Origin of the sequence: Sorangium sp. So ce367, from assembly GCF_051520455.1 — a bacterium.
GTDB lineage: Bacteria > Myxococcota_A > Polyangia > Polyangiales > Polyangiaceae > Sorangium > Sorangium cellulosum_B.
Window position 1 is genome coordinate 4339557 of sequence record NZ_CP150334.1, and the last position, 57671, is coordinate 4397227.

Below are 57671 nucleotides of genomic sequence, written 5' to 3' on the forward strand. Positions count from 1 at the left end.
GCTCCGGCACGTACGACGGCAGCACCTGCCCGGCCCCTTCCAGCAGGAGGATGCGGGCCTTGCTCGGATCGATGCGCCGGAACTCGCGCACGAGCGTGTGCCTCGCGAGCTCCGAGAGGGCGCCGGCGAGCTCGACGCCCGTCGGGCCCGCGCCCACCACCACGAACGTCATCCAGGCGCTCCGCCGCGCCGGATCCGGCTCGCGCTCGGCCGCCTCGAAGGCGAGGAGGACGCGCCGGCGAATCTCGAGCGCGTCCTCGACGGTCTTGAGCCCGGGCGCGACGGCCGCCCACGCGTCGTTCCCGAAGTACGAATGCGACGCCCCCGCCGCGATGATCAGCTTGTCGTAGCCGAGCTCGCCGTCCTCGAAGATCACCCGCTTCTGGACGGGATCGATCGCCTTCACCTCGGCGAGGATCACGCTCGTGTTCTTCTGCTTGCGCAGCACGTGGCGGATGGGCGTGGCGATGTCGCTCGCGCTCAGGCCCGCCGTCGCGACCTGATACAGGAGGGGCTGGAACGTGTGATGGTTGTGCCGGTCGATCACGGTCACCCGTACCGGCTCGCGCCGGAGCGCCCGCGCCGCGTAGAGGCCGCCGAAGCCGGCACCGATGATGACGACGTGCTCCATGCCGTGGCCCTGGTTCCCGTACGCCACCGCAGCAAGAGCCGGAGCCGCAGATCTCCCGCTTTGACCCTGGACGTGCAGGGGGGCGCCCTCGCTCGTTCGCGGGATGGAGGCCGCGAGACGGCCGCTCGTGATCCCCGTCGTCCCTCTCTCGTCCCCCTCTCGTCGGCGTCGCCGTCCGTTCGTCGGGCAGCGCCGGCGTCAGGCGCCCCAGGCGGTGCGCGGCAGGGACCGGCCGATCGCCACCGGCCCGGCTAAGCCGTCTTGCCCTGGGCGATCCACTTGTTCATGAAGACCGCGCTGACCTCCCACCCTTGCCGCAGCTCTTTCTCGGCGCTGCTCTCGAGCATGCCGCCGACACCGAACACCTTCGCTTCGATCGTGATCTCGGCGATCCGACGCACCTTGTTGTCGCCGATGGCCTCGGCGCGCACCACGCCCTCGTTGCGCATCTTGTCGGCCAGCGTGCTTGGCGTCAGCTTGAAGGTCCACACGTTCGTCGCCTTGTTCAGCTTGCCCTCTTCGGTGTAGCGGAACCCGGAGCCGAGCAGCTTCTCGACGGGGCCGGGCAAATTCATCTTCGGCTTCCCGGCCGACCTCCGGATGATCTCCGTCGCCGTCTCGACCTGCTCCGTGATCGTGAACTCGGGGAAACCGAGCTCCTTCCTGTAGAGCTCCTCGTTGAAAGTCTTGTCCAGGAACAGCTTCCAGAACGTCTCGAGGTTGCAGTTGATCTCGTGCGTGAGGGTGAACTTGCCCATGGGATCGTTCCTTTGCGGTGCGCGGGGTCGATGACGTCCAGCCCCGCGTTTACCGCAGCCCGTACGTGGCGTCCATGTCTCGACCAGGACCGCTGAACACGGGATCTGCGCTGGCGACGCGTCCGTCTGCGTTGCGCGCGCCACCGGCGCTGTGCACGGTTGCGTACGCGCGTTCCGGGCGATGCGGGCGCTGGCGGCGCGCTTCCAGCGCTTCTGCGTCCGTGCGATCATGACGCTGTGACGTGCATCCTCGTCATCGACGACGACGCCGCGATCCGAGCCATGTTTGCGCGTTCGCTCCGTACGCTGGGCGACGTCGAGGAGGCGAACGGCGGGGCGCCGGCGCTGCGCCGGCTCTCCGCGCGCAAGTTCGATCTCGTGGTGCTCGATCTGCACATGCCGCTGATCGACGGCTTCAGCGTGCTCGAGTCGCTCTCGGCCAAGGGAGCGCTGAACCGCGACACGCCCGTCTTCGTCGTGACGGCCGACGAGTCGCAGCAGGCGCGCATCCGCGCGCTGCGACGGCACGCGATCTTCCTGCTCTCGAAGCCGGTGAACCTCGCCATGCTGGTGTCGCTCGCGGAGTCGTCGCTGAAGAAAGCTGCGGCCCGCGCCACCCCGCCCCCGCCGCCCGACGAGGCGCAGCCGGAGAAGCCGAAGGAGGACTGAGCGCGACGCGCCGGCCGCGCGGGCTGCGGGGGAGGCGGCCGCGCCCGGTCCGAAGGCGCTACCGCGGCGCCAGGTCGAGGGGGGGCGCGGCGGGGCGCGGCCGAGGCGGCGCCGGGCCGGGGACGGGCCCGCGCGGCAGCGTGGAGACGGGCGGAGTCGCCGGCAGTCCGGGCTGGCTCGCGGGCCGAGGCGGAGGCCACCCGGTGACGGACGGCGTGGGCAGGGGCCCTGGGACGCGCGGCGCCGGGGTGACCGAGGAGCCCGGGTACGGCGCCCCCGGCGCGGGGGCGGCGCTGGGGACGTACGCCGGCTGCCCGCTCGGGAGAGGGGGGGCTGCATCGGCGGGCACCGCGGCATCCGCGGCCGCGTCGGCCGGCGCGGCCGATGCGGCCGCGTCGGCGATCAGCTCGGCTGCGGCTGCATCGGTCGGGGCTGCGGCGTCCGCGACGGCGTCGCTCGCGACCGTCGACGCCGTCGCTGCCGCGTCCGGCGTCGCCGCGGCATCGGCGCCGGCATCGGGCGCTTGCACCGTCGGCGCGGACGCGCTGGGGCTGGCGGAAGGCACCACCACACCGCCGAGCGGCATGCGGCCGGAACGCGCGAGCAGCAGGAGCGCAACGGCCGCGACCACGCCCAGGACGATCAGCGCGAGCAACGCCACGCGGACGAAGGACCCCTTCGCGGGCGGGGACGCGCGCCGCTCGGGCGCGGACGCGACAGCGCTCCCGGGGCCGCTCGCGTGCGCCGCCGGACCGACGTAAGCCGCCGGCCCCGGGGGCACCGGCGGCCCCACCTGCAGCGGCGGCGGGAGCAGCGGCAGCGGCGAAAGCCCCGCCGGGAAATCGAGCGGCGAGCCCGCGCCGTCCGGGTTCGACTTGCGGGTCGCATCCGGGGTCGATTTGCGCGTCGCGTCCGGGTTCGACTTGCGCATCGGGTCGGCGTTCGCGCGGCGCGGGCTCGTCGGCGCCGGCATGCGCGAGCTGGCCGGCCCCGACATGCGCGAGCTTGCCGGTCCCGACATGCGCGAGCTCGCGGGCCCTGACATGCGCGAGCTCGCGGGCCCCGACATGCGCGAGCTCGCGGGGCCTGCCGGGGACGAGGGCGGCGCCGCGTCGGCCGCGCCCCCGCCCTCCGTCGACTCCGGGCCGTCCTGCAGGATCGGCAGCATGGAGATGCGCCGCAGCATCACCTCGGTCGCGTCCTCGGGGCGCGAGGCCTGCGGCTTCTGAGGGTGGGCGCGCTCGGCGAGGATCCGGTCGAGCTCGTCGAGCGCCTGATCGATCCGCTCCTTGCGCGCCTCGGCGACCCCGGGGAGCAGATCGCGGACGAGCTGGCCCACCTGTTTGTCGGTGTAGCTCTCGCGGACCGCGGCGCTCACCTGCTCGAGATCGCGGCGCAGCTCCGCGGCCGTCTGGTACCGCTCGTTCGGGTTCTTGGCGAGCGCGCGCATGATGATGCGGTCGAGCTCCGGGTGGACCTCGGGCATGATCTCGCGCGGCGGCTGCGGGTTGCGGTTGGCGATCTGCTGCATCGCCTCCAGCGGGCCCTTGCCGCGGAACGGCGTGTGGCCCGTCACCAGCAGGTAGAGCAGCACGCCCATCGAGAAGAGATCGCTGCGGCGGTCGAGCGCCCCGCCCATGACCTGCTCGGGCGAGAAATACCCCGTCTTGCCCTTGATCGCGCCGACGCGGCTGGTCTGCGCGCGCGCCCGCGTCTTCGCGACGCCGAAGTCGACGACCTTGACCATACCGTCGAACGTCACCATCACGTTCTCCGGCGTGACGTCGCGGTGGATCAGGTTGAGGAGCTCGCCCGTGTCGTCGCGGACCTCGTGCGCCGCGTGCAGCCCGGCGCACGCGTCGATCATCACGTGGAGCACCCAGCCGAGCGGCAGGAGCGCGCGCTTCGCCTTCTGGTTCGAGAAGATCTTCGCGATCGGGGCGCCGTCGATCCACTCCATCGCGAGGTACGGCCGATCGCGGACCTCGCCGTACGCGAGGATGTGCACGACGTTCGGGTGGAGGATCCGCGACGCGGTGCACGCCTCGTCGAGGAACATCGCCCGCGCGTCGTCATCCCCGCGCATCGCGTCCGACAGCAGCTTGACGGCGACGATCTGGACGGAGCCGTTGGGCCGCCTGAGCCGCGCAGCCCACACGGCGGCCATGCCGCCCACGGCTGCAGGGAACAGCAGCTCATAGGGGCCGATCGTATCGCCCGGCTGGAAGTTCCCCGGGTCGTCGTCGTTCCAATCACTCCACGGATCTTTGGCCACGCGCTCCCCCACCATGTCGGAAGACGTGCAGCGCGACAAGACCTGGCGCTCGGCCACGTCTTCCCGCTCCCCTGCGCGGCGCCGCCGGTGTCAGGCCCGGCGACGCTCGCCTACCATGCGCTCGAGCCGCCCGAGCGCCCGGACGAGGACATCCTCGCTCGGGCCGAAAGAAAAGCGGACGTGGTGGCGGAACCGCGACGGCCGCCCCGCCCGGCGCTTGCCGGGGTTGACGTCGAAGAACTCGCCCGGCACGACGATGATCCGCTCCCCGAGGGCCGCCCGGAAGAAGCCGTAGCCGTCGGAGAGCCCCGGGGGCAGATCCGCGACCGAGCCCCAGACGTAGAACGTGCCCTCGGGCTCCGCGTCGACCGTGACGCCGATCCTGCGCAGCCCCTCGAGCATGATCTCACGCTTGTGCGAGAACGTCCGGTGGATGGCCGTCGTCTCGGCGCGGGTGTGCTCGATGGTGAGCAGCTCTGCCGCGGCGCGCTGCATCGGCTTGGAGCCGCCGCCGTCGAGGAAGCTGCCGGCGCTCGCCACCGCCTCGATGACCTCGCGCGGCCCCAGCGTCCAGGTGACGCGCCAGCCGGGGTAGCGCCAGTTCTTGGTCAGGCCGTCGAAGATCACGACCGGATCGCGGTCGACCTCCTCGACGTAGCGCGCGGCGCTCTCCATCGGGGCGACGTCGCCCATCCCGTAGATGTAGTGTGAGTAGAACTCGTCGAGCAGGAGCGCGCAATCGAGCTCCTTCGCGGTGCGGACCCAGGCGGCGAGCTCCTCGCCCCGCACGTGCTTCCCGGTCGGGTTGCAGGGGTTCGAGGCGAGGATCGCGCTCAGGCCGCGGCCCAGGATCTCGCGGCGCAGGTCGCCGACGGAGAACGAGTAGCCGCGTTCGCCCTCCAGCAGGATCGGGATCGGCGAGAACAGCCGGAAGACGTCGAGCAGCTCCTCGTAGGCGGTGTAATCGGGGAGGAAGTGGCCGAGGTTGATCTGCCCGAGCGCCGCCGCGGCGCGGGTGAGGGCGATGCGACCCCCGCCCGACACCGCCACGTTCTCGGCCGTGTAGCGCGACGGCATGCCCCGCCGGTACGCGCGGTTGTAGAGCGACGCGATCGCCTCGCGCAGCTCCCAGAGGCCGGCCACGGGCGCGTATTCCTGGTCGTCTCCGGAGATCGGCACCGCCGCGCAGCGCGCGGGCGAGCCCGGAAGCGGGCCCGTCTCCGGCTGGCCCTGCCCGAGGTTGCACCAGCCGTCCGTCCCCTCGTCGGCGCCCGCCTTGAACCCCAGGCGCGCGGCCTCGGTCGTCACGTAGATGACGCCCGTCCGCGGGACCTTCCGGAAAGCGTGGACCGCCCGGTCGTCGCCGCGCGGCGGGGCCGGCGTGTTCCCCCGGTCGGCCGCCGCCCCAGGATCGCTGGGCCGGGCCTCGTCTCCCTGGACGTCGCTTCGCTCGTCGGGGTGCTCTCGCGCTGCTTCTGTCATCGTTCGTTTCCAGGCACTTCCAGGCATGGGAGGCGCTGCCGTGGCGACCCAGCAGGAGGCGAGCGCCTCAGGCCTGCTGGGCCGTCGGCTTTCCGCCGTCCTCGCTCGCCGGCTCGGGCTGCCGCGCCCATGGCATCGTCTTACCCGAGAAGATCCAGAGCAGGTAATAGCAGAAGGCGAGTGAGACAGCGGTGAGCACCGTGTACTTGTCGTCGTTGTAGTTGAACGTGATCCAGATGAACTGGCTGAGCGCCGCCAGGCCGAACAGGGGTACCTCGATCTGGCGCTTCACCCGGGTGAGCGGCGCGCTCAAGATCATGAATGAATAGTAATAACAGGTGAGCTGCGAGAGCAGGATGACGAAGATCTGGGCGAGGCACTGGGCGACCCACAGCGAGCGGACCCGCCGGCACACGTAGACGAAGCCCGCCAGGGTCGCGGCGATGATCCCGTAGGCGATCCAGCGGTATTTCGCGTAGCGCTCGTTGCGCATCCGCTTCCAGACCTCGAACGGATCGACGAGCTTCGTGTCCTTCGTGTACTTCATGCGGCCGGACTCGACGCCCGTGCCGGGCTCGTGGCCGACGAGCACGCGGAGGCCCATGTGGTTCGTCAGCGGCGTCTGGTCGTGCACCTTGAGCGTGTGCTCGTAGAACTGCCGGTACGAGTCGGTGCCCGAGACCTTCATGCTCACCGGAATGAGCACGGCGGCCGCGAGGACGCCGCCGATCAGCACCTGCACGTGCGACCTCGCCATGCGCTTGTGGCGGACGAGGTGAATCCCGGCGACGGTGAGCCAGCCGATCACGGGCAGGCCCGGGAAGATGCGCAGGAGGCCCGCGTAGACCATGCTCGCGCCCGCGAGCTTGAAGTAGCGCTTCCGGATGAGGCAGGCCGAGAGGACCAGGTAGAAGAGCCAGTCCTGCCGGAGGAACGCGCCGCCCGTCCAGTAGAACGGCGCCGACGACTGGCAGCCCCAGAAGATCGCCGCGACGGCGAAGACCCGCCACCCGAAGGCCCAGTAGAGGGCGGCGAACATCCCGAGCAGATAGAAAATATCGAAGCCGGCGAGGAACTGGAGGTAGCGGGTGCTGGCCGGCTGGAGGTCCGCCCAGAACTTACCCATGATCGTCCAGACCGGCGGCGGGTTGTAGCCGTGGTCCTTCTGCATGTCCTCCCAGTAGCCCTTGTCCGAGGCTGTCCGGAAGAACTGCACGTCGGCCTTGAACGCGTCCCAGCGCTCCGGTGAGAAGTGCGCTTTGCAGATCTCGGGCGTGCTGAGCACCTCGCTCGCCGGCATGAGGAGGTTGTCGCCGCCGAGGTTCCGGATCTTCTTGTCCGGGTGGCGCACCTCCTTCGCCATGTCCAGCTTGACCTGCCGCCCGGTGTCCTCGTTCGTGTACGTGACGAGGCCCAGCTCGTCCTGCGCGATCAGCGCGCATTTGTAGAGGCCGTCGTACCCCATCTCCGGGAAGTACTTGGCCCCCATGTAATAATGGAACTGATCCCAGCGGTGGTAATACTTGGGATAGCCGAAGCGGAAGCCGTTGAAGTACGCGATGATGGCGGCGACACCGAGCGCCACGCCGGCGAACCGCTTCCAGCGCTCCGCGATCGGCCGGCGCATCCCCTCGCGGTGCGTCTCGTAGAAGACGCAGAGCGCGGCGCCCATCGCGATCGCCACCTTCGCCATGTCCACGGCGCGGGCGTGCTCGTCGATGTACCGGTCCAGACCATAGAAGAAGAGCGCGACGCCGCCGGCGACCGTGCTGTACCGCGCGAGCATGCGGAGCCGCGACGGGGCGAACCAGTTGAGCGCGAACGCGACGCCGAAGTAGGCGCAGAGCGCGATGACGATCTCGATGACTTGTTGTGACGTGAGCTTCATTGCCTGCGGTTCGGATCGGGATCGAGGTGACGCGGGACGCGCCGGCGGGCCTCTTCGCCGGCCTTCCACGGCAGCGCGCCCGGCGTCGGGCGCTGCTGCCGCCGCCCCGACCCGCCGCTGCGGGCTGGAGCCCGTCGGCCGGGGCGACGCCGTAGGTGCAGGACGCACCCCGTCCCGGACGGGCTCCACGGGGGAGGCGGGGCCACCTTAGCCGAAATCCCAGGAGTGTGGCGCTCTCGTTGTGGGCGCCATGGGCATCGGCCAGGTGGCGTGCGTGGGACCGGTGTGACCGGGGCGGAGCCATGTCGGCTCGACGTGCTGCGCAATTGAGCGGGCTTCCTCCGCCGAGCAGAGCTCGTGTATCGTCTCCCTTCGTGTCGAACGACAGTTTCTCTTCCGCTTCTTCGGGGGGCTCGGAGCGAGAGGGGGCCCGGGGCCCCTACGGCTTTCTCGTGCGGGTCGACGGTGCGCCGCCGCTCTGGTGCCGGGAGGTGCGGGGATTCCACCGCGCCGCCGTCGCCGCGGCCGACCCTGACGCGCTGCCTCCCGCGCAGCTCGTGCTCGTCGGCCTCGACGAGCCGGCGCGCGCGTGGCTCGCGTCGTGGGCCGAGGACAGCGAGCGCGTGCGGCGCACGCTGACGATCCGCCGGCTGCTCGACGACCGGGAAGCCACCGCGGTCGTGACGCTGGCGTCCTACGGCTACGGAGTCAACACCGCGCTCGCCGTGGAGTCGGTCGTGGTGCCCGGGGGCGACGGCCCGGCGGCCATCCTGCGCAGCGGGGTCCACACGAAGGAAGAGATCGACGCGATGCTCGCGGTCCTCGCCACGGCGCTGCCGGAGGGCGAGGAGGCGAGCTGGTTCGCGCACGTCTGACGCGCGCGGGGCCCGGTCACCGCGCGCTGATCCGCCGCGCGACGTCCTCGCCGTTGTTCCACCGGACCTGTTCCGGCAGAGCTGCGCGCTTGCGTCCTGCACGTCGTCTCGCTGGAGCGCGCCGCGCCTCGTCCTGCCGAGACGCGCCTTGAACCTCGCCCTGCCTGGCTGCTTCTCCGGTGACGCCTGCCCGGCGGCGTGGGGCGTGCGTTGTCGAACGACGCCTGCCCGGCTGCGCTGCGAGACGCGGTGGGAGCGGTGGGACGATGCGGACCGTGGGTGGACATGGGGTGGACATGGATGGAATGGAAGAGAATCGCTTTCGATGTTTCGGTGCGTGAGCCCCTTGCTCGCCTGAACAGCGGTGATACGCTGGTCCTCGGCCTCGGACGGAGCATCAGCTCCAGGATGGTCCTGCCGTGGAGCACCACGGTGCCGGGGTCGACACCAGATCGGCGGGCTCTCCGCTGATCCGCAATCGAACACCCTTGCCATGCCGGACGATCCCTTTCGATCCGGCGCGGGGTGCCGGCAAGCCGGAGGAGGGATGGACACCATGCACAGTACCAGTGGCTCTTCTATACCGGAGGCTGGGAACGGCTGACCCTCGTGGAGCGTGGACGCAGGGTCATCGGGGCCTTGCAAAACGCTACCGCGCTCGGCCAGGTCCGGCGCTCGATAACCTGTTGACTGCCATCGCGACCTCCGCGAGGCCGGCAGAGAGGGAATCGAGGAAGACTCAGGTCTTCCGGCAACGATTCTCACCGGTGCTCCGGGGCCGAATGCTCGTCGCGATGGGACAGGGGGGGCGCCGCACAGGCGGGATCAAGCGGGGTCCAGAAGGCCTCCGGTAGAGGCCCACGGGACGGGTCGGGTGCGAGCAAAGCACCCGACCCGTTTTTATTTCCATTGCCTGGGAGCGCTTTTTTGTCCTGCGCCGTGCCCGTCTGGTACGCGGGCTCGATGCGGATGCTGCTGCTCGCGCTGCTGCCGGCGTTGCCCCTTCTTCCAGCGTGCGCCGACGCCTTCGGGGATCGAGAGGCGCCGGAGCGGGGGACCGCGCTCGGCGCGTTCCACGTGGTCGGGACGCAGACGGCGAACACGTGCGGGGAGGGGGCGCTCGGCGCGAAGCGCCTGTGGGAGTTCGACGTCGAGCTCGCGCGCGGCGACGGCGCCCTCTACTGGAACAACGGCGCCAGCGTGATCGCAGGCGTCATCGACGACGACGAGGTGGGCTTCTCGATCGACGGGCGCGTGGTGGTGGACATGCGCGCCGGCGACGCGCCGCCGGGGCCGCCGTGCTCCGTCGAGCGCCGCGACCGGGCGCTCGGGCAGCTCGGCGGCAGAGGGGATGACGTCGCGGGGTTCAAGGCGACGATGTCCTTCGAGTTCGTGCCCACGGCGGGATCTCGGTGCGAGGACCTCGTCGCCGGAGAGCTCAGCGTCGCGCCGGTGGTCGCGGCGCTGCCGTGCGGCATGGCCTACGATCTCAAGGCCAAGCGGAGCGCGCTCCCGCCCGAGTGAGCGTCGGCTGGGCGTGGACCTCCGGGCGCGCGCCGCGGTAGGGTGCCACGGTCGTGAAGCACGTCATCCATTCTCTGGGCGGGCGCGGCGGGCGGCGCACCGTCCTGGTCCACGGCGGCGCGGGCAACGTCGCTCCAGAGCGGCGGCCGCTGCATGCGGCGGGGTGCCTCCGCGCGGCGCGCGAGGGAGCGCGCGTGCTCTCCGAGGGAGGGAGCGCGCTCGACGCTGTCGAGCGCGCGGTGCGCGTCCTCGAGGACGATCCGCTCTTCAACGCGGGCACGGGCGCGTGCCTCAACGAGGAGGGCCACGTCGAGCTCGACGCGTCGATCATGGAGGGCCGCGGGCTCAGGGCCGGCGCGGTCTGCGCGCTCTCGGAGTTCGCCGAGCCGATCGCGATCGCGCGCGCGGCGCTGGAGGACGGCCGGCACGTGCTGTACGCCGCGCACGGCGCCGCGCGGTTCGCGCGGATGAAGGGGTTCACGCCCGTGGGCGAGGCGGCGCTCATCACGGAGGCGGCCCGGGAGGCGCTCGCGGCGGCCCAGCAAGGCATCCGCGCGACCTCCTGGGCGGGCAACACGGTCGGCGCGGTGGCGCTCGACGAGGGCGGGCTCACCGCCGCGGCGACGAGCACGGGCGGCACCGTCAACAAGCGGGTCGGGCGGGTGGGGGACTCGCCGCTCATCGGGGCAGGGACGTACGCGGACGACGAGGCCGGGGCCGTGTCGACGACCGGCCACGGCGAGGGGATGATCCGGCTCGCGGTGGCGCACTCGGCCGTGGAGCGGATGCGCGCGGGCATCGGCGCGGTCGACGCGGCGAGCGGGATCATCGCGCACCTGGCGGAGCGCCTCGACATCACCGGGGGCGTCATTGCGCTCGATCGGGCTGGGCGGTTCGGGCTGGCGCGATCGACCGCGACCATGTCGTGGGCGGCGGTCGGCGATTGGGGCGAGGAAAGCGGTGTGTGAATTCGCTTTACAGAGAACCCGGATTATTCCATGGTCGATGTTCATTGCGTGACGCCCCTTCCTCGGGCACGGGCGGGGCAGGGGGGACCGGCGGCTCTGCCGATGGCGGAGGCGGGGGCGGCGACGGCGGGGGCGGCGCGTCGACGCCTGGCGGGAGCGGGGCTGTCGATACGGGGGAGTACCGCAACCTCTTCGTCGAGAACGGGCGCACGCAGGACGAGGTGAACGCCAAGATCGCGGCCGCCTGGGACCATCTCTTCAAGGGTGATCCGGCCGAAGAGGCCGTCTATTTCGAGCAGGAGGAGAACGCCAACGGCCCGCTCGCGCAGATCCGCGACATCGCGAGCGCGGACGTGCGCTCGGAGGGCATGAGCTACGGCATGATGATCGCCGTCCAGACAGACCATCAGGCGGAGTTCAACGCGCTCTGGAACTGGGCGAAGACAACCATGTTCCACGCCGACGAGACGCACCCGGCGTACGGGTATTTCTCGTGGCAGATGAACTTCGACGGCACCCCGCTGGACGAGATGCCGGCGCCGGACGGCGAGGAGTACTTCGCGACGGCGCTTTATTTCGCGTCGGGGCGCTGGGGCAACGGTGAGGGCATCTACAATTACCGGGCGGAGGCGGATCGCTTGCTCGACCTGATGAAGAACCGACCGGACATCACCGGGGAGTCCTTCGGGAACGGGGAGACGCGCACGACGACCGGGTCGACGCTCTTCAACACCGAGAACCACCAGATCCGCTTCACGCCGGACGCGGGGAACTTCGAGACCAACGGGGACCACACCGATCCAGGCGCTGAGCGCCGACCACTCCTCGGGGCTCGTCGCCATGAACGCGGTCGCCAGCCTGGCGGCCAAAGGCCCGCGATCCGCCGATTTCGTCCAGGCGCTCTGGGACCTCGATCCCCCGAGCGGGCAGTACGGCTACTACGACGGCATGCTGTATTTCATGGCGCTGCTGCACGCGAGCGGCGAGTTCAAGGCGTACGCGCCGCAGTGAGGCGCGGCGGCGCGCAGATTCGTGTGATCCGGGCTCCGTCGAGCGACGCGATGAGCCCGTGGCGCACGAATCTGCGCCCCGCTATAGTCCGCCGCCCCCATGATCCCCGCCGGTCCTCTGCCCATCACCCCGCTGTCCTCGCCGCCGGATCGGATCTGGCGGGTCCCTGGCTCGAAGAGCATCACGAACCGCGCGCTCGTGCTGGCTGCGCTCGCCGACGGCGAGAGCACGCTGGATGGGGTGCTCCATAGCGACGACACGCGGCACATGCGGTCCGCGCTGGAAGCGCTGGGGATCGGGATCGAGGACGCCGGGCCGCACACGCTGGTGGTGAAGGGGGGGCGGGGCCGGCTGCGCGCGCCGGGGCGCGAGCTGTTCATCGGGAACAGCGGCACCACGGTGCGGTTCCTCGCGGCGCTCGCGTGCCTCGTGCCGGGCGAGGTGGTGCTGGTCGGCGACGAGCACATGGCGAAGCGGCCGATCGCCGATCTGGTCGACGGCCTCAGGCAGCTCGGGGCGGACGTGGAGTGCGCGACCGGGTGCCCGCCGCTCCGGATCCGGGGCGGCCGGCTGAAGGGCGGCACGATGACGATGCGCGGCGACCGCTCCAGCCAGTACTTCTCGGCGGTGATGATGGCAGGCCCCTTCGCCGACGCGGCCATCGACCTGCGCGTGGCCGGCGAGCTGGTCAGTCGCCCCTACGTCGAGATCACGCGGCGCATGGTCGCGGATTTCGGCGGTCGCATCGACGAGGCCGCGGGCGGGTTCACGGTCCATCCCGCCGCGGGGTACCGCCCGCGGGCGTACCCGATCGAGCCCGACGCGTCGTCCGCGAGCTATCCGTTCGCGCTCGCCGCGGCCGCGGGCGGCGCCATCACCGTGCCCGGACTTTCCGAGGGGGCGTTGCAGGGAGATTACCGGTTCGTCGAGCTCCTGGAGCAGGCAGGCGCGCGCGTGAGCCGGCAGGCCGACGCCACCACCGTGCGCAGCGACGGGCGCCTGCGCGGCATCGACGTCGACATGCACCACATCTCGGACACCGTGATGACGCTGGCCGCGATCGCTCCGCTCCTCGAGGGGCCGACGACGATCCGGAACGTGGCGAACATCCGGATCAAGGAGACGGACCGCCTCGCCGCCACGGTCGCGGAGCTCCGCCGCCTGGGCCAGGAGGTGACCCACGGCGACGACTGGCTCCGTATCGAGCCTCGGCCGCTGACGCCCGCGCTCGTGCGCAGCTACAGCGACCACCGCATGGCGATGAGCTTCGCGATCCTGGGGCTGTGCCGGCCGGGGATCACCATCGAGGATCCGGCCTGCGTCGCGAAGACGTACCCGACGTTCTGGGAGGACGTCGATGCGTGCTCCCGCGCGGCAGGCGCGGCGCCCGCCGTGTGATCCCGGCCCGCGCCGCCGGTCGGGCGCTCAAGAGACGGCGCGCGCGACCCTCTGCGCGAGCTCCATAACACACGCGCGCCGGGCCCCAGGTCAGAGGCGGGGCCGCGCGTTCTCGTCGAGCCAGTCGAGCGCCTCGTCCATCACCCGCTCGGCGTCCGGCAGCGCTCCGTGGTGCGCGCCGGGCATCTCCCGGTAGACCGCCGGTATCTTCGCGGCGAGGAGCCCGCTCGCGCCGTCCTTCATGCGGTACGTGGCATCGAGCTCGCCGCTGATCATCACCGCTCCCCGGATGTCCCGGAGGCGCGCGGCCGAAGGCGTGGTGGGGGCGCCGAGCAGCACCAGCCGCGAGTACCGCTCCGGCCACCGCTCCGCGAGCCGCTCCGCGATATAGGCACCCTGCGAGTAACCGATGACCACGAGGTCCTCCGCCTCGCCGCCGCACGCCGCCAGCGCGCTCCGGATGCGGCCGTCCTGCTCCTCGGCGTCGGGCGAGTACTTGCTGAACACCCCGCCGGCGCCGCAGGGCACGTTGCCCTGGAGCCCGAGCACCCCGCCGTGCTCCCGCGCCGCCCTCGCGAAAGCCTGCACGTAGCCCAGCCCGTGCCCGCACATGCCATGAAGGAACACCATCCGCGGACACGCGCCGAGAGGCCCGGTGACGACGAACGCCGGCCGATCGCCAGGCACGGGCACCTCGGTCGCCACGAGCGGCGGCTCGACGGGCTGCTGTTCGACCATGGCGGACTGTGCAGGGCGCTCCTCCGCGAGCGCACGTTCCTCCTTGCCACACCCCGTCGCCAGCGCCGCGAGGCCGAGTCCGGATATAGCTATGGCGGAAATCTTCATCTTCCTGGCGTTGGGCCACGATCGGCTCACCGCAAGCGGTCCGGTTCACCCGCGGGGGTTTCCGCTCACCCGGCGAGCAGAGCGGTTTGCCCTTTCTGACGGATGAGTTGTCCGTTATGACGGATACTGGCCTGGCTGGCGCGGCTCCCCGGGATCGTCGCGCCGCGCGCCCGCGGCGCCGAGGCGCGCAAGGAACAGCCTGGCATCGCAGCAGGGGAGTACGTCCCGCGCTGCGAGAGACGATCGATCGCAAGGACGGCAAGGAGCAGACCGATGGGTGATCGCGGCTTGGGGTATTTCGGCGAGCGGTACGGCAGCGAGGGACCGGCGCCCCGCTTCGCGCAGTGGAACGAGGTGATCGAGGCGCTGCTCGGGCATCGCTCGGTGCGGCGTTACGCGCCGAAGCCGCTCCCGGAGGGCACGCTCGAGCTGCTCGTGGCCGCGGCGCAGTCGGCGCCGAGCTCCTCGAACCTGCAGCTCTGGAGCGTGCTCTCGGTGGAGGACGCCGAGCGGCGACGGCGCCTCTCGGAGCTCGCCGGCGGCCAGGCGCACATCCGCGCGTGTCGAGTCGGCCCAGGCGCTGCGCGGGCGCGACCGGCTGCGCGCGGCGCTCCTGGCGATGGGTTTCCAGCTGCAGTAGTCGCGGCGCAGGGGTCGAGGCGCGCTCGAGGTGCCGCGGAGGTGCGCCCGGAGCAGCACCGGGGCAGCAGCCCTTGGTGCCTCTCCAGCAACGAGGGGGGCGCCCGCCGGATCGACGCGGGGAAAGGGGCCATGGCATGTCGGCTGCAATCGCAGTGAAGTGAAGTGAAGAGGGGCGGATAAGGCAGCTGGCCTGAACAAGGGAGCCTTCCCATCATGAGCGAGGAACTGGAGCCTGAGGGCGAGGTCGGACGCGTCCTCGACGGGAGCGACACGCTGGCGCTGGAGGCCGACGTCCTGGTGCTGGGCGGCGGGCCCGCCGGGACCTGGGCGGCGCTCGCCGCGGCGGCGAAGGGCGCGCGCGTCGTGCTCGCGGACAAGGGGTATTGCGGCAGCAGCGGCGCCACGGCGCCTTCGGGGGTCGGCGTGTGGTACGTGCCCCCGGTCCCCGAGATGCGCGAGGCGGCCAAGGCCAGCCGAGAGGGGCTGGGCGGCTTCCTCGCGGACCGGGGCTGGATGGACCGCGTGCTCGACAGGACGTGGGCCAGCGTGAACGACCTCGCGACCTGGGGTTATCCGTTTCCTGTCGACGACAGCGGGCAGCCCGTCCGCCGCAGCCTGCAAGGCCCCGAGTACATGCGCCTCATGCGCAAGCGGGTGAAGCTCGCGGGCGTCCGCATCCTCGATCACAGCCCCGCGATCGAGCTCCTCGTCGACGCGAGCGGCGTGGTCGCCGGGGCGTCCGGCATCTGCCGGCAGCTCGGGCACAGGTGGGTGGTGAGGGCCGGGGCCGTGGTGATCGCCACCGGCGGCTGCGCGTTCCTGAGCAAGGCGCTCGGCACCAACGTCCTCACCGGCGATGGAGGGCTGATGGCCGCCGAGGCGGGCGCCGACATGTCAGGGATGGAGTTCTCCAGCGCCTACGCGATCGCCCCGGCCTTCGCGTCGGTCACCAAGACCCTCTTCTACAACTGGGCGACGTTCTATTACGAGGACGGGCGCGTCATCGAGGGGGCCGGCTCGCAGCGCGGCCGGTCCGTGATCGCGGAGACCCTCCTCACGCAGCCGGTCTACGCCCAGCTCGACAAGGCCGACGAGGCGCTCCAGGCGTGGATGCGCACGGCCCAGCCGAACTTCTTCCTTCCCTTCGATCGCGCCGGCATCGACCCCTTCCGGCAGCGGTTCCCCGTCACGCTGCGGCTCGAGGGCACCGTGCGCGGCACGGGCGGGATCCGCATCACCAGCCACGGCTGCGCCACATCGGCGCCGGGGCTCTACGCCGCCGGAGACGCCGCGACGCGAGAGCTCATCTGCGGCGGATTCACGGGCGGCGGCAGCCACAACGCCGCGTGGGCCATCTCCTCGGGCCAGTGGGCCGGCGAGGGAGCAGCCCTGTTCGCGCGCAGCGTCGGCCCGAGCGCCGGCCGGCGGGTCGTCGAAGGGGCCGGCCGCGCCGCGCTCCCGGCGGCGGGCGGGACGAGGCCGCTCGACGCGGAGGGGGTGATCCGGTCGGTGCAAGACGAGGTGTTCCCGTACGACAAGAACCTCTTCCGCACCGCGCGGGGGCTCGCGGCCTCGCTCGACAGGCTCGATGGGCTGTGGCGGGAGGTGCGGCAGGCCTCGCCCGGGGCGGCGGTGCGCGGGGCCGTGCGGGCGCGGGAGAGCGCCGCGATGGTGGCCACCGCGCGCTGGATGTTCAACGCGGCGCGCGCGCGCACCGAGACGCGCGGCATGCACAAACACACGGACCATCCCGGGCTCGACCCGGCGCAGCAGCGGCGCCTGATCACCGGCGGTCTGGACCACGTGTGGGTGCGCCCCGAGTCCCCCGCGCCGGCGTCGATCGGCGGGGCCGCGGCGGAGGCGCAGGCGCCATGATCGAGCTCGTCAGCGATGCCCGGTGCATCGGGTGCGATCTCTGCGTCGATGTCTGCCCCACCGACGTGTTCGACCGCGTGCCGGGCGGCGCGCCGGTCATCGCCCGGCAGGGGGACTGCCAGACGTGCTTCATGTGTGAGGCCTACTGCCCGGTGGACGCGCTCTACGTGGCCCCGGAGGCGGAGCGGCCGGTCGCCGTGGACGAGGGACGGCTCGAGGCGTCCGGGCTGCTCGGGAGCTACCGGGCCGCGGTGGGGTGGGGCACCCGGCGCAAGCCGGGCGCCGCCGCCGACGAGACGTTCCGCGTCCTCACGGTCGCTCGCCAGACCTAGAGGCGCCGCGAGCGCCTCCGCGTGCCTTCACGGCAGCAGCCCCCCATCCCCATCCCCGCCACAACGGGTCTCGCGGTGAGCCGTTCGAGCGCGAGCACCTGCTGCCCTGAAGGGGCTCGGGCCAGTCGAGTCCGCTGTCCTCAGGTGCGTGGCGGTAAATTTTCAACGCCCGAGAAATCGTGCGTCCCGTGCAATTCTCATGACCGACTTCGCCCTGCTCTCACAACCTGGGTGAGAAACGAGGCCACCATTCCGCTCACGGCCGGGAGGCAAGGCGCCGACCGGACGATGAGGGGCCGCGCGAGGTATGCATGAGACGACCTGTTTTCTTGATTTGCTTTTCGCTCGCTTCCGCTCACCTGGCATGCGGATCGAGCGGTGAACCCGGAACCGGCTCGGACGGGGCCGGCGGGGAGGGCGCCGGGACGGGCAGCGGCGCGACAGGCGCGGCGTCCAGCGGCAGCGGCAGCGGCGCGGGCACCAGCGCTGCGTCCGGCAGCGGCGGCGCCGGGACGAGCGCCGCGACTGGCAGCGGCGGCGCCGGGACGAGCGCCGCGACCGGCAGCGGCGGCGCGGGCGCGGGCGAACCGACGGGGTTCGCGCAGATGGAAGACCTCGACCGCGGTGTCGTGGCCGTGCCCACGGAAGGCGGCACGTACGTGGGCTTTCGCCTGTTCGGCTACGACCCCGACGACATCGCGTTCAACGTCTACCGCGACGGCGCCAAGGTCAACGCCGCGCCGCTCGCGGACTCCACGAACCTCGTGGACCGCGGCGGCTCTCCGAGCTCGGTCTACACCGTGCGCCCCGTCATCGGCGGCGTCGAGCAAGGCGAGTCGGAGTCCGCGCCCGTGTGGAAGGATGGAACCCTGTCCATCCCGACGACGCCGCCGCCCGCAGGGGACGGCTACACGTACTCGAGCGGCGATGGCAGCGTGGGAGACGTGGACGGCGACGGGCGTTACGAGATCATCCTCAAGTGGGATCCGTCGAACCTCCAGGACAACTCGAAGGCCGGCCGCACCGGCAAGACCTACCTCGACGCGTACTCGCTCGACGGCAAACGGCTCTGGCGCATCGATCTCGGCGTGAACATCCGGGCCGGAGCGCACTACTCGCCGTTCCTCGTGTACGATCTCGACGGCGACGGGAAGGCGGAGGTGGCCGTCAAGACGGCGCCGGGGACGCGCGATGGGAGGGGCGAGTACCTGAGCAAGGGGCCCGCGGCCGGCGATGACGATTCCAAGGATTACCGCAACAACGACGGCTATATCCTCACCGGCCCGGAGTACCTCACCGTGTTCGCCGGCGACACCGGCGCAGAGCTCGCCACGACCGAGTTCAAGGTCGGGCGTAGCGACCCGTGCAGCTGGGGCAACAACGAGTGTTATGGCAATCGCGTCGACCGCTTCGTCGGCACCATCGCGTTCCTCGACGACACGGGGCGCCCGAGCGTTGTGTTCGGGCGCGGCTATTACGCGCGCACCACGCTCTCGGCCTGGAACTACCGCGACGGCGCGCTCTCGAACCTCTGGACGTTCGACTCCAGCTCGAGCCGCGCCAACGAGGCGTTCGGCGGCAAGGGCTGCCACTCCATCAGCGTCGCGAACGTGGACGACGACCCGCAGCAGGAGATCATCAACGGCGGCGCCACGTTCGACGACGACGGCAAGGGCCTCTGCGCCGTGGACTATTATGCTCACGGCGACGCGCTGCACGTCACGGATCACATCCCGTCGCGCCCTGGCCTCGAGGTGTTCCAGCCGTACGAGGGCGGCGAGTCGCCCGCCTACGCCATGCGCGACGCCCGGACGTGCGAGGTCGTATGGAAGGGGCCAGGCAACGGCGGCGAGGAGGGCCCTGGCCGGGGCGTGGCGGCGGATGTCGACCCGCGCAGCCCCGGCAGCGAGGCGTGGGTCAACAACAGCGAGCTGCTGCGCGGCTCGGACGGCGGTCGCGTCGGGAGCCGGCCTGCGTCGAGCAACTTCCTCATCTGGTGGGACGCGGACCTGAGCCGGGAGCTCCTCGACGGCAACGGCATCCGCCAGGCCGACGGCCAAGGGGGGAACTTCACGGCCGCCGGGTGTACCTCGAACAACGGCACGAAGAGCTCGCCGACGCTCAGCGCCGACATCCTGGGCGACTGGCGTGAAGAGGTGATCTTCCGCTGCGGCGATTCCATACGCATCTTCACCACGAACCAGGTCGCGACGAACCGGATCTACACCCTGATGCACGACCCGCAGTACCGCGTTGCCATCTCGTGGCAAAACGGCGCCTACAACCAGCCGCCTCACCCGAGCTTCCATATCGGGGAGGGGATGGCTGCAGCGCCGAAGCCGGATATCCACGTCCGCTGAGACACCGGCGCTAGCGAGTCGCCTCGCTCGACTCAACATCTGAAGCCGACGGCCTGGCTACCGAGTCACCACGCATCGAAAGGGCCGCCCTCACTGCACAGACTGCCTGTGAGCGTTCACAAGGTTTATAAATACACGAGTACAGTACATTCGTTAACACCGTTGACGAAGTTCGCGTGCCGCTGGTAGAGTGGTGTTACCTGCCCGCGGTGAGGCGGGTTGCGCCTGACGGACTGAGCCTAACGGCCTGAGAGCCTGAGAGAGCGACATGCGATTTATCGACCTGCACCAGGGTTCTGCGACCGACCTCCGTACATCCCGGCGGGGCCTGGCCACGCTCGCCGCGCTGGCCGCGTTGTTGATCAGCGCGTGCGCCGGTGACGATGGCAACTCGTTGAGCGGCGCGTCGGAGGGCGGCGCGGGAGGACCTGACGCGACGGGCGGGACGGGCGGGGCGGGCTCGCAATCGAGCGTGAACTCAGGTTCTGGGGCGGGCACCGGCGCGGGCTCGCAGGCGAGCACGGGCGCGGATTCGGGCTCGGGCTCGGGCTCGGGTGCGGGCACCGGAGGCGCCGGTGTCGGCGGCGGTCCGGACGACCATCCTGCGTACGACCACTGCGTGAGCGGGTACATGCCGCACCCGAGCGACTCGGATCCCAACATGAAGGACGGCCCGGCGGAGTTCTATCCGCCCGGCAACAACAGCCCGGACATCGTTGATACGACGGTGCAGCCCCAGGTGCTGGACTGGATGTATGAGAACCGGTGGCAGGACGCTCACGTCGAGTGGCACGCGATCCGCGCCTGCAACTTCGGGGGCGCCGGGAGCAAGGTGGGCATCTGCAAATTCAAGCAGCTGGTCCCGCAGGATCAGAACTGTCAGTCCGCCGGCGACGGCTATCAGTTCCTTGTGTTCCACCGCCACATGATCCAGGCGCTGCAGCAGCTCTGGCCCAATCATAAAGAGCAGTTCACGGGCTTCACCAAGTTCCCGACCAAGGCGGAAGATGTGCCGCCCCAGTGGCGCTCCGCGTGGAAGAACTGGGACGCGGCCGCCCTCGAAGCCGGGAAAATCGGCGATGAGATCGACAAGCCCGAGAACCTCGCGAGGTTCAAGGACGAAGGCGAGCTCGGCTTCTGGCTTCAGTGCAACGTGGGGCAGAAGCTGGCGGGGGCGACCAACATGCCGTGGGTGGGCCTCCACTTCGTTCTGCACGCCAAGTGGGCGCGGCCGGGCAACACGACGCACGGTGTGAACAACACCAACGCGAACATCGACAACTACATGTTCTGGAAACTCCACGGCTGGATCGACAACGTGTGGGAGAAGTACCGGCGCGCCAAGGGGTTGTTGCCGACGGATCAGAAGCTGAAGGATGATCTCGTCGCGCAGTGCCGCGAGATGGATACCGAGATCAAGATCATCAAGGAGAACCTGGACCCCGAGGATGTCAGGGATCCCAATGCGCCTTTGCCGGACGAGTCCGGATACTTCCATGAGAAGGTGCGGCCCATCTTCGAGAGCGCGACGAACCTGTGCAGCGGCTGCCACGCCGAGTCGGGCCCCAACGCGGGGCTGTCGCTCGGTGGCCGCCTCAGCTCCAAGGAGATCGTCGACGGTCTGGTCAACGTGGCCTCCCGCGGCGGCGGCCAGTTCAAGCTCGTCGTCCCGGGCGACCCCGACCATAGCTGGCTCTACCTCAAGGCCGCCGGCAAGGCGGAAGCCGCGGGTTGCCAGCAGTCCTCCACGGCGCAGTGCATCTCGGGCGTGATGCCGCCCAGCACGGGGGGGCCGACGGTCAGCCCGGCGCAGCTCGAGATCTTGCGCAAATGGATCACGGACGGCGCCCCGGGACCGACCTGATCCTGGCGAACGCTTGAGGTCGGCGGGAATCCGAGCTGCCGGCCTCACGACATTCGGGGCTCGGGGGGCGCCATCCGCGCTTTCAGGCGTCAGAAGTACCCAGGGCGCTCCGCCTCTCTCCTGGCATCCCCCACATCGATCCCGTTGCTCGCCCTGTGGCATAGGCGTTAACCAGGCTTCGCGCCGCGTTCTCCTACATCCTAACGTTACGTTTACGTGGTCGTGGTCGTTTACGGCTTACCGTTGACGACCACGTTCACGTAAACGTTGACGTTCACGTGGGTGACCGAGGGTGGGGTGGAGCAGGCTTCGTGCCCTGAGCGTGACCGAACGAGCTTGGTTGGCGCCTGTGAGGGGCACTCCACGAGGCCGGGCAGCTCGGCACTACCTTGCACGCAACCGGAGACGGACCTGGGCGAGGCCGTACTAGTTCCGCCTGCCAGAAGTCCGGCCAGCGATCTGGGGAGAGATTTCAACGCAAAGCCGCAAAGTCGCAAAGCCGCAAAACAACAGATCTTGCGCAGTTTTGCGCCTTTGCGACTTGGCGCCTTTGCGTTGAACTCTTTCTCCCCTCGCGACGCCGGTCCCTGGCAGGATCTCTGACCCGAGGTACTAGGGTCCAGGCGCCGGGTAGGTTTCCTTCATCTCCTGGATCCAGCGCGAGACCACGTCCACTCCCGTCTCGTCGACCTTGTGCGTCCCGATGCGCGGCATCTGCCCTTCGAAGCCGCGGAGCACCTGGCGGGCGACAAGCAAGCTGCGCGACGGGTCCCCCGGCCGGATGTCATACCAGTTGGCGGGGTCGGGGTTCGTGAGGCCCTCGTACTTCGCGTTCTCCGCGGGGCGCTTGTTGATGCCCGTCCGGGCGGCGTCCGTGGCCATCACGTCGCCGAGCTCGCTCGCCTCGAGCCGCAGGTACAGGCCCGTATCGTGAGCCGCCGCCTCGGGCAGGTCATTGTGACAGCTCACGCCGCAGTTGGCGTGCAGGTAGCCGAGCGCCTGGCGCTCCACCTCGTTGCCAGGAATCGTGAGGGCGAGATTGCTCGCGTCCGCGATCACACCGAGCTCGACCAGCGTCTCGGCCGAGAGCCCCTGGGCGCCAGCGCCGAGCATCAGCGCGTCCCAGCCGAGGACGTAATCGGCGCGTCCGACGTGGCACTCCTGGCACTGATCGCGGTTCGGCACCGTGTGGCCAGTGCCGTAGAGATCCGTCACGCCGAAGTCGTTCTGCATCTGGATCGCCTGCTTCTCGTCCTCGGACCACACATAGCTCGTGTAGACCCAGCCGGCGGCCGTCTTGCGCAGGAGGCGAGTCTCCGCGAGGCGCTGCGCGCCGCCCGCGCCCGTCACGCTGAACTCCTTCCAGAACTGCGTCCCCTCGGGGTAGATGAACGCGTCCGGATTGCTCGTGTCCACCTGCTGCCCTTTCGGAATCGACACGAAGCGCCGCTTCTTGGCCCCGTCGCTCCAGAGCTCCACGGCAGGCTTGTACTCGAGCACACCGCACGCGGGCTCGCGCTGATCGAAGTTCCCGTAGAGCCCCGTACAGCGCAGGTCCACCGGCAGCACGCCGTCGAGCGGCGCAGCGCAGTCCACGTCGGTTGGCATCGCGAACTCCGCGCAGCCCGCGCCGCCGGCGCCACCCGCGCCGCCTGCGCCGCTCGTTTGCGCGCCCGATCCGCCGCTGCCCACCGTGGCGCCCGATCCCCCTTCGCCCTCGGGCTGCGCCTGCCCGCCGCCCGAGCTGCATCCCGCCGCGAGCAGCAGCGCGCCGACGAGTGAACCGTTCCTCACGACATGAAAAAGCATGCGCGCAGTCTGCCACAGGAGAGGAGCGCTTGGGAGCGTGGAGTCGCGCCTTCGCCATGCCGCATCGCGCATCGCCCCGCGTCGCGCGCTTCATCCGGTCACCGGTCGTCTGCCTTTGCAGGGATGTGAACGTCGATCAATCGACGATCGGGCGGACAGGAGCGGTGGAACCGACAGAGCCCGATGAGGGCAGGGCGCCCTCTGGAAAAAGTGAACCTATCGAATGGTCCACTCTTGCTGTACACCGCGCGTCCAGCGCCGGATCGTTCACGGCTTGGACACCCGGCATGGCCTGTCCGCCGCGCTCTTGCGCCGCTCCGGCGCCATGCTCGCGAGGTCGCGGCGGGCCCGGTGCGGCCTCGGCAGCAGGCGCTGCTGACCGCGTGCTCGTGACGCAGCACCTGGCGCGCGAAGTCCGGCCGAAGCGCGTGGAAATGCCTGGCACGGCGCGTGCGATACGCCGCCGCCGACGACGACGACGCGCGTCGGAGCAGCGACCCGGCACGGAAAGCGCGCTCGGCGGTGCGCCGCCCGGGCCCTCGGTGGTGCGCCGCCCGGGTCGTCACCCCGCCCAGCGCGCCAGAGAACAACCTTTTCACGGAGCCGTTGCATGAGTGGTCTCAGTCTCGTCTTCGATACGCCCCAGCTCGCGCAGGACTACGAGGTGCGCAGCGCCGATCGGCAGTTCCGCAATGGAAAGCGGCTGATCGCCGATCTCGGCGTCCACCACGGCGATCACGTGCTCGACGTCGGCAGCGGCACCGGGCTGCTCGCAGAGCACGTGGCGGGCCTCGTCGGGCCGACCGGGAAGGTGATCGGGATCGACCCGCTGCCGCTGCGCGTGGAGATCGCCCAGCAGAAGGCGAAGGCGAACCTCTCCTTCCAGGTCGGCAACGCGTACGCGCTCGACGGGCTCCCCTCCGGCAGCTTCGATGTCGTGTACCTCAACGCCGTCTTCCACTGGCTCCCCGAGAAGACCGAGCCGCTGCGGCAGATCCACCGGCTGCTCAAGCCGGGGGGCCGGATCGGGCTCACCACGGGCGCGAAGGATCACCCGAACCGCCTGCAGGCCATCAAGCGGGAGGTGCTCTCGCGTGAGCCCTACGCGCGTTATCCGGAGTCCCGGGATGGGACGCCCCACTGGGTCACCGCCGTGGAGCTCGCCGGGCTGCTCGGGGGCGCCGGCTTCACCGTGCAGAAGATCGAGGCCCAGGAGAACGTGCACCATCAGCCGGACGGGCGCGCCGCCATCGCCTTCTCGCAGGCGAGCTCGTTCGGCAACTTCCTCGGCCACCTGCCCGAGTCGCTGCGCAGCCAGGCCATCGAGGACATCCAGCGCGAGCTCGAGGCCTTCCGGACGCCCGAGGGCATCCGGCTCGAGGGGAAGCGCCTCTTCGCCATCGCACACAAACCGGCGTCGCACTGAGCCGACAGGTCGATAGCCGACCACCACACCGCGACGCCATCCCAGCACCCTTTTCGCTTTCTCTGCCACGAGGAGAATTCCGCATGAGCGCTACACAGAACCAGAGCAACAACGTTCTCGAGATCGTCCCCGTCGCTGGCCGGATCGGCGCGGAGGTGCGCGGCGTGCGCCTCAGCGGCGATCTCGACGCCGCCACCGTGAGCGAGATCCGGAAAGCCTGGCTGCGATACAAAGTCATCTTCTTCAGGGGCCAGCACCACCTCGACGACGGCTCGCAGGAGGCGCTCACAACGCTGTTCGGCGCCAAGCCCGTCGCGCACCCGACGGTGCCGGTGGTCAATGGCACCGAAACCATCCATGAGCTCGACTCGCGGGAGGGCGGGCGCGCGAACTCCTGGCACACCGACGTCACGTTCGTGGACGCCTACCCGAGGGCCTCGATCCTCCGCGCGCTCGTGATCCCGGCGTACGGTGGCGATACCGTCTGGGCCAACACGGTCGCCGCGTACCAGGATCTGCCGCCCGCGCTGCGCGCGCTCGCGGACACGCTGTGGGCGGTCCACAGCAACGAGTACGACTACCAGGCGCGGAAGCCGAACTCGTCGGCGGACGACGTGCGGCGCTATCAGGAGGTGTTCACGTCGACCGTGTACGAGACCGAGCACCCCGTTGTGCGCGTCCACCCGGAGACCGGGGAGCGGTCGCTCGTGCTGGGCCACTTCGTCAAGCGGCTGCTCGGCGTCTCGTCCCACGACTCGACGCACCTCTTCCAGGTGCTCCAGGAGCACGTCACGCGCCTCGAGAACACCGTGCGCTGGCGCTGGGCCCCGGGCGACGTGGCGGTCTGGGACAACCGCGCCACGCAGCACTACGCGATCAACGACTACGGCGATCAGGTCCGCGTGGTGCGCCGCGTGACGGTGGACGGGGACGCGCCCGTCAGCATCGACGGCCGGCGCAGCGTCACCCGCAAGAAGGCGCCGCGCGCCGCCGCCGCGAGGAGCGAGAGCGCCGGGGTCGCCGTGGCCGCGGCGACCGCGTAGTCGCGCCGAGCCGAGGCGCGTCCGCGGGCGTCAGGGGATCCTTGACGGCCGCGGACGTGTGCGCTTCACCTGCGGCGGAGGAGCACCCCGTGGGTCCAACAAGCAAGCGCGACGACGCTCGAGACGGAGCGCAGAGCACGGCGCACGTCGTGGTGATCATGCTGATCGTGGCCTTCGGCGTGCTCGCGCTGCCGTGGATGGTCCTCCGGAAGCTGGACGCCCGGACGGGCGGCGTGGCGGCGTCCGGCGTCCCGGCCGAGGACCTCGCCCAGGGCGGCAAGATCTATTATCGCTCGTGCGCCAGCTGTCACCAGGCCAGGGGGGAGGGGAAGCCGGGGCGCTATCCGCCCCTCACCGGCTCGTCATGGCTGCTCGAGGACAAGGAGACGCCGATCCGGATCACGCTGCTCGGAGCCGCCGGCCCGATGGAGGTGAACGGCGCGCTCTACAACGACGTGATGCCCAACCTCGGCGTCACGCTGTCGGACGAGGACGTCGCGCTGGTGCTCACCTACGTCCGGTCGAGCTGGGGGAACAGCGCGCCCGCCATCACGCGGGACGAGGTCGCGAAGGTGCGCGCCTCGCTGGGAGACCGGGTGGAGCCGTGGGCCGGCGGCGCGGCGCTGTCGGCGGCGCGGGAGACGCGCGTCCTGCCCTGAGGCGCGCGGGCGCTCGAGGAGCAGGTCAGCCGCGGCGGCGCCTCCAGGCGAGAGGGGCGGTCACTCGCGCACGGGCTCCTGCAGATCCACCCCGAAGTGCTCGCGGTAGCCCCGCCGCGCGGCCTCGCGCAGCTCGTCGTCGCCGCGGCGGACCTGCTCCTCGAACGCCTGCGCGTACGTCTCGGGATCGACCTGCCGCGCGCCGAAGCGCAGCTTCCTCCCGGAGAGCGTCTCGAGGACGAGCGTGGCCACCCGGTGCTCGGCGCCGCCGCGGGCCACGACGCCGAAGGGGAACAGGTGCACGAGCGTGAGCTGCGGCGGCGCGTCGCCGGCCGTCATCTCGGCGATGTACGCGGAGAGCTCGCGGCTCACGCGATCCTGCGCCTCGTCGGAGAAGCCGGCGAGCAGCTCGGTCACCGCGGGCGAGAGGGGCAGGTGAGGGCCGTCGATCTGGTGCTGGAGCTCGTGCCGCTCGGTGCCGGCGAGCACGGCCCGCTCGAGCGTGGAGCCCAGGCGCTCGCGCAGCTTCGCGAGCGCGGCGTCGCAGCGCGCGAGGGCGCCGGCGCGAGCGCCGTCCGCGCCGTCCGCCGCCGCGTGGCACGTCGCGCCCTCCTGATCGAACCGCTCGGCATAGGACCGGACCTCGGAGCCGAGGACGAGCGCGAAGGGATCCTGGTCGCGCGAGAAGCCGAGGTGGACGCGGCGCTCGTCCGTCATCGGCTCCACGAGGAGCGTCGCGAAGCGGTCGTCGCCGACGCGGTAGGCGTGGACCTCCTTGACCCGGTAAGGCGTCGTGTAGAAGCGCCGCGTGGCGCCGTCGGCCGAGACACCGAGGTTGACGGCCGCGTCGAGGTAGTACCCGAGCCCGGCGCGTCGCGCCGCGTCGTTGGCCTCGGCGACGAGCCGGCCGAACGCGCGGCCGGAGAGCTCGAGATCGTCCACCTGAGCGGCCAGCGTCGCGAGCGCCGCGGCGACGTCCTTACCGTCGGGCTGCGCCCTGGCGACCGCCAGCATCTCGCGGCTGCGCGCCCTGGTCAGCACCTGCGCCTCCGCGCCCGTGCCCTGCGCGCGTCCGCCGCGCGCGTGCGCGTCGCGGGCGATGCGCGCGCGCTCCCAGCTCGGCAAGAGCTCGCCGTACACCTTGTCCCATTCGGCCGTGGGCGCGCCGAGGCTCCAGTCGACGCCCTTCGGCGCGGGGCGGCCGAGCACGAGCAGCGCGCCCAGCAGCGCGGCGACCGAGGCCGCGGCCGCGCCTGCCGCCACGATCGGCCGGGCCCCGCCCGCGCTGGCCCCGATGCCTGGCTCCAGCTCGGCTTCGGGCACCATCACGCCGAGCGCGAGCACCTCGATCGCGGACGCGAGCACCGCCACGACCGCGGCGAGCAGGAGCGCGAAGAAGGCGACGGTGCCTGCCTCGACGCCCCAGCCGCCCGAGAGGAACGCGCGGTACACGAAGAGCAGCATGAGGCCCGGCATGGCCCACACGGCCGCGATCGCGAGGCCCGGGTGCTCGCGCCGGGGCACGCGGCGCGCGTACGCGAGGCCCAGCAGGGCGATCGCGAGCGGGCCGAGCACGAAGAGCAGGACCATGCCGTAGCCGAGCTGGAAGCGGGCGTCGGGCAGCGTCGCGACGAGCACGGCGGCGCGCGCGATCGTCTGCGCGGGGATCTCGCCGCGCGATGGCCAGAGGTAGAAGACGAGCGCCGCGGCGAGCGACGCGACGAGCAGCGCGCTGCCGCCCCTGCGCGCCCGCGCGTGGAAGCGCAGCACCACGCCCGCCGCGGTGAACGCGAAGACCGCGAGGAACGGGGCCGGCCGCGTCACGAGGCTGTCCGGCAGCGGCAGCATGTCCCACGCGGAGCTCCGGCGGCCGATCCACACGGCGACGTTCACGGCCACGAACGCGGCGAGCACCGCGATGGCGCGCGACGTCGGCCGCTCGACGAGCAGGCCCGCGCGCCGCTCGGTGCGCGCGCCGAGGAAGAGCAGCCACAGGCCGGCGATCGCGGGCGCGAGCGCGGCGACCTGGGCGGCGGGCGCGAGCTCGGGGAGCACGCTCCACACGAAGATCCCGTGGCCGTAGGCGACCTCGTACGGCACCAGGGCCGACAGCGCGAGCGCGAGGCCGCTCCACAGGCAGCGCGCGCGGAGGCGCTCGGCCGACATGCGGTAGAACATCGCGGTCGCGGCGCTCTCCTCGCCGGGAGGAGCGGCGGCGTCCGGCGGCGGGGCGCTGGCTCCGTGCTGCGGAGGGAGGAGGGGCGCGGTCACGGCTCGACCGCCGCGCTCGCGATGCGCGAGATCGACCGCTTCTGCGGGAACACCGGGTCGCGGTACCGCACCTCGAACAGCACGCGCTTCCCGTCGGCGGAGAACCGCGGCACCCGCTCCGTCGCGGAGCCCACCGTCAGCTTCTTGATCTCGCCCGTGGAGAGCGCCAGCACCGCGATGTCCGTGCCGCCCGCGCCCCGCGTCTCGAACGCGACGCGCGCGGCGTCGGGCGAGAACGCGGGCCACGAAGCCCCGCCCGGGGCCGCGTACACCTTCCGGCGCCACGTCGTCGTGTCGATGACCGCGATCCCCGGCTCGTCGCCGTCGACGACGCACACGATCTTCGTCCCGTCGCTCGATGCCGCCGGGTTGCGCAGATCCTCCCCGGGCTTCGCGCGGAACGGGCGCTCGATCGACAGCGGCTGCTTGCCCACGTCGACCACAGCGAGGTGCGGCGCGTCGCCCTCCGACGCGTCGGGCACGTAGACGAACGCGAGCCTCGTCTGGTCGAGCCACGCGAACCCGCCGAGCGACTCGTTCTCGGTGTGGAGGCCGAACACCTCCTTGCCGCCGTCGGTGTCGAGCACCATCAGATCGGCCTGCGCGTCCGCCTCCGGGCGATCGTAGACCGCCACGAACCTGCCGCCGGGGGCGAGCTTCGGGTCGACGAAGCGGTGCTCCGGATCCACGCGCACGCGCTTGCTCTGCCCGGATCGGTCGACGACCGTGATCGTCTTCGCCCAGCCGAAGAAGTCCTCCACCAGCGCGACCCGGTCGCCGTCGCGCTGCGACGACGGGTACGAGTACACGTGATAACCCCTCCACATCGGCTTGACCGCGCCGGGATCCGTCGTGGGGACGGCCGGTTGATCGAGCGGCCGCCACTCGACCGTCTCCAGCGCCTCGCTGCGGGCGAGGTCCCTGGACCTCACCGAGTGGAACACCGAGACGTCGCCTGTCTTGACGAAATAGCCGCCCTCGGCCGTGCCCACGAGCAGGTCCTCCGCCGCCTGGGGCGACAGGAAGGTCACGCGACCCTGCTCCTCGGCCTCGATCTCCTTCGCGCGGGTGGCGTACGCGCCGGCGGCCCGGTCGAGGTTCGCAGCGCGGTCCTTCACGAACCTGCGCGCCGACGCCAGCCGCTCCAGCAGCTTGATGTCCGATCCCTCCGTGATCTCGCGCACCGAGGGGTGGTCCATGAGCTGCGCGATCACCGCGTCGAGCGCCTGGGAGGCCATGGAGTTCGCGAGCAGCGCCATCGCGCGGTCCTTCTTCGTCGCCCCGGAGTAGCCGCGGATCCGCCGCTCGGTCGACGTGCCCTTGTCGAGGAACGTGAGCGTCACCGGCGCGTCGACCCGGAGCTCGAAGTAACCCTCCTTGATGGGGTGCTCCACGATCTCGGGCGCGAGGCGCGCCTCGATGATGAAGCCGGCGCCGAGCGCCTTCGCGGCCTCCTTCGGGTCCTTGGCGCTCTCGAGCGCCTTCATCACCTTCGGGTCGCCGCCCTTCACGGGATCGAACCCGAGCTCCGCGAGGTGCTCGCCGAGCTCGTCGGCCAGCCTCGCCGCGGGCTGCGACCCTTCCCACCAGTACCCGTCGAGATCGATGGCCACGAGGATGCGCAGCGGATCGGTCGCCGTCATCGAGCGGAAGGCGAGGAGGCCCGCCGCCGCGATCACGAGGCCGAGCACCGCGAAGACCGGCCAGAGCCTGCGCTTCGGCACGAGCGCCTCGAGCGACTCCGGCGGTTCGGGCTCGGGGGCGGGGGGCTGCGCGTCGGTCGGTGTTCGGGGCTCCTCCATGGAAGGGGACGTGCCCTATCCGCGAGAGGGCGTAAAGCTGCGCGCCCCCCATGACCGTCTGACCATACTCTGCCGGCGCGGAGGGCTCGAATTGGGCCTGGATTCGCGGAGGCATGCGTCGTGCAAGCGCGTCAAGCCCTGCTCTTCATCAACGAGGTCCCCGATGAACACCGCACATACCTTCCGATGCACGCTTGCCCATCGCCTCTTCGCCCTGCTCGCGCTCCCCGCTGCTGCGGGCGCGGCCGGCTGCACCAATACCTATAGCAGCTGTCCGGAGGATCCCGAGCCCGTCTCGAAGGTGGCCTGCTTCGCGTGGCCGCAGGACGAGGCTGACGGCCTCGGAGATGCTGGCGGCGAGGGGGGAGCCGGGGGGGGCGGAGGTGCCGGCGAGAGCGAGCCTGTCGCGTGCCCCTCGCGGTCGGAAGGGCAGGAAATCCTCAATCAGTCCGGCTTCGGATCGCACAGCGTCAAGAGCGATGGAGCCTTGCAGGACGGCCAGTGCTGCTATCAGACGTACTTCATCCCGATGTGCGAGGGGCGCCCGTACCTCGTCGAGGAGGCGGCGCGGACAGCGCCGTTCGTCCGCGCCCGCGGCAACGCCGGCTGGGGCGCGCCGGAGGCCGCCGCGCCGCGGATCGATCATCTCACCGCGGACCTGCGGGCGGCGCTGGCCGCGGCGTGGACGCGCGACGCGCTCTTCGAGCACGCGTCCGTGGCCTCGTTCGGCCGCTTCGCGCTCGAGCTGCTCGCCGCGGGCGCGCCGGCCGATCTCGTGGAGGAGGCGCACCGCGCGGCGCTCGACGAGGCCCGCCACGCGCGCCTCTGCTTCGCCCTCGCGAGCGCCTATGCGGGCGAGGCGATCGCGCCGGGCGCGTTTCCCTTCGACGGGCGGGTGGAGGTCGAGGCAGATCTCGCGTCGATCGCGGCGCGCGCGGCGAAGGAAGGCTGCATCGGCGAGACCATCGCGGCGGTGGTCGCCGCCGAGGAGCTCGGCGCAGCGGAGGACCCGGCGGTGCGGAGCGCGCTCGCGATCATCGCCGCGGACGAGGCGCGGCACGCGGAGCTCGCGTGGGGCACGGTGGCGTGGGCGATCCGCGCGGGCGGCGAGCGGGTGCGGGCGGCGGTGGAAGAGGTGTTCGCGGGGCTCGGGCGCGCGGAGCTCGAGGGAGGCGACAGCGCGGGAGGCGCGCAGCTCGCGGCGCACGGGCGGTTCGGCGCCGCGGCGCGCGGCGAGGCGGCCGCGCGCGTGATCGAGGAGATCGTGCGGCCGGCGTCGAGGTTGCTCCTGGCAGGGCGCCCGGACGAAGCGGCCCAGAGCGCGATGATGGCTTGAGGGGAGGGGCCCTTCCGGTCGCTTTGTCCACGCGATGCGCTCCCTGTCCGTCATGAAGGAAGCGCATCTCGTGACCGCGGCGACAGGGTTTATCGGCGGCTCCCGGCGGCGATCATGGACGAGGCGCCAGCCTGAACGCCGCGTGTGGAACGGCGACAACACCTGGCCTTTTCAGCGTATACATTTTGCGTCTTCCAGCACGTTTCCAGCAGCCGGAGGTCTGTGCCCTGGGCGGCGACCGCGGATCCTGCTGCATGGACGCGCCCCCTGAACTCGGCACGCCCGCAGCGATCTCGCTCATTTCGAGGAGAGGTGCTGTCGTCAGAGGCTCGACCCACGACCCCGGCAGCCTTCTTGCACAGCCGCGCCGGTCGCAGGAGGCGCAATGAAAGCTTTATCCGGAGCGTGGCTCACCGCGCTCGTCGCCATGATCACGGCTATCGCCGGGTGCAAGGTGCTCGACTACCATGACACCATCCCGTGGGACGAAATCCCAGACCTCTCGGGGGCCCCGCACTATCGGCCTCCCAATGTCTCCGCGGTGCCGCCTCCCCCGATCAGCGGCGGGACGCTCCTCGTGACCGCCGACAAGGCGCTTGCCATCGCGGCGGATCCGGACCGCGACAGGATCTCCATCGTCGACCTCCGCACCTTCGAGGTGGACGCCATCCTCCCTCTGGAGAAGGACGACGAGCCCGGGCGCGTGGCCGAGGGGGCGGCTGGCTCCTTTCATGTGGCGCTCCGCCGCGGGGGCGCGGTGGTCACGATCGATCTCGCGACCAGGGAGATGCACCGCAGGCCCGTTTGCCCCGCGCCTCGCGGGATCGCGTACGACGCCTCGACAGACCTGCTCCACGTGGCGTGCGCGGGCGGCGAGCTCGTGACGCTCTCCTCGGACGTCGCTGCCCCGCCGGTCCGCGAGCTCCGCCTCGACCGCGATCTGCGCGACGTGGTCGTCGAGGGGGACTCGCTCCTCGTGAGCCGCTTCCGGTCCGCCGAGCTCCTGGTGGTCGCGAAGGACGGGACCGTGGCCGAGCGAATCAGGCCGCTGGCGTACATCCCGGGTGAGCTGTACGGCGACGAGAACGACGCGCGCGAGTTCGAGCCGGCGGTGGCGTGGAGGACGGTCCCGCTGCCTGGGGGCGGTGTGGCGATGCTGCATCAGCGCGCCATCGTCACGCCCGTCGACGCCGTGGGGGCCGGTCGCTACTACTCGAAGGATTGCAGACGAAGCTTGATCCACGCGGCGGTGACCCTCACGCGACCGTTGCCCAGCGAGGGCCACCCGTCGGATCCTGTGCTGTCCAGGCATGGTGTGGGCGGCATCGGGGTGGGGCTGCTCCCGGTCGACATCGCGGTGTCGCCGGATGGGCTCAGCGCGGCGATCGTGCAGGCGGGCAGCCGCGATGTCGTCGAGACGCCGCTGGAGACCCTCGAGCGGGAAGACGGGAACGATACCTGCGCGCTCGCCCCCGACCAGCGCCGCCTCTTCATCGGCTCCAGCGGCGAGCCCATCGCCGTCGGCTACGACAGAGAGAGAAACCTGCTCGTGCAGGTACGGGAGCCGCCGAGCATCCTGCGCTTCGGGGCCCTCAGCGGCGAGAAGCTCGGCACGCTCGAGCTTCCCGGGGAGAGCCGGCTCGATGATGCCCATGCCCTCTTCCATGGCGACGGCGGTGGATTGCTCTCCGTCACCTGCGCGTCCTGCCATCCGGAGGGGCATGAAGACGGGCGGGTATGGAACTTCCAACCCTCCGGACCGCGCCGCACGCAATCCGTCGCAGGCGGCGTCCTCGACACGATGCCGCTGCACTGGGACGGTGGCTTGGCAGACTTCAGGAGCTTCATGGAGGAGGTGCTCCAGAAGCGGATGGGCCGCTCGCTTCCGGACCCCGAGTACCTCGACGCGTTCGCGGCGTGGCTCGACACGATCAAGGCCCTGCCCCGGTCGAAGCCGTTGGACGAGGACGCCGTCGAGCGTGGCAAGTGGCTCCTCTACGACCCGACCCTGGGGTGCACGACGTGCCACTCCGGGAGGAAGCTCACGAACAACGAGACGGTCGACGTGGGCACGGGCAAGCCGTTCCAGGTGCCCTCGCTGCACGGGCTCGCGGCGCGCGCCCCGTACATGCACGACGGCTGCGCCGCGACGCTCCACGACCGCTTCGGCCCGTGTGGGGGAGGGGACCGGCACGGCGTCACCTCGGCGCTCACGCCGGCCCAGATCGACGATCTCGTCGCGTACCTCGAGACGCTCTGACCCGAGCGCTCCCGGTTCGGGCCGAGCGCCCCCTTGCGCAGCCGCGAAGCGCCCTGGCTTGGGGGCGACGCGCCCAGGAGCTACCCTCATCGCATGTCCGACCTGCTCGTCAACATCGATGTTCCGGCGCTCGATCCCGCCATCGCGTTCTACACGCGTGCGTTCGGCTTGCGCGTCGGGCGGCGCTTTGGTGCCTCCGGGGTCGAGCTCCTCGGCGCGGCGGCTCCCATCTACCTCCTGGTGAAGCAGGCCGGCAGCGAGCCTGCCGCCGGCGCGTCCCCGCGCGACTACCGGCGCCACTGGACGCCGGTCCACCTCGATTTCGTTGTCGACGATCTCGAGGCCGCCGCGCGCCGCGCGCAGGAGGCAGGCGCGGTTCCCGAAGCCGAGATCGAGGTGGCGGCGTGGGGGCGCATGCTCCGCCTGGCCGATCCCTTCGGCCACGGCGTCTGCCTCCTCCAGTTCAGCGGCCGCGGCTACGACGAGATCGCCACGCCCGGCTGAGCGCGCGGAGGCTACGCGGGGCAGTCGCCCTCGGCGCCCTCGGCGAGATCACATGGCCTCCCGCCGCGCGCCGGCGCGGGGCCCTGGGGTCTGCTTCCCGCGCAGGTAGCGCTCGAGCAGCTGCACGAGCTCCTCGGCCAGCGCGCCGGAGCGCACGTCGCCGGGCCGCTCGACGATCGCCTGATGCACGACCGCGTGCGCCGCCGTCTGCATCATCCACCACGCGAGCTCCACGTCCGGCGCCGGGCAGCCCCACGCCGCGAGGAGCTGCTTCGCCTCCTCGAGCAGGAAGCCCTCGCTCGCCGCGGAACGGGTCGCCCTGATCCGCGGCATCTGCTCGAGGAACACGCGGTGCAGCTCGGGCTCCACGGCGTGGGCGGCGATGCCGGCCTCCACGATCGTCCGGACCACCCGATCGGGCGACTGCCCTTGATGCGCGGCGAGCACCGCGGCCGCGGCCGCGCGGCCCTGCTCGATGTGCCGGCGGTGGAGCTCGGCCACGAGCGCCTCCTTGCCCGGAAAGAACTGGTACAGGGACGCGACGTTCACCCCGGCCCGCTGGGCCACGCGGTTCGTCGTCAGCCGCGCGTACCCGTCCTGCACCAGAATGTAAGCGGTCGCCTGCAGGATCGCCTCGACCGTCGCGCGCGACCGGTCCTGCGTCGGCTGTTTCCGCGGCGTGACAGCGTCCCGCTTGCGCATGGAACCATGCTGGCAGAACGCAAGCTGACGAGGCAAGCGACAGCTTCCAAGATGGCGTGACTTCACCTGACAGGAGACAGCCAATGAATCCGTCGCTGAGCACGCATGTCCTCATCGCGGGGGCGGGGCCCACCGGCCTGACCCTCGCGTGCGATCTGGCCCGCCGCGGCGTGGCGTGCCGGATCGTCGACAAGGCGCCTGCCCATTTCGCCGGCTCTCGTGGAAAGGGCGTGCAGCCGCGCACCCTCGAGGTCCTCGACGATCTCGGGGTGCTGGACGCGGCGATGGCCGCCGGAGCCCCTTACCCGCTGATCCGCGCCTACGACGGCGCTGCGGTGCTCGGCGACTGGGCCATGTTCGAGCGCCGCGCGCCCGCGCCGGACGTGCCCTATCCGAACATCCTGCTCCTCGGGCAATGGCGGACGGAGGAGATCCTGCGCGCCCGGCTCGCGGAGCACGGCGTCCGTGTCGAGCTCGCGACCGAGCTGACCGGCTTCGAGCAGGACGGCGACGGCGTGACGGCCACGCTGGTCCGGGCGGGCGAGACGGAGCGGGTCCGGGCCGGCTACCTCGTCGGCGCGGACGGGGGGCGCAGCTTCGTGCGGCGCGCGCTCGGCGTCGGCTTCCAGGGGGAGACGCTGGAGGCGGACCGGGCGCTCGTGGGCGACGTCCGCGCCGACGGGCTGGACCGCGAGCGCTGGCACGCCTGGCCGAAAGCGCTCGGCGGCCCGGTCGCGCTGTGCCCGCTGCCCGGCACGGAGCGCTTCCAGATCCTGATACCGATCCTGGGCGACGAGGCGCCCGAGCTGACGGTGGAGGCCGCCGAGAGGCTGTTCCACGAGCGGACCGGCCGCTCGGATGTCCGGCTGCACGACGCGAGCTGGCTGTCGCTCTACCGGCCCAGCGTGCGGATGGTGGACCGGTACCGGGTCGGCCGGGTGTTCCTGGCCGGCGACGCCGCGCACGTGCACCCCGCGGCAGGCGGGCAGGGCCTGAACACCGGCATCCAGGACGCCTACAACCTCGGCTGGAAGCTCGGCCAGGTGCTGGCGGGAGCGCCCGCGGCGCTGCTCGACACCTACGAGGAGGAGCGGCTGCCGGTCGCCGCGGCGATGCTCGGCCTCACCTCGAGGCTGCATCGCCGGACCGCGAAGGGAAGCCCGGGCGAGGTGCGGCGCGGCCCGGAGACGCAGCAGCTCGACATCAGCTACCGCGGGAGCTCGCTGGCCCGCGACGAGGCCAGCGACGATCACACCGCGCCGGCGCGCGTCCTCGCCGGGGACCGAGCGCCCGATGCGCCCTGTCATGACGCCGAGGGCGCGCCCGTCCGCCTGTTCGATGTGTTCCGTGGCCCGCACTTCACGCTGCTCGCCTTCGGCGCGGCCCAAGGGGACACGGTCGCTCGGGTGAACGCCCGGTACGGCCCCGCCGTGCACGCCCGCGCCGTGGTGCAGCCGGGGGAGCCAGCCGGCCGGCGCGCCCTCGTCGATACGGACAGGCACGCGCGTGCTGGCTATGGCGTTGATGGCGATGCGCTCGTGCTGGTCCGCCCGGACGGCTACATCGGATGGCGCGCTTCCCCTGGCACGCTCGAGCAGCTCGAACACTTCCTTCGCCCGCTGGTCGGGTGACCGCGTTGTCCACCCGCGCGTTCGGCTTGCGCGGTGGGCAGAGCTTCGGCGCTTCCTTCTCGCGCTGGCGGGTGGAGGGAAGAGCCTCCACTGCTGGCGGGGCCGAGCGCCAGCGTGCGCCTCGCGTCCCCCAGCAGGGGTCGAGCGCCGCGCAAAAATGGGGTGCAGAGGCTCTCTCTGTGCCAGGCAAGGGCTTTGCTACGGCTGTGCTTGGCGGTACGCTGAATCCGATCGAGCTACCGCGCAGGCCACGCGACACCTCTCGAGGTGACGTCCCCTGACGCCCCCGCGGGTTCCGCCCGCGCAGGAACGAACAGAGTCCCCGCGCGCGCCCGCCCGCGAGATCCGCTCACGCGCCCGCGCGACCCCAGAGAAAGGCAGCGAAGGAAGAACATGAACACCCGCTCGTTTGAACAAGTCCTTTTGGCCCTGACAATGACGCTCTCGGCCGGTTGCGCGGCCGAGGCGCTCAGCGAAGAGGAGCAGAGCGAGGTCGTGGGCGAGGCGGAGGAAGCGATATCGCTCTTCTCCTTCAGCCGGAGCGCGACCAACAACGCCACCGTGAACACGACCAATTTCAACCTCAATATCAACCCAAACAGGCGCGTGATGATCGGCACGACCGGCATCGTTGGCGCCAGCTCCTCGGGCGACACGTTCCTCCGCCTCTTCGACCTGAGCTCCGGGTCGCCCGTGCAGGTGGCCTCGGCGAACGACGGCCCCTCGGGGTCGATCTCGGCGCAGATCCGCTATACGACGTCGTCGACGGGCTGGCCCTTCCAGATCCGGGCCGGCTGTGACGGTTTCTCCTCGTGCAGCGGCACGGTCGCGATCGCGCACGGCAAAGGCACCTTCTCGTACTCGAGGAGCAGCACGAACTACGCCACGACCAACTATGTCGACCAGGCGTACTTCTTCAACGCCGGAGAGACGATCTCCTTCGGCACCTGCGCGGCGGTGCTCTACGGGGCGAGCCGCTCGGGGATGTCGTATATCCGCCTCTTCGATCGCAACGGCGTCCAGGTCGCCGTGGACTCCGCCGAGACGATCGGCTGCTCCGAGATGCCGAAGACGACCCACGTCGCGGCGCTCTCGGACTACTACACCTTCCGCGCCGGCTGCGTCGGCAACGCCTCGTGCACCGCGACGGTGGCCGTCTACGCCGAGTGAGGCTCGACCAGCTCGCGGCGAGCAGCTTCCCTGTCAGAGCCAGCCCACCGCTCGAGGCTACTTGCCTGCTTGCCGCTCGGCCCGCCCCCATAGCCGGAATTGCCGGACTCATGGAGAGACGGTGATTGTCCGGTATTCTCGCGTCGATGCAGTCTGCGCCACCGCGCGGATCAAAACCCGCGCTGGCGGCATGGCGTGACGCCTGAGGCGCTGTAAGGTCTGCCCCGCCGTACAGCAAAGGAAGCACCTCGAAGGATGAACCGCCCGTCCGTCTCCGCCGAGCCCCCCCCTGGAGCAGACCTCTCCACCGCCGGCGGGCGCGCGCATGGCTACCCGCGGCCGCAGCTCCGGCGCGCCGGGTGGGAATCACTCAACGGTACGTGGAGCTTCGCGCTCGATCCCGAGGCGCGCTTCCGGGAGCCGGCCGACGTCGGCTGGGAGGGCTTCATCGAGGTCCCCTTCGCGCCGGAGACCCCGCGGAGCGGCGTGGGCGCGCGCGGCCTCTTCCGCGCCGTCTGGTACCGGCGCACCATCGCGGTGCCGGAGCTCCGCGGTGGAGAGCGGCTGATGCTGCACTTCGGAGCCGTCGACTACGACGCGACCGTCTGGGTCGCGGGGAGCCGCGCGGCGCATCATACCGGCGGCTACACCCCCTTCAGCGTCGACATCACCGACCTCGTCGGTTCGGCGCGCGCCGTCGAGATCGTCGTGCGCGCGGAGGACGATCCGCTCGACCTCGCCAAGCCGCGCGGCAAGCAGGATTGGCAGCTCGAACCCCACTCCATCTGGTACCCGCGCACGACCGGCATCTGGCAGACGGTGTGGATGGAGCGCGTGCCCGCGAGCTCGATCGCGGCGCTCCGCTGGCAGTCGAGCCTCGACCGATGGGAGCTCGATTTCTACGCCAGGATCGGCGGCGAGCGCCGGGACGGACTGCGGCTGCGCCTGCGCCTCACCGCGAACGGCGCGCTGCTCGCCGAGGACAGCTACGCCGTGGTGCTCGGCGAGGTCCACCGCCGGATCGCGCTCTCCGATCCGGGCATCGACGACTCGCGCAACCAGCTGCTCTGGAGCCCCGAGTCACCCACGCTCATCGAGGCCGAGATCGAGCTCGTCACCCGCGACGGCGAGACGATCGATCGCGTGCACAGCTACACAGCGCTCCGGTCCATCGCGGTGCAGGGCGACCGCGTGGTGCTCAACGGGCGGCCCATCGTGCTCCGGATGGTGCTCGATCAGGGCTACTGGCCCGAGACTGGGATGACCGCGCCCGACGACGACGCGCTCCGGCGCGACATCGAGCTCACGCGCGCCATGGGGTTCAACGGCGCACGCAAGCACCAGAAGATCGAGGATCCGCGCTATCTCTACTGGGCCGATCGGCTGGGCTTGCTCGTGTGGGAGGAGATGCCGAGCGCTTACCGCTTCACGCCCCTCTCGATCGAGCGCCTCACGCGCGAGTGGACGGAGGCGATCAACCGCGATTTCAGCCATCCGTGCGTCATCGCCTGGGTGCCCTTCAACGAGTCCTGGGGCGTGCCCAACCTGCCGGACAGCGCGCGCGAGCGGCACGGGGTCAAGGCGCTCTATCACCTCACCAAGACGCTCGACCCGACGCGCCCGGTGATCGGCAACGACGGCTGGGAGGCCGTGGCCACCGACATCATCGGTATTCATGACTACGATCCTGATCCGGCCCGGATCGCCCAGCGCTACGACGGCGGCGAGTGTCGCCCGCGGCTCTTCCGGCGCGAGCGCCCCGGCGGCCGCGTGCTCGTGCTCGACGGCCACTCGCGCAAGCTGGAGCACCCGATCGTGCTCTCGGAGATGGGCGGTATCGCGCTCCGCCGCCCCGGCACGTGGGGATACACCTCCGCCGATAACCCCGCGGCGCTGGAGCGGGCGTACGAGCGCCTCCTCGCCGTGGTGCGCGCGACACCGCTGCTCGCGGGCTTCTGCTACACGCAGCTCACCGATACCTACCAGGAGGCCAACGGGCTTCTCTACGCCGATCGGACGCCGAAGTTCCTGATCGACGCCATCGCCGCCGCCACGCGCGGCCGGGCCGCCGGTCAGGTGCACCCCGACACGATGGAGCTCGCGGAGTGCGCCGGCCCGCGCCAGGAAGGCATCATCATGGACGAGGTGATCGCCGGGGAGGAGTGATGTTCAAACGGAGCCTCGCCAAACCGGGCGGCTGAGAGGCGGCCGAGCTCCGCGATGGACGTGGCCCTCAGGTACGTTCCTTGTATTGCCCCTCCCCGGCGGCACGCTCGTGCACATCAGCCGCGCCGCGGCCGCCACCGAGGAGGACAAGCATGAGCCCGAAACGGCGGCCGGACGTCGTCTGCTTCTCGCACCTGCGCTGGAGCTTCGTCTTCCAGCGCCCGCAGCACCTCCTCTCGCGCTGCGCGCGCACGCGACGCGTGTTCTTCTTCGAGGAGCCGATGTGGAGCGACGGGCCGCCGCGGATCGAGGCCGCGCCCGTCGATCGCCACGGCGTGCGCGTCGTCACGCCGCACCTGCCACCAGGCCTCGACGACGCGCGGATCCACGCGCTACAGCGCGATCTCGTCGACGACATGCTCGATCGCTTCGGCATCGACGATCACGTGCTCTGGTACTACACGCCGATGGCGCTCCTGTTCTCGCGGCACCTCGCGGCCAGCGCGGTCGTGTACGACTGCATGGACGAGCTCTCCGCGTTCGCCGGGGCGCCGCCCGCGCTCAAGCATCACGAGGCCGAGCTGCTCCGCCGCGCCGACGTGGTCTTCACCGGAGGGCGAAGCCTCTACGAGTCCAAGAGGGCGCTGCACGCGAACGTGCACCTGCTCCCGAGCAGCGTCGACATCGCCCACTTCGCCGCGGCGCGCCGGCCGCTCGCGCCGCCCGTCGATCAGGCCACGATCCCGGGCCCGCGGCTCGGTTACTTCGGCGTCATCGACGAGCGCATGGATCTCGATCTCATCGCCGGGGTGGCCGCCGCCCGGCCTGAATGGCACCTCGTCTTCGTCGGTCCGGTGCTGAAGATCGAGCCGGCGAGCCTGCCGCGCGCGCCGAACATTCACTATCTCGGCAAGAAGACCTACGAGGAGCTGCCCGCCTACCTCGCGGGCTGGGACGTGGCGCTCCTTCCGTTCGCGCGCAACGAGGCCACGCGCTTCATCAGCCCCACCAAGACGCCGGAGTACCTCGCGGGCGGCAAGCCCGTCGTCTCCACGTCGATCCGCGATGTCGTCCGGCCCTACGGCGAGCTCGGCCTCGCGCGCATCGCCGACACCGCGGGCGATTTCGTGGCCGCCGTCGAGGCGTACCTCGCCGACGACCACGCCGCGCGGCTCTCGCGGGCCGACGCGCTGCTCGCACAGGGTTCGTGGGACGCCACATGGTCGAAGATCGAGAAGCTGCTCGACGGCGTGCTGATGGTGGGCCGGCGCCCGGCGGCGCGGCAGGGCGCCGATGTTTGACTATCTCATCGTCGGCGCCGGCTTCGCGGGCTGCGTGCTCGCCGAGCGGCTCGCGCGCGGCTCGGGCAAGAAGGTGGTGCTCTGCGATGTCCGCCCGCACATCGGCGGCAACGCCTATGATCACCACGACGCCGCCGGCGTCCTCGTGCACAGGTACGGCCCCCACGTCTTCCACACCAACTCGCGGGAGGTCTTCGAGTACCTCTCGCAGTTCACCGAGTGGCGCCCGTACCAGCACCGCGTGCGCGCCTGGGTGGACGGGCAGCTCGTCCCCATCCCGATCAACCTCGACACCATCAACCAGCTCTACGGCCTTCGCCTGAGCGCGCCCGAGGTGGAGGCGTTCCTCGCGTCCCGGGCCGTGCGACGCGAGCAAATCCGCACCAGCGAGGACGTGATCGTCAGCAAGGTCGGCGTCGAGCTCTACGAGAAGTTCTTCAAGCACTACACCCGGAAGCAGTGGGGACTCGACCCGTCCGAGCTCGACGCCGCCGTGACCGCGCGGGTGCCGGTGCGGAGCAACCGCGACGATCGGTACTTCACCGACACCTACCAGGCCATGCCGCTCCACGGCTTCACGCGCATGTTCGAGCGGATGGTCGATCACCCGAACATCAAGATCCTGCTCAACGCCCCGTTTCGCGAGATGCAGAGCGTGATCCCTCATCGCGAGGTGATCTTCACCGGCCCCGTCGACGCCTTCTTCGACTATCGCTTCGGAAAGCTGCCGTATCGATCCCTGGAGTTCCACTTCGAGACCAAGGATCAAGAGAGGTTCCAGGACGCGCCGGTCATCAATTATCCGAACGAGAACCCCTATACCCGGGTCACCGAGTTCAAGCACCTCACGGGCCAGGTGCACCCGAAGACGACCATCGTCTACGAGATCCCGAAGGGCGAGGGCGATCCGTATTACCCCGTGCCGCGGCCGGAGAACGCGGCCCTCTACCGCAGGTACGAGGAGCTCGCCAAGGAGACGCCCGGCGTCCACTTCGCCGGGCGGCTCGGGACCTATCGCTACTACAACATGGACCAGGTGGTGGCGCAGGCGCTCACCCTCTACGCCAAGCTGGCCGGCGTGCCGAACCGACAGCTCGCCGCGGCCAAGGCGGCTTGACCATGGCGGAAGAGGCGAGGGCGCCCCTCGAGATCTGGGGCGGGGTGGAGTGCACGGTCAACCGCGTCGGCGACGTGGTTCACCACCAGCTCGAGCGGAGCGGGCACGCGCGCCGCCTCGATGATCTCGATCGCTTTGCCGCGCTCGGGATCCAGGCGCTGCGCATGCCCGTGCTCTGGGAGCGGACGGCCCCCGACCGGCCGGAGCGCCTGGACTTCGGCTGGGCCGACGCGCGGATCGAGCGGCTCCGGGCGCTCGAGGTGCGGCCCATCATCGGGCTCGTCCACCACGGCAGCGGCCCGCGTTACACGAGCCTCGTCGATCCTGGCTTCTCGGAGGGGCTCGCCCGCTTCGCCCGCGCGGCGGCCGAGCGCTATCCGTGGGTCACCGACTGGACGCCGGTGAACGAGCCGCTCACGACGGCCCGCTTCTCGGGCCTCTACGGGCACTGGTACCCGCACGGCCGCGATCCGCGCACGTTCGTGCGCGCGCTGCTCACCGAGTGCCGCGCGATCGCGCTCGCCATGCGCGCCATCCGGGAGGTGATCCCCCGGGCGCGCCTGATCCAGACCGAGGATGTCGGCAAGACGATGAGCACGCCGCTGCTCGCGTACCAGGCCGAGCACGAGAATCACCGGCGCTGGCTCAGCTTCGATCTGCTCACGGGGCGCGTGGACGGCGATCACCCGCTGTTTCCGCTGCTCCTAGGGTGGGGCGCCTCGCCCGCCGAGCTCGCGTGGTTCGTCGAGGATCCCTGTCCGCCGGACATCCTCGGCATCAACTACTACATCACGAGCGAGCGCTTCCTCGACGAGCGGCTGGCCTCTTACCCCGCCTGGTCGCACGGCGGAAACGGCAAGCACGCGTATGCCGACGTCGAGGCCGTGCGTGCGGTCGCCGGAGGCATCGACGGGCACCGCGCGCGGCTCCAGGAGGTCTGGGATCGCTACCGCCGGCCCGTGGCGATCAGCGAGGTGCACCTCGGCGGGCCGCGCGAGGAGCAGCTTCGCTGGCTGGTCGAGGCGTTCCGCGCCGCAGAAGCGGCGCGCGCAGCGGGCGCGGACGTGCGCGCGGTCACCGCGTGGTCGCTGCTCGGCTGCTTCGACTGGAGCTGCCTCGTCACCGAGGAGCGCGGGCACTACGAGCCGGGCGTGTTCGATGTGCGCGGCCCCGAGCCGCGGCCCACGGCGCTCGCTCGGCTGGTCTCCGCGCTCGCGCGCGGCGATCGCTTCGAGCATCCCGTGCTCGCCCCGCCGGGCTGGTGGCGGCGCCCCGAGCGGCTGACGTACGGTCCGGCCGCGGCCGTCGCGCCCGCGCCCGAGGCGGCCGCCGCCGGCCCGCCCATCCTGATCACCGGCGCGAAGGGGACGCTCGGCCGCGCGTTCGCGCGCCTGTGCGCGCTGCGCGGCCTGCCCCATCGCACGATCGGGCGCGACGAGATGGACATCGCCGATCCCGCGTCGGTCGAGCGCGCCCTCGACCGGTTCGCCCCCTGGGCGGTCGTCAACACGGCGGGGTTCGTGCGCGTCGACGAGGCCGAGCGCGAGCCGCACCGCTGCGAGCGCGAGAACGCGCTGGGGCCCGCCGTGCTCGCGATCGCGTGTCGCCGGCGGGACGCGCGGCTCGTGACCTTCTCGGCCGATCTGGTCTTCGACGGCGCGCAGCGCTCGCCGTACGTGGAGACCGATCCCGCGCGGCCGCTCAACGTCTACGGCCGAAGCAAGGCGACGGCGGAGTGGAACGTCCTGGCGATCCTCCCGGAGGCGCTGGTGGTGCGCACCGCCGCGTTCTTCTGTCCCTGGGACGAAGCGCACTTCGTCGGCGCCGCGCTGCGCGCCCTCGGCGAGGGCCGGAGCTTCCACGCGGCCGACGACGTGATCGTCTCGCCGACCTACGTCCCGGATCTCGTGCACACGACCCTCGATCTGCTGATCGACGGCGAGCGCGGCATCTGGCACCTCGCCAACCGGGACGCCACGAGCTGGGCGGAGCTCGCCTCGCGCAGCGCGGCGCTCGCGCGCGTCCCCGCGACGCGGCTCGTGCGCTGCCCGAGCCGCGCGCTCGGCCTGGCCGCGCCGCGCCCGCGGTACAGCGCGCTCGGGAGCGGCCGCGGGCTCTTGTTGCCGTCGCTCGACGACGCGCTCGCGCGCTACGTCGCGGAGCGTGAGCCCCGGCCACAAAGTTAGGAGGTTTCATGCGCGTCCTGGTCACCGGCGGAGCCGGCCACATTGGCAGCGTGATCACCGAAGAGATCGTCGCGCGCGGTCACGACGTCGCGGATCTGGCCGAGATCATCGGCTCGGCGTTCAGCTGGGGGCTCGCCCGGCGACGCGAAGGCGGCGCTCGCCCGGCAGCTTGATCTCGCCCACGCCGCGGTTCACGAGCAGCGGCGCCGAGGAGGCGGAAGCGTGGCCGCGATCGCGTTCGAGCATGTGTACAAGCGCTACCAGGGGGGCGCGCCCATCGTGGAGGACCTGTCGCTGCGCGTCGAGGACGGCGAGCTCCTCGTGCTCGTCGGGCCTTCCGGGTGCGGCAAGTCGACGACGCTCCGGATGATCGCGGGCCTCGAGGACGTCGACGGCGGGACGCTCTCCATCGGCGGCCGCGTGGTCAACGACGTGCCCCCGAAGCAGCGCGACGTCGCCATGGTCTTCCAGAGCTACGCGCTCTACCCGCACATGACGTGCTTCGAGAACATGGCGTTCTCGCTCGCGCTCCGCCGCGTGCCGCGCGACGAGGTGAAGCGCCGCGTGGAGGCCACGGCGCGCGCGCTGGCGATCGATCACCTCCTCGATCGCAAGCCGCGGGCGCTCTCGGGCGGCCAGCAGCAGCGCGTCGCCATCGGGCGCGCCATCGTGCGCGAGCCGGGCGTGCTGCTCATGGACGAGCCGCTCTCGAACCTCGACGCCGCGCTGCGCAGCTCGATGCGCGCCGAGCTCCGCCGCCTGCATCGTCGCCTCGGGACGACGTTCGTGTACGTGACCCACGATCAGACGGAGGCGCTCACCCTCGGGGAGCGGATCGCCGTCCTCCACGGAGGCGCGCTCCTCCAGCACGACAGCCCGCAGCAGCTCTACGACCGGCCGGCCAACGTCTTCGTCGCGACGTTCATCGGCGCGCCCCCGATGAACCTGATCCCCGCCGAGCTCCGCCTCGACGGCCCGACCTCGGTGCTCTCGGCGCCGAGCGTGCGGTTCGCGCTGCCGAGGACACCGGAGCACCGCGAGGGCCGGGTGATCGCCGGGGTCCGGCCCGAGCACCTCGGCCCGGCGCCCGCCGACGCCTCGCTCGGCGTGCAGGGCGACGTCGAGATGGTCGAGGCGATGGGGTTCGAGTCGTACGTCCACCTGCGCGTCGGCGAGGCCGCGATCGTGTCCCGCTGGTTGGATCGCGGCACGACGCCGGCCGTCGGCGCGCGCGTGGCGCTGGCCGCCGCGCCGGAGCACGTCCACCTGTTCGATCCGCGCACCGAGGAGCGGGTCTGAGATGGCCCGTCGCGCGCTCCGGCTCGTGGTCTTGTGCGCGTCCATCTCGCCCGCCGGATGCGCCTCGAAGGCCGATCCCCCCTCGCACGTCGCGCGCACGACCATCACCTTCGTCGGCTGGGGGATGCCGGAGGAGCGGGCCATCATGCGGTCGGCGCTCGGCGCCTTCGAGCGGATCCACCCGGAGATCCACGTCGAGTACACGCAGGTGCCCGGCGTCGGCTACGACTACCTCAACAAGCTCCGGCTGATGATCGTGGCGAAGCGCGCGCCCGACGTCTTCTACGTGCCCGACGGCGCGTTCGGCGAGATGGTCAGTCAGGGCGTCCTGCGCGACATCGGCGGTCTCGTGCAGGAGAGTCGGACCCTCGATCTCGCCGACATCTGGCCGACCGCCCTGGACCGCTATCGCTGGAATGGTCGCGTCCTCCACGAGGGCAGCCTCTACGCGCTGCCGAAGGACATCGGCCCCACGGTGCTCTACTACAACAAGGACGTGCTGCGCCGCCGCGGCGTGCCCGCGCCGGATCCCGAGGTGCCGATGACCTGGGACCAGGCCATCGCCGCCTTTCGCGCGCTCACGTACCGCGAAGGTTATGTCCAGCACTGGGGGATCACCGGATATCCCTATGAAGCCGCGGTGTGGTCCGCGGGCGGCGAGATCGTGGACGCGGCGCAGCGCCGGTGGCTCATGGACTCCGACGTGTCGATGGACGCGGTGCAGTGGTGCGCGGATCTGGCCCTCCGCCATCAGGTGGCGCCCAACCTCGCCCGCAGCGGCGGCGCCGGGCAGAGCGAGCTCTTCGAGGCCGGGCTCGTCGCCATGCACATCGATGGTCGCTGGATGGTCCCGCGGTACCGCCGGATGCGCTTCGACTGGGATGTCGCGCCCGTGCCGGTGCCGAAGCCGGGCATGACCTCGGTGAGCTGGTCGGGCTCCGTGGGGCTGGCCGTCAGCGCCGCGAGCCGGCGCATCGCCGAGGCGTTCACGTTGATCGAGTACCTGGCCGGCCCCGAGGGACAACGCGAGCTGGCCCGATCCGGGCTCCAGGTGCCCAATCAGCGATCGGTCGCCGCGACCGCCGCCTTCCTCCAGCCCGGGCAGCGGCCGGCCCACGCCGAGGTCTTCCTGCGCGCCGCCGAGACGAGCCGTCCGAGCCCCGAGACCGAGACGCCCAACGCCTTCTGGCACGAGGTCTTCTCGAGCTTCATCCCCCAGGTCTGGCGCGGCGAACGGCCCGCGCGCGAGCTGCTCCCGGCCCTCGCGCCGATCGTCGAGCAAACCATGCGGGAGAACAACCCCGGACCGGAGGCAGCGCGTTGAAGAAGCAGATACCGCGCGCCCGCGCGGAGGCGCGCTGGGGTTGTGCGTTCGTGGCGATCCCCGTGCTCGGCTTCGTCGTGTTCGCGCTCGGCCCGATGCTGGCGTCGCTCTATCTGAGCTTCACCCGCTTCGAGGTGCTCACGCCGCCGCAGTGGGTCGGCCTCGATAACTACGCTCGCCTCTTCGCCCGGGATTTCTTCATCTGGCGGACGCTCGCCAACACGGCCTTTTACCTCCTCGGCATCCCGATCGGCATCACCATCTCGCTCTTGCTCGCGCTCCTGTTGAACCAGAAGCTCAGGCTCGAGGGGTTCTTCCGCACCGTCTATTTCATCCCCTCCGTGTGCTCGATCGTGGCCGCGGCGCTGCTCTGGAAGTGGATCTACAACGCCGATTACGGGCTCATCAACACGTACCTCCGCGCCCTCGGCGTCGCCGACCCGCCCGGGTGGCTCTCGAGCCCGCACCTCGTCAAGCCCGCGCTCGTCGTGATGGGGATCTGGAGCGGGCTCGGCTACAACATGGTCCTCTTCCTGGCCGCGCTCCAGGGCGTGCCGCGATCGCTGCTCGAGGCCGCGGAGCTCGACGGGGCGAACGCCTGGCAGCGCTTCCGGCACGTGACCCTGCCGGCCATCAGCCCGATGACGTTCTTCATCGCCGTCACCAGCGTCATCGGCGGGCTGCAGAGCTTCGATCAGGTCTACGTGATGACGCGCGGCGGCCCCGAGTTCCGCTCGGCGACGTTCATGCTCTATCTCTACCTCACCGGCTTTCAGTACTTCCAGATGGGTTATGCGTCGGCGATGGCCTGGGTGCTCGGCGCGCTCGTGATGATCGTGACCGTGCTCCAGTTCCGCCTCGCCCGGCGCTGGGTGCACGATGAGTAGCGGCCGGAGGTCCCGAGGGCGCCGCGCGCTCCGGCTCCTCTCCTATGCGGTCCTCGCGCTGGTGGCCGTCTTCGTGCTCGCGCCCTTCGCGTTCATGATCAGCACCAGCGTGAAGCCGGCGGACGAGATCTATGCGGTCCCGATCCGCTGGATCCCGGCGCGCCCGACGCTCGCCAACTACCGGCAAGCCTTCGCCGAGATCGACATCCTCCGCGGCACCTGGAACACGCTCCTCATCGCCGTCCCCTCCACCCTCGGCGGCCTCCTCACCGCCTCGTTCGCCGGCTACGCCTTTGCGAAGCTCCGTTTTCCGGGGCGCGACGCGATCTTCGCCGCGCTCCTGTCGACGATGATGCTGCCGAGCGTGGTCACGTTGATCCCGCAGTTCGTTGGCTTCGCCCGGATCGGCTGGATCGACACCTACTATCCGCTCATCGTGCCGGGCGCGGCGGGCAGCGCGGTCGCGATCTTCCTGATGCGGCAGTACTTCGCGAGCATTCCGGACGAGCTCATCGAGGCAGCGACGCTGGATGGCGCGAACCCTTTCCAGACGTTCACGCGGGTGGTCTTCCCCCTCGCCGGGCCGGCCGTCGCCACGCTCGCGGTCCTCGGGCTCAAGGCCGCCTGGAACGACTACTTCGGGCCGCTCATCTACATCACCTCTCCGCAGAAGATGAACATCCAGCAGATGATCGCCGGCACCCAGAACGCCTACGGCGGCGAGCCGGCCGTGCTCATGGCGGGCGCCTCCCTCGCGATGTTGCCGCTCGTTGTGCTCTTCCTGTTCGCGCAGCGGTACTTCGTGGAGGGGCTCGCGCGGACCGGGCTCAAGCGCTGATTCGTCGCAGAGGGCGGAGCGCTTCGTCCCAGCGGCGGATCGGACCACTCGGATGAGCACCTTCGCCTGCTGGCCGGGTAGGGGAATACGCCGGCGAGCAGGAGGTGCGGCTCCAGGCGCACGTATGCCCAGCATGGATCCGAGGACGCCAGTGCATCGTCCATGCGCGCTCGACCGTGGTCTACAAATCGCAGCAACCTTCACTCATGGAAGTCAGGACAACCAGGCTGATTGCCACTCTCGCGCTGTCGCTCGCTTGTTTCTCATGTGCCATGGCGACGGAGGATGTGGGCGAAGGGCCTGGCGCGGTCATGTTGGATGACATGAACACGTCAGAGGTCACCCTCACCGCATCGGATGAGCTGGATTTTCATGACGGGCCGCGCATCGAACGCCAATTGATCTGCCTCGCCTTGACGGCATCCGGCCAGGAGGCGAAGGAGGCGTTTTGTGGATCGCGATGGAGGCTAGACCCGGACAAAAAGGACCTATGCTCGAAGAAGGCAGGCAGCGGGAACGATGTTGAGTGGATCCTCTACTGCGCGCTGACGAGTTTCCCGGAGTAGCCGCCGCTTCCCGGCGGCGTGCGACGGGTTCGACGTGCACTGCGCGGCGCGCACCGCGGCGGCGCCATCGCGAGCGCCGATGCCGCGACGAGCGCCGCGCCGCGCGAGGCCACGAGCCCCCGCGACGGCGGGCGCCGCCGGTCACTGCGGGGAGCGCCGCGAGCGGTGATCGCGCTGGACCGTCGCTGCACGGCCCTGGTGCGGCGGCGCGAGTGCATCCGTCAGGTCTGCATGCGGCGATCTCAGGATTGAAAGATTCAGGGGCTTCCTTACGGGTAAGTCCTTGAAAACGGTGCGGAAAGGCCCTGGCCCGTCTCCTGCTAAGTAACGACGGCAGAGCGCCCGTGACGGCTTCCCCCCCCGCCGTCGAATGGGCGCTCTGTTTTTTGTGGCCCGGCGCGGGAAGGCGCGAAGAGCGCCCGGCAGACGCTCGGCCGCTGTGGCGGTGGATCCGCGGTGACGAGGCCGTCGTATCCCTTGCTGCCCACGGTCTGCATCACCGTCGCGCTCACGCGTCGCTCGGCGGCGAGCCGCTTGTTCAGGCGGCGCACTCGCTGGACGTTGGGATCGGCGCTCTCTGGGTCGATGACCGCCCCCTTGCGCACGACGTTGGCGATCGCGATGACGCTGCCGCGGCGGGAGAGCTCGAGCGTCCACGCGAAGTAGTCGGGATTCCACGGCTTGTCGGCGTCGATAACAGGCGCGCCTGGGGCTTTCTTCGCAAGCCGCTTGGATCTGGATGGGCGTCACGCGGAGGCTGTAGCGCTATCGCGATACGATCGTGGAGCGGTGCAGATGCGGCGGCAGTTCGACTTCGTCAACGTGATCGAGGCGGCGTACCGGGTGGAAGGGGGCAACGAAGCGTGGCTCCAGGGCATCGTCGATGCCGCGGGTCCGGCCTGGGGCTCGGCGCGCGCCGTCGCGGCCTTCATCGCCGAGTTCGACGAGCAACGCGCGACGTTCCGTGCATTCGCGGCGGACCTGCGTGGCTACCCGGAGGTTGTCGTGCGCGAGGCGCTCGCGCTCGACGACGCCCACATCTGGCGACGCCTGCGCTCGTTCCCGGTGGCGCTGCTCAGCGACCACTTCGCGCGTCCCGTCGACGAGCGCCCGAGGCTGCGATCGGTCGATGCGCGCGATGGCTTCGGTCTCATCGCGGCGGATCCCGGGCCGCGGTTCGCGGTGCTGGGGTTCGCGTTGCCTCGCAAGACCCGGCTCGCGGCCGGCCGGCGCGAGCTGTGGACCCGACTGTCCGCCCACATGGCGGCCGGCCTCCGGTTGCGGAGCCTCGTCGCGCGCGACACCGCGGAGGCCGTGCTCGCGCCTGATGGATCCGTGCTTCACGCGGAGATCGCGGCCAAGCCCGCGCCGATGCGCGAGGAGCTGCGCCGGGCCGCGCTGGCGATCGACCGTGCGCGCGGTGCGCTGCGCCGGAGCGACGCCGACGAGGCCGTCGAGATCTGGCAGGGGCTCGTCGCAGGCCGGTGGTCGCTCCTCGAGCGCTTCGAGAGCGACGGCCGGCGCTTTCTCATCGCGCGCCGCAACGATCCCGCGGCGCGTCCGGCCCGCGGCCTCAGCACGCGCGAGCGCCAGGTCGCCGGGTACGCCGCGCTCGGCCACTCGAACAAGCTGATCGCCTACGAGCTCGGGATCAGCGTCTCCAGCGTCAACACGCATCTCGCGCATGCGCAGGCCAAGCTGCGCGTGCGCTCGCGCCTCGAGCTCATCAACGCGCTCGGGTGGCTCGACGCCGAACATCTCGCGCGACAGGCATCGTCGGATTGACTATGGCGCGATCCCGGAAACCCTCGAAGCCTGTCGCCGACGACATCCGCGTGGTCCGCATGCAGATCGGCGGCGACGAGTACGCCGTGATCAGCCTGCCCGCGCACGACGAGGCGCCGCCCGCGCTCACCGATGCCGAGCGCGAGGTCGCGCGCCTCCTGACCGCGGGCCTGTCGAAGGCGGAGATCGCCGGGCGGCGCGGCTCGTCGGTGTACACCGTCGCGAATCAGGTGGCCGCGATCTACGCCAAGCTCGGCGTTCGCTCGCGCGCGGAGCTCGTCGCGCGCTGGGCCGGCCGGCTCTGACCCGCACGGCCTTCGCTTCGTTGACTATGGTCGACCGCGTCCGCGATCCGACATCGTCGTGCGCGGTCCATGGCCACGAACGACCGGACGAGCCTGCCCGACGTGCAGGGAGCGCTGCGCACCGATGCCGAGGCGTGCGCGCGCGCCGCGGCGACCTTCGGTGGGCCGCTCGCGTCCACGCCGAGCGTCGTGCTGTCACCGGCGGGCGCGCTCGACATCCAGCGACTCGTCCACTACGCGCGTGCGTGCGATCTGCCGATCGCCGTGCGCGGGCAGGGGCACGCAGTCGGCAGGCACGTCGCAGCGCCCGGCGGCGTGGTGGTCGACATGCGGTCGATGGCGCGCGTCGGTGGCGTCGAGGCGAACAGCGTGTGGGTGGACGCCGGCGCCCGCTGGCGTGATGTCGTCACGGCCGCGCTTCGCCACGGCCGCGTTCCGCCGACGCTGACCGGCTACCTCGACGCCACGGTCGGCGGCACGCTCGCGATCGCCGGCATCGGCGCGGAGTCGTACCGCACCGGCGCGCAGGTCGATCATGTCCTCGAGCTCGACGTCGTGACCGGCACAGGCGAGCTGGTGCGGTGCTCTCCCGAGCGCGAGCGCCCGCTGTTCGACGCGGTCCGCTGCGGGCTCGGCCAGTTCGGCATCGTCATCGCGGCTCGGATCGCGCTCGTCCCCGCTCCGCGCGCGGTCCAGGTGACCACGTCGCGCTTCGGCGAGCTCGGCGCGTGCCTCTCCGAGCTCGCTCGTCACGTTGCCGATGCGCGCTACGAGCACGTCTCGGCCGCGGCGCTCGAGGGACCGGACGGCTTCGCCTTCGAGCTCTCGCTCGTGCGCTACGCGCAAGGAGAGGTGAGGGGGGACGGCGAGGTGGACTTCGCCACATTCGTCGCGCGCACCGACGCGGTGGTCGCCGAGTTCCAGCGCGCGGGCATGTGGACGGTGCCGCACCCGTGGATCGACGTGATCGTGCCCGCCGGCCGCGCGGAGGCGTTCATCGCCGCCGAGCTGACCGCGCTCCAGCGCGCGGATCTCGGCGGCGGGCTCGTGCTGTTGACCCCGCTCGCACGATCACGGCTGCATGCGCCGCTGTGTCGCGTCCCGGAAGCAGAGCAGCTGCTGCTGTTCGACGTGCTCCGCAACGCGGTCCCGGGGACGCCCGCGCGTGCGGCCGATCTCGCGCGCGACAACCGCGCCCTCTACGAACGCGCGCTCGCGATCGGCGCGACGCTCTACCCGATCAGCGCGGTGGAGCTGACCCCCGACGACTGGCGCCGGCACTACGGCGAGCGCTGGCCCGAGGTCGTCGCCGCGAAGCGACGGTTCGATCCCGAGCACCGGCTCGGTCGCGGGCTGCGCATCACCGACGGGACTGCGCCCACGTGATCACAGGACGAGACGTACCATGATCCACTCGCACGAAGGCCCCACCCACATCGAACTCGGCCGATCGTTGCTCCTCCCCGTGTGCCGGGCGCTCGGCTTCGAAGAGCGCCAGCACGAGATCATCGCGCTGTTCGAACAGCTGCTGCGCCCGTGGGGTGATCGGCCCGTCGGCCACCGGCCGTCGTACGCCTCCGACATCGGCGACGATCACACGCCGTTCGAGCTGTCGTTCGTCGTCGGCGGTGATCGGCCCGAGCTCCGCATCCTGCTCGAGGCGCAAGGTGATCCACCGTCGAACGCCGCCAACCTGCGCGCGGCGCGGGCGCTGACGGCGCGGCTGGCCCGCGAGCACGGCGCCGCCACCGACCGGCTGGCCGCGATCGAGGACCTGTTTCTCCCCGACGACCCCGACGGCGTGTTCGCGCTGTGGCATGCCGTCTCCTTCTGGCCGGGCCGCGCGCCCGAGTTCAAGGTCTACGTCAACCCGAACGTGCGCGGCCCCGCGCGCGCGGGGGCGCTCGTCGAGGAGGCGCTGCACCGCCTCCGGCTCGGCTCCGCCTGGTCGGCGCTGACCACGGTCGCCGGGCAGCGCGGTCCCGATCTCGATCGGCTCGCGTTCTTCTCGCTCGATCTGAGCGATGGCCCGACGGCGCGGGTCAAGATCTACTACCGCCACCACGCGGTGACGGCGGATGAGCTCGAGCGGGCGTTCGCCGCGGCGCGCACGTACACGCCGGGTGCCGCCACGGCGTACTTCGACGCGGTGGTCGGCCACCGTGGCCCCTTCCTGTCGAAGCCGATCGGCTCGTGCTTCTCGCTCGTGGCCGGCGATGCGCGCCCCGGGGTCGCGACGCTGCACGTCCCGATCTCGCACTACCTGCCGAACGACGAGGTCGTCCGCGACCGCGTCGAGCGCTACCTCGCGGGAGCCGTCGCCACCGATGGCTACCGCGCTGCGGTGGCCGGGTTCGCGCGGCGGCCCCTCGCCGATGGGCGAGGCATCCATAGCTACGTGTCGGTGCGGTTCGGTGGGACTCCGCGGCTCACCATCTATCTGTCGCCCGAGGCCTACGACGTCATGCCGCCGTACCCGCACGGTCACGTCCACACGCCCGCGCCTCGGCACGATGCCGAGTCGATCGTCACGCACTACGAGGCCCGCACGCTGGCCGAGCATCCGCTGTTCACGCGCTGGGGGCGCGAGCGCGGTGACCTCGGGCGCGTGTGGATGCTGCTCGCGAACGCGCAGATCGGGATCTCCGGGCCGTTTCCGCGCCGGCTCGCCGCCGTCGTAGCGCGCATCAGCGACGACCGTGCGCGATCGGTCCTCGCCAAGCAGCTCGACGACGAGCTCGGCCACGGCGACTACGACAACAAGGCCCACCGCGTGCTGTTCGAGCGCATGGTGGCCGCGCTCGAGGCGCACCGGCCGCCGGAACAGGACGGCGTCGACATGTTCGCGCCGGGCCGGCAGCTCCTCGAGGAGCTGGACGCGGTCTACGCCGATCCCGATCCCCACGTGGGCATCGGCGCCAGCATCCTGATCGAGGTGTACGGCCGGCAGGTGGACGCGCGCGTAGGAGACCTGCTGCGCCGCCAGGAGCTGATCGCGGCGGATGCGATGCCGTGGTTCACGCTGCACGAGGAGCTCGAGATCGAGCACGTCGACGAGGCGCGCGAGCTGGCCAGGCTCGTCCCGGCGGGGGCCAGCGAGGCCGAGCGCGCGTGGCGCGGCGCGGAGGCCGTCGCGCGTGCGTCGTGGCGCTTCTTCGACGCCATGTATCAGCTCTGGTATCCGCAATGACCGACGCCGTGCTCGCTGCCCGCTCGCGGTTCCCGCTGCTCGGCGAGCGGCGCTACTTCGCGTCGCAGTGCCTGGGGCCGTTGCCGCGCGATGTGCAGCAGGATCTCGACGAGTACGCCCGCACGCTCCACCTTCGCAGCCGCTCGATCGGCCCGTGGATCCAGGCGATGTTCGAGACCACACGCGCGATCGAGGAGCTGCTCGGTGCCGCGCCGGGGTCGGTGGGGCTGCACGGCAGCGCGACGGCGGCTCAGGGGACGATCGCGGCGTGCCTCGAGCCGAGGGGCGAGCGCCGGCGTATCGTGATCTCGACCATCGATTTTCACTCGTCGCGCTACCTGTGGGCCGCGCAGGAGCGGCGCGGGTTCGAGATCGTCGAGATCGCGCCGGCTGACGGTCGTGGGTTCCAGCCCGAGGAGCTCGCCGCCGTGCTCGACGAGCGCGTCGCCGCGATCGCGATCGCGATGGTGTCGCCGAGGACCGGCGCGCTGCTCGATGCCGCTCGGCTCGTGGCGGCGGCGCGGCGCGCGGGTGCGCTCGTGATCCTGGATGCGTTCCAGGCCGTCGGCGTGGTCTCGATCGACGTCGGCGTGCTCGATCCCGACGTGCTGGTGGGCGGCCTCTACAAGTGGATGTGCGGCGGTGGGACCGGCCTCGCGTTCGCCTACGTGCGCCCCGAGCTCGCCGCGGGATGGGAACCCGCCTATCCGGGATGGATCGGGCACCGCGACGTCGGCGGGTTTCATGCGACGTTCGCGCCTGCCGTCGGCGGCGCGAAGCTCCAGCAGGGGACGCCAGCCGTCGAGCCGCTCTTCACGTCGCGCGCCGGTCTGCGGTTCGTTCGGGATGCCGGCGTCGCGGCGCTGCGCGCGCGCAGCGAGGTCCTCACGCGGCGGGTCCTCGATCGCGCGGCCGAGCGCGGGCTCGACGTGCTCACGCCGTCGCATGCCTCCGCGCGCGGGGGCTTCGTGTGCGTGCCGATGGACGAGGCCGTCGCGGGAGCGGTCGTGGACTCGCTCGGCGAGCAGGGCATCGACGTCGACGCGCGCCCGAATGCCGGCGTGCGGATCGGGCCTCACCCGTGTTGCACCGAGGAGGAGTGCGATCTCGTCGTCGACGCCCTCGCGGCCGCGCTGGAGCGCGCGGGCGCCCCGAGGAAGGTACGGGGGGCGTAGTGGAGGCTGCGGAGCTCCAGCGTCTCGTCGTCGGCTACGCGCTGTCGGCCAGCCTGTTCACGGCGGTCGAGCTTGGAGTATTCGACGCGACGGCGGGCGGGCCTGCCACCGCGGCGGCGCTCGCGGCGCGCCTCGACGCGGCGCCCGCTCCGCTCGAGCGGTTGCTCGAGCTTCTCGCAGCGCTCGGCTTGCTCGATCGCACGGAGGACGGCTATCGCGCGACCGAGCTGGCGCGCGCGGCGCTGACGGTCGATGGTCCGGCCTCGCTGGTTCCGGTCCTGAGTCACCAATGGAAGCACTTCTACGCGCTGTTCGCGCACCTGCCGGCTTCGATCCGCGCCGGGAGGCCGCAGGCGTCGCTGTGGGCGTTCGCGCGAGGCGAGGACGACGGCTACCGGGCAATGGCGAACAGCGCGCCCGAGCTCGAGCGTTTCCTGGCGGCGATGGATCGCTCGAGCGCGGGGACCGGGACCGAGCTGGCGGCGCGCGTGGACCTGACGTCGAGCCGTCGCCTCGTCGATCTCGGCGGTGGGGGAGGCGCCGTCGCGATCGAGCTCGCCGCCGCGCTACCCGAGCTCGCGATCACGCTCGTCGATCTCGAGCTCGCCTGCGCGTATGCCGAGCGGCGGATCCGCGGTGCCGGCGCATCCGAGCGCGTTCGCTGCATCCCCGGGGACGCGCGCGATGCAGCATGGGCGCGCGAGGTTGGCGGCGCCGATGTCGTGTTGTTGTCCGCCGTGCTCGCCGACTGGTCGGCCGACGAACGCGCGCTCATCTTGAGCAACGTGCACGCCGCCCTCGATCCGGGCGGCCGGGTGGTGATCAGCGAGACGCTGCTCTCCGACGACGTCCCCGGCCCGGTCGTGCCGGCCATGCTTTCGCTATGCCTGCTCCTCGCCTCGAACGGCGCGAGCCTGCGCCCGAGCGAGCTGCATGCGCTGGTCGCCGCGGCCGGCTTCACGGACATCGAGCTGCTCCCACCTGGCTCGAACGGCCGCTCGCTCCTGGTCGCGCGCAAGCAAGTCACCACCTGAAGCGAGGCGCTCACGAGCTCCGTGAAAAGGCGCGAAACGTGGCGCGAGCGTCGAGCCCGGCGACGACGAGCGGTGATCGCGCTGGACCGCCACCGCACCCCGCCCTGGGCCGCGACGCGAGCGCATCCGTCAGGTCTGCAAGCGGCGATCTCAGGATCGAAAGCTTCAGGGACTTCCTGATGGGTAAGTCCTTGAAATAAGTACGGAGAAGCCCTGGCCCGTGTCCTGCTAGGTAACCACGGCAGAGCGCCCGTGACGGCTTCCCCCCCCGCCGTCGAATGGGCGCTCTGTTTTTTGTGGCCCGGCGCGGCAGGGCGCGAGGAGCGCCCAGCTGACGCGCGTGGCTCGTCCTTCGTCCTAGCGCGGCACGAGGACGCGGACGTCCCAGGGCGCGAGGTCCAGCGCGAGGGCGCCGGCCCGGAGATGCGCGCCGGCGCCGCTCAGCGCGTCGCGCAGGCCGCCTCGCGCGTGGGCGGCGAACGGCTCC

44 protein-coding genes and 3 pseudogenes (2 of these 47 cut by a window edge) are annotated in these 57671 nt (G+C 71.1%); 35 read left to right on the forward strand and 12 right to left on the reverse strand.

Annotated features, from left to right (window positions below):
- Together WME97_RS16565 and WME97_RS16570 are read right to left on the reverse strand one after the other, a co-directional pair.
- Window positions 1-631, reverse strand: the beginning of a protein-coding gene (locus WME97_RS16565; protein WP_437552876.1) for an NAD(P)/FAD-dependent oxidoreductase. The gene continues 707 nt to the left of window position 1, outside the view; only the first 631 of its 1338 coding nucleotides appear in the window; it begins with the start codon at window positions 629-631; its stop codon lies off the left edge, out of view.
- A gap of 251 nt (window positions 632-882) precedes the next feature.
- Window positions 883-1389, reverse strand: a complete 507-nt coding sequence (locus WME97_RS16570; RefSeq protein ID WP_437552877.1) for a DUF2505 domain-containing protein — start codon at window positions 1387-1389, stop codon at window positions 883-885.
- Between the two features lie 237 nt (window positions 1390-1626).
- Between WME97_RS16570 and WME97_RS16575 the strand changes: the two genes are divergently transcribed.
- Window positions 1627-2058 carry a response regulator gene (locus WME97_RS16575; protein WP_437552878.1) on the forward strand — a complete coding sequence of 144 codons (432 nt, stop codon included), beginning with the start codon at window positions 1627-1629 and terminating at the stop codon, window positions 2056-2058.
- A 58-nt stretch (window positions 2059-2116) separates the two neighbouring features.
- Here the strand turns inward: WME97_RS16575 and WME97_RS16580 are convergent, their stop codons facing one another.
- The 3 genes from WME97_RS16580 to WME97_RS16590 all read right to left on the reverse strand — a co-directional run bounded on the left by WME97_RS16580 (window position 2117) and on the right by WME97_RS16590 (window position 7703).
- Entirely contained in the window at window positions 2117-4333 is a 2217-nt protein-coding gene (locus WME97_RS16580; RefSeq protein WP_437552879.1) for a protein kinase domain-containing protein, read from the reverse strand.
- 90 nt (window positions 4334-4423) lie between these two features.
- A complete protein-coding gene (locus WME97_RS16585) occupies window positions 4424-5815 on the reverse strand; it encodes a pyridoxal phosphate-dependent aminotransferase (RefSeq protein ID WP_437552880.1) in 1392 nt (463 codons plus the stop codon).
- A 67-nt stretch (window positions 5816-5882) separates the two neighbouring features.
- Window positions 5883-7703 carry a hypothetical protein gene (locus tag WME97_RS16590; RefSeq protein WP_437552881.1) on the reverse strand — a complete coding sequence of 607 codons (1821 nt, stop codon included), beginning with the start codon at window positions 7701-7703 and terminating at the stop codon, window positions 5883-5885.
- A gap of 374 nt (window positions 7704-8077) precedes the next feature.
- Between WME97_RS16590 and WME97_RS16595 the strand changes: the two genes are divergently transcribed.
- The 5 genes from WME97_RS16595 (at window position 8078) to aroA (ending at window position 13479) form a co-directional block, all read left to right on the forward strand.
- Entirely contained in the window at window positions 8078-8578 is a 501-nt protein-coding gene (locus WME97_RS16595) for a hypothetical protein (protein ID WP_437552882.1), read from the forward strand.
- A 963-nt stretch (window positions 8579-9541) separates the two neighbouring features.
- Window positions 9542-10102 carry a hypothetical protein gene (locus tag WME97_RS16600; protein WP_437552883.1) on the forward strand — a complete coding sequence of 187 codons (561 nt, stop codon included), beginning with the start codon at window positions 9542-9544 and terminating at the stop codon, window positions 10100-10102.
- 53 nt (window positions 10103-10155) lie between these two features.
- Window positions 10156-11070, forward strand: coding sequence for an isoaspartyl peptidase/L-asparaginase (locus tag WME97_RS16605; protein ID WP_437552884.1), 915 nt, complete (start codon window positions 10156-10158; stop codon window positions 11068-11070).
- Window positions 11071-11291: 221 nt separating this feature from the next.
- Window positions 11292-12332, forward strand: a complete 1041-nt coding sequence (locus WME97_RS16610) for a glycosyl hydrolase family 8 (RefSeq protein ID WP_437552885.1) — start codon at window positions 11292-11294, stop codon at window positions 12330-12332.
- Window positions 12235-13479, forward strand: coding sequence for a 3-phosphoshikimate 1-carboxyvinyltransferase (gene aroA, locus WME97_RS16615; protein WP_437555399.1), 1245 nt, complete (start codon window positions 12235-12237; stop codon window positions 13477-13479). Before WME97_RS16610 ends, aroA begins: the two co-directional genes overlap by 98 nt.
- A gap of 90 nt (window positions 13480-13569) precedes the next feature.
- Here aroA and WME97_RS16620 read toward each other — a convergent pair whose 3' ends face one another.
- Window positions 13570-14217, reverse strand: coding sequence for an alpha/beta hydrolase (locus WME97_RS16620; protein ID WP_437552886.1), 648 nt, complete (start codon window positions 14215-14217; stop codon window positions 13570-13572).
- Window positions 14218-14598: 381 nt separating this feature from the next.
- On the opposite strand from WME97_RS16620, the pseudogene WME97_RS16625 reads away from it, so the two are divergent.
- The 5 genes and pseudogenes from WME97_RS16625 to WME97_RS16645 all read left to right on the forward strand — a co-directional run.
- Window positions 14599-14883 (forward strand): annotated as a pseudogene (locus WME97_RS16625) (nitroreductase family protein); the annotation flags it as partial.
- A gap of 297 nt (window positions 14884-15180) precedes the next feature.
- Complete coding sequence (locus WME97_RS16630) at window positions 15181-16842, forward strand: FAD-binding protein (RefSeq protein ID WP_437552887.1); 1662 nt, start codon at window positions 15181-15183, stop codon at window positions 16840-16842.
- A complete protein-coding gene (locus WME97_RS16635; protein ID WP_437552888.1) occupies window positions 16839-17174 on the forward strand; it encodes a 4Fe-4S binding protein in 336 nt (111 codons plus the stop codon). The genes WME97_RS16630 and WME97_RS16635 overlap by 4 nt, the downstream gene beginning before the upstream one ends.
- Window positions 17175-17485: 311 nt before the next feature.
- Entirely contained in the window at window positions 17486-19534 is a 2049-nt protein-coding gene (locus tag WME97_RS16640) for a rhamnogalacturonan lyase (RefSeq protein ID WP_437552889.1), read from the forward strand.
- 268 nt (window positions 19535-19802) lie between these two features.
- Complete coding sequence (locus WME97_RS16645) at window positions 19803-21398, forward strand: hypothetical protein (RefSeq protein ID WP_437552890.1); 1596 nt, start codon at window positions 19803-19805, stop codon at window positions 21396-21398.
- A gap of 612 nt (window positions 21399-22010) precedes the next feature.
- Here WME97_RS16645 and WME97_RS16650 read toward each other — a convergent pair.
- Entirely contained in the window at window positions 22011-23192 is a 1182-nt protein-coding gene (locus tag WME97_RS16650; RefSeq protein WP_437552891.1) for a hypothetical protein, read from the reverse strand.
- A 616-nt stretch (window positions 23193-23808) separates the two neighbouring features.
- On the opposite strand from WME97_RS16650, the pseudogene WME97_RS16655 reads away from it, so the two are divergent.
- The 3 genes and pseudogenes from WME97_RS16655 to WME97_RS16665 all read left to right on the forward strand — a co-directional run.
- A pseudogene (locus WME97_RS16655) lies at window positions 23809-24633 on the forward strand (class I SAM-dependent methyltransferase); the annotation flags it as partial.
- 83 nt (window positions 24634-24716) lie between these two features.
- Complete coding sequence (locus WME97_RS16660; RefSeq protein ID WP_437552892.1) at window positions 24717-25676, forward strand: TauD/TfdA dioxygenase family protein; 960 nt, start codon at window positions 24717-24719, stop codon at window positions 25674-25676.
- Window positions 25677-25765: 89 nt separating this feature from the next.
- The gene (locus WME97_RS16665) at window positions 25766-26335 is read left to right on the forward strand and encodes a c-type cytochrome (protein WP_437552893.1); all 570 of its coding nucleotides are present in this window, start codon (window positions 25766-25768) and stop codon (window positions 26333-26335) included.
- A 60-nt stretch (window positions 26336-26395) separates the two neighbouring features.
- Here the strand turns inward: WME97_RS16665 and WME97_RS16670 are convergent, their stop codons facing one another.
- Both WME97_RS16670 and WME97_RS16675 read right to left on the reverse strand, forming a co-directional pair.
- Window positions 26396-28606: a hypothetical protein gene (locus WME97_RS16670; protein WP_437552894.1), complete on the reverse strand. Its 2211-nt coding sequence runs from the start codon at window positions 28604-28606 to the stop codon at window positions 26396-26398.
- On the reverse strand, window positions 28603-30408 hold the full coding sequence (locus WME97_RS16675) for a hypothetical protein (protein ID WP_437552895.1): 1806 nt from the start codon (window positions 30406-30408) through the stop codon (window positions 28603-28605). The genes WME97_RS16670 and WME97_RS16675 overlap by 4 nt, the downstream gene beginning before the upstream one ends.
- A 163-nt stretch (window positions 30409-30571) precedes the next feature.
- On the opposite strand from WME97_RS16675, the gene WME97_RS16680 reads away from it, so the two are divergent.
- From WME97_RS16680 to WME97_RS16690, 3 genes are all read left to right on the forward strand, one after another.
- Window positions 30572-31744, forward strand: coding sequence for a ferritin-like domain-containing protein (locus tag WME97_RS16680; RefSeq protein ID WP_437552896.1), 1173 nt, complete (start codon window positions 30572-30574; stop codon window positions 31742-31744).
- A gap of 385 nt (window positions 31745-32129) precedes the next feature.
- Window positions 32130-34004 carry a cytochrome-c peroxidase gene (locus WME97_RS16685; protein ID WP_437552897.1) on the forward strand — a complete coding sequence of 625 codons (1875 nt, stop codon included), beginning with the start codon at window positions 32130-32132 and terminating at the stop codon, window positions 34002-34004.
- Between the two features lie 93 nt (window positions 34005-34097).
- Complete coding sequence (locus tag WME97_RS16690) at window positions 34098-34508, forward strand: VOC family protein (RefSeq protein ID WP_437552898.1); 411 nt, start codon at window positions 34098-34100, stop codon at window positions 34506-34508.
- A gap of 48 nt (window positions 34509-34556) precedes the next feature.
- On the opposite strand, the gene WME97_RS16695 is transcribed toward WME97_RS16690, so the two are convergent.
- Window positions 34557-35210: a TetR/AcrR family transcriptional regulator gene (locus WME97_RS16695; protein WP_437552899.1), complete on the reverse strand. Its 654-nt coding sequence runs from the start codon at window positions 35208-35210 to the stop codon at window positions 34557-34559.
- A gap of 83 nt (window positions 35211-35293) precedes the next feature.
- Here WME97_RS16695 and WME97_RS16700 point away from each other — a divergent pair, with 83 nt between their 5' ends.
- The 12 genes from WME97_RS16700 to WME97_RS16755 all read left to right on the forward strand — a co-directional run bounded on the left by WME97_RS16700 (window position 35294) and on the right by WME97_RS16755 (window position 49695).
- Window positions 35294-36841 (forward strand): FAD-dependent oxidoreductase, encoded by a 1548-nt coding sequence (locus WME97_RS16700; RefSeq protein ID WP_437552900.1) that lies wholly within the window; start codon window positions 35294-35296, stop codon window positions 36839-36841.
- Window positions 36842-37276: 435 nt separating this feature from the next.
- Window positions 37277-38011: a hypothetical protein gene (locus WME97_RS16705; protein WP_437552901.1), complete on the forward strand. Its 735-nt coding sequence runs from the start codon at window positions 37277-37279 to the stop codon at window positions 38009-38011.
- Between the two features lie 255 nt (window positions 38012-38266).
- Window positions 38267-40177, forward strand: a complete 1911-nt coding sequence (locus WME97_RS16710) for a glycoside hydrolase family 2 protein (protein WP_437552902.1) — start codon at window positions 38267-38269, stop codon at window positions 40175-40177.
- Between the two features lie 152 nt (window positions 40178-40329).
- A complete protein-coding gene (locus tag WME97_RS16715) occupies window positions 40330-41478 on the forward strand; it encodes a glycosyltransferase family 1 protein (protein ID WP_437552903.1) in 1149 nt (382 codons plus the stop codon).
- Entirely contained in the window at window positions 41471-42595 is a 1125-nt protein-coding gene (glf, locus tag WME97_RS16720; RefSeq protein ID WP_437552904.1) for a UDP-galactopyranose mutase, read from the forward strand. The genes WME97_RS16715 and glf overlap by 8 nt, the downstream gene beginning before the upstream one ends.
- Before the next feature lie 2 nt (window positions 42596-42597).
- The gene (locus WME97_RS16725; RefSeq protein ID WP_437552905.1) at window positions 42598-44781 is read left to right on the forward strand and encodes a family 1 glycosylhydrolase; all 2184 of its coding nucleotides are present in this window, start codon (window positions 42598-42600) and stop codon (window positions 44779-44781) included.
- 8 nt (window positions 44782-44789) lie between these two features.
- A complete protein-coding gene (locus WME97_RS16730) occupies window positions 44790-44954 on the forward strand; it encodes a hypothetical protein (RefSeq protein ID WP_437552906.1) in 165 nt (54 codons plus the stop codon).
- 49 nt (window positions 44955-45003) lie between these two features.
- Window positions 45004-46080 (forward strand): ABC transporter ATP-binding protein, encoded by a 1077-nt coding sequence (locus tag WME97_RS16735; protein WP_437552907.1) that lies wholly within the window; start codon window positions 45004-45006, stop codon window positions 46078-46080.
- Between the two features lies 1 nt (window position 46081).
- A complete protein-coding gene (locus WME97_RS16740; protein ID WP_437552908.1) occupies window positions 46082-47404 on the forward strand; it encodes an ABC transporter substrate-binding protein in 1323 nt (440 codons plus the stop codon).
- Entirely contained in the window at window positions 47401-48291 is an 891-nt protein-coding gene (locus WME97_RS16745) for a carbohydrate ABC transporter permease (protein ID WP_437552909.1), read from the forward strand. Before WME97_RS16740 ends, WME97_RS16745 begins: the two co-directional genes overlap by 4 nt.
- On the forward strand, window positions 48284-49129 hold the full coding sequence (locus WME97_RS16750; protein ID WP_437552910.1) for a carbohydrate ABC transporter permease: 846 nt from the start codon (window positions 48284-48286) through the stop codon (window positions 49127-49129). The genes WME97_RS16745 and WME97_RS16750 overlap by 8 nt, the downstream gene beginning before the upstream one ends.
- Window positions 49130-49305: 176 nt before the next feature.
- Complete coding sequence (locus WME97_RS16755; RefSeq protein ID WP_437552911.1) at window positions 49306-49695, forward strand: hypothetical protein; 390 nt, start codon at window positions 49306-49308, stop codon at window positions 49693-49695.
- A 452-nt stretch (window positions 49696-50147) separates the two neighbouring features.
- On the opposite strand, the pseudogene WME97_RS16760 reads toward WME97_RS16755, so the two are convergent.
- A pseudogene (locus WME97_RS16760) lies at window positions 50148-50390 on the reverse strand (O-methyltransferase); the annotation flags it as partial.
- A gap of 100 nt (window positions 50391-50490) precedes the next feature.
- Here WME97_RS16760 and WME97_RS16765 point away from each other — a divergent pair.
- The 6 genes from WME97_RS16765 to WME97_RS16790 all read left to right on the forward strand — a co-directional run bounded on the left by WME97_RS16765 (window position 50491) and on the right by WME97_RS16790 (window position 57184).
- A complete protein-coding gene (locus tag WME97_RS16765) occupies window positions 50491-51480 on the forward strand; it encodes a helix-turn-helix transcriptional regulator (protein ID WP_437555401.1) in 990 nt (329 codons plus the stop codon).
- Window positions 51481-51482: 2 nt separating this feature from the next.
- Window positions 51483-51785 (forward strand): LuxR C-terminal-related transcriptional regulator, encoded by a 303-nt coding sequence (locus WME97_RS16770; protein ID WP_437552912.1) that lies wholly within the window; start codon window positions 51483-51485, stop codon window positions 51783-51785.
- A gap of 69 nt (window positions 51786-51854) precedes the next feature.
- Window positions 51855-53171 carry an FAD-binding protein gene (locus WME97_RS16775; RefSeq protein WP_437552913.1) on the forward strand — a complete coding sequence of 439 codons (1317 nt, stop codon included), beginning with the start codon at window positions 51855-51857 and terminating at the stop codon, window positions 53169-53171.
- A 19-nt stretch (window positions 53172-53190) separates the two neighbouring features.
- Complete coding sequence (locus WME97_RS16780; protein WP_437552914.1) at window positions 53191-54975, forward strand: iron-containing redox enzyme family protein; 1785 nt, start codon at window positions 53191-53193, stop codon at window positions 54973-54975.
- Entirely contained in the window at window positions 54972-56150 is a 1179-nt protein-coding gene (locus tag WME97_RS16785) for an aminotransferase class V-fold PLP-dependent enzyme (RefSeq protein ID WP_437552915.1), read from the forward strand. Before WME97_RS16780 ends, WME97_RS16785 begins: the two co-directional genes overlap by 4 nt.
- Window positions 56150-57184 (forward strand): methyltransferase, encoded by a 1035-nt coding sequence (locus WME97_RS16790; RefSeq protein ID WP_437552916.1) that lies wholly within the window; start codon window positions 56150-56152, stop codon window positions 57182-57184. The genes WME97_RS16785 and WME97_RS16790 overlap by 1 nt, the downstream gene beginning before the upstream one ends.
- A gap of 357 nt (window positions 57185-57541) precedes the next feature.
- Here WME97_RS16790 and WME97_RS16795 read toward each other — a convergent pair whose 3' ends face one another.
- On the reverse strand, window positions 57542-57671 hold the 3' end of the coding sequence (locus WME97_RS16795; protein WP_437552917.1) for an alpha-amylase family glycosyl hydrolase. 1892 nt of this gene lie beyond the right edge of the window; 130 of the gene's 2022 nt are visible here — the last part of the coding sequence; its start codon lies off the right edge, out of view — the gene reads right to left on this strand; the stop codon is at window positions 57542-57544.

Excerpts from the sequence above, each read along its gene's own strand:
- WME97_RS16570 (WP_437552877.1), bottom strand. The coding sequence starts at position 1,389 with ATGGGCAAGTTCACCCTCACGCACGAGATCAACTGCAACCTCGAGACG.
- WME97_RS16585 (WP_437552880.1), bottom strand. The coding sequence starts at position 5,815 with ATGACAGAAGCAGCGCGAGAGCACCCCGACGAGCGAAGCGACGTCCAG.
- WME97_RS16590 (WP_437552881.1), bottom strand. The coding sequence starts at position 7,703 with ATGAAGCTCACGTCACAACAAGTCATCGAGATCGTCATCGCGCTCTGC.
- WME97_RS16600 (WP_437552883.1), top strand. The coding sequence starts at position 9,542 with ATGCGGATGCTGCTGCTCGCGCTGCTGCCGGCGTTGCCCCTTCTTCCA.
- WME97_RS16620 (WP_437552886.1), bottom strand. The coding sequence starts at position 14,217 with ATGGTCGAACAGCAGCCCGTCGAGCCGCCGCTCGTGGCGACCGAGGTG.
- WME97_RS16630 (WP_437552887.1), top strand. The coding sequence starts at position 15,181 with ATGAGCGAGGAACTGGAGCCTGAGGGCGAGGTCGGACGCGTCCTCGAC.
- WME97_RS16635 (WP_437552888.1), top strand. The coding sequence starts at position 16,839 with ATGATCGAGCTCGTCAGCGATGCCCGGTGCATCGGGTGCGATCTCTGC.
- WME97_RS16640 (WP_437552889.1), top strand. The coding sequence starts at position 17,486 with ATGAGACGACCTGTTTTCTTGATTTGCTTTTCGCTCGCTTCCGCTCAC.
- WME97_RS16645 (WP_437552890.1), top strand. The coding sequence starts at position 19,803 with ATGCGATTTATCGACCTGCACCAGGGTTCTGCGACCGACCTCCGTACA.
- WME97_RS16660 (WP_437552892.1), top strand. The coding sequence starts at position 24,717 with ATGAGCGCTACACAGAACCAGAGCAACAACGTTCTCGAGATCGTCCCC.
- WME97_RS16675 (WP_437552895.1), bottom strand. The coding sequence starts at position 30,408 with ATGGAGGAGCCCCGAACACCGACCGACGCGCAGCCCCCCGCCCCCGAG.
- WME97_RS16680 (WP_437552896.1), top strand. The coding sequence starts at position 30,572 with ATGAACACCGCACATACCTTCCGATGCACGCTTGCCCATCGCCTCTTC.
- WME97_RS16685 (WP_437552897.1), top strand. The coding sequence starts at position 32,130 with ATGAAAGCTTTATCCGGAGCGTGGCTCACCGCGCTCGTCGCCATGATC.
- WME97_RS16690 (WP_437552898.1), top strand. The coding sequence starts at position 34,098 with ATGTCCGACCTGCTCGTCAACATCGATGTTCCGGCGCTCGATCCCGCC.
- WME97_RS16695 (WP_437552899.1), bottom strand. The coding sequence starts at position 35,210 with ATGCGCAAGCGGGACGCTGTCACGCCGCGGAAACAGCCGACGCAGGAC.
- WME97_RS16700 (WP_437552900.1), top strand. The coding sequence starts at position 35,294 with ATGAATCCGTCGCTGAGCACGCATGTCCTCATCGCGGGGGCGGGGCCC.
- WME97_RS16705 (WP_437552901.1), top strand. The coding sequence starts at position 37,277 with ATGACGCTCTCGGCCGGTTGCGCGGCCGAGGCGCTCAGCGAAGAGGAG.
- WME97_RS16710 (WP_437552902.1), top strand. The coding sequence starts at position 38,267 with ATGAACCGCCCGTCCGTCTCCGCCGAGCCCCCCCCTGGAGCAGACCTC.
- WME97_RS16715 (WP_437552903.1), top strand. The coding sequence starts at position 40,330 with ATGAGCCCGAAACGGCGGCCGGACGTCGTCTGCTTCTCGCACCTGCGC.
- glf (WP_437552904.1), top strand. The coding sequence starts at position 41,471 with ATGTTTGACTATCTCATCGTCGGCGCCGGCTTCGCGGGCTGCGTGCTC.
- WME97_RS16725 (WP_437552905.1), top strand. The coding sequence starts at position 42,598 with ATGGCGGAAGAGGCGAGGGCGCCCCTCGAGATCTGGGGCGGGGTGGAG.
- WME97_RS16730 (WP_437552906.1), top strand. The coding sequence starts at position 44,790 with ATGCGCGTCCTGGTCACCGGCGGAGCCGGCCACATTGGCAGCGTGATC.
- WME97_RS16740 (WP_437552908.1), top strand. The coding sequence starts at position 46,082 with ATGGCCCGTCGCGCGCTCCGGCTCGTGGTCTTGTGCGCGTCCATCTCG.
- WME97_RS16750 (WP_437552910.1), top strand. The coding sequence starts at position 48,284 with ATGAGTAGCGGCCGGAGGTCCCGAGGGCGCCGCGCGCTCCGGCTCCTC.
- WME97_RS16765 (WP_437555401.1), top strand. The coding sequence starts at position 50,491 with ATGCGGCGGCAGTTCGACTTCGTCAACGTGATCGAGGCGGCGTACCGG.
- WME97_RS16770 (WP_437552912.1), top strand. The coding sequence starts at position 51,483 with ATGGCGCGATCCCGGAAACCCTCGAAGCCTGTCGCCGACGACATCCGC.
- WME97_RS16775 (WP_437552913.1), top strand. The coding sequence starts at position 51,855 with ATGGCCACGAACGACCGGACGAGCCTGCCCGACGTGCAGGGAGCGCTG.
- WME97_RS16780 (WP_437552914.1), top strand. The coding sequence starts at position 53,191 with ATGATCCACTCGCACGAAGGCCCCACCCACATCGAACTCGGCCGATCG.
- WME97_RS16785 (WP_437552915.1), top strand. The coding sequence starts at position 54,972 with ATGACCGACGCCGTGCTCGCTGCCCGCTCGCGGTTCCCGCTGCTCGGC.